The sequence below is a fragment of the Streptomyces beigongshangae genome (assembly GCF_019710745.1).
GTDB lineage: Bacteria > Actinomycetota > Actinomycetes > Streptomycetales > Streptomycetaceae > Streptomyces > Streptomyces beigongshangae.
In genome coordinates, this window is sequence record NZ_JAHKJW010000029.1 from 1 (window position 1) to 56,570 (window position 56,570).

Genomic DNA, 56,570 nt, shown 5'->3' on the forward strand with positions numbered 1-56,570 from the left:
GGGGCCGCGCTCGCGCTGGCGGCCGGCGGCACCGCCCACGCGCGCGGGCGGTCCCCCTTCGGGCGCCACGGTTCGCCGTCCGACCGGCGCGGCGCGCGGACCCTGTACGTCCACCCCGGCGGCCGCGGCGACCACACCACGGTCCAGGCCGCCGTGGACGCCGCGCGGGGCGGCACGGAAGGAACCGGCGGAGGTCGCGGGTACACGCTGGTCATCGCGCCGGGCACCTACCGCGAGACGGTCACCGTCGACGCCGACCGCACGGAGATGACCTGGATCGGCGCCTCCGGAGACGCGCGGGACGTCGTGATCGTGTACGACAACGCGGCCGGCACCCCGAAACCCGGCGGCGGCATCCACGGCACCAGCGGTTCGGCCACCACGACCCTGCGGGCCGACGGATTCACCGCCCGGGACATCACCTTCGCCAACGACTGGCTGCGCGCCGACCACCCCGGCGTCACGGGCACCCAGGCCGTCGCCGTCAAGGTGCAGGGGGACCGGTCGGCGTTCCTGCGCTGCCGGTTCCTGGGCCACCAGGACACGCTGTACGCCGACTCCACGGCCCTCACCGCCTTCGCCCGGCAGTACTTCGCGCACTGCTACGCCGAAGGGGACGTGGACTTCGTGTTCGGGCGGGCCACTGCCGTGTTCGAGCACTGCCACTTCCGCACCCTGCCGCGGACGGACCTCGCCGGGCCCCCGTACGGCTTCGTCCTCGCCCCCTCGACCGCCGCCGCCAATCCGCACGGATACCTGGTGACGGGCAGCAGGGTGACGAGCGGGGCCCCGGACGGCCACTACAAGCTGGCCCGGCCCTGGGTGCCGAGCTCCGACCCCACCGCGCGGCCCATGCTGACCGTGCGCGACACCCGCCTGGGCGCCGGGATCGACGCGGTGGAGCCGTACGCCACCATGGCGGCGGGCCACCCCTGGCAGGACCAGCGGTTCGCCGAGTACCGCAACAGCGGGCCGGGCGCCGCGATCGTCGTCCCCGCGAACCGGCCCCAGCTCACCCCGGACCGGGCCGCGGCACACCGCCGCGGGACGTACCTGGGCGACTGGAGGCCACTGCGGAGGCCCCTGTGAACGGCGGGGCCGAGCCGTCGCCGCTGGGACGGCGGACGTTCGTGGCGGGCGCGGGGGCCGCGTTCCTCGGCGCGGCGGGGGCCGGGGCGCCGACGGCGCGTGCGGCCACGGCCGCCGGCGTCGTGGAGGGCAACCTCCCCGACTTCCACCCCCTCCTCAAGGAGGAGCTGCGCTTCCCGCTCGCCTGGGGCGCCTCGCCGGTCCGGGACGTCAGGACCTGGCGGCGCACGGCCCGCTCGAAGGTCGAGGAGCACCTGCTGGTCGAGCGGGACAACACACCGTACGACCCCTCGTACGAGGGGTACGAGGGGTACGAGGGGTCGTACGAAGACTCCCACGAGGGATTCCGCGAGGAAGAAGGCCGGGACGGGGGCGGCGGATACACGAGGGAGTCGGTGACGCTCTCCCTCACCCGGTACGAGCGGGTCCGCGGCGCCCTGCTCACCCCGCACGGCACCGGCCCGTTCCCCGCCGTCCTCCTCCTCCACGACCACGGCTCCAAGTTCGACATCGGGAAGGAGAAGCTGGTCCGGCCCTGGAACGACGACACCCGGCTGGCCTCCGCCGTGGCGTGGGCGGACCGCTGCTTCGGCGGGCGGTTCGTCGGTGACGAGCTGGCCCGGCGCGGATACGTGGTCCTCGCCCTGGACGCGCTCGGCTGGGGCGACCGCGGTCCGCTCGCGTACGAGCAGCAGCAGGCCCTGGCGAGCAACCTCCTCAACCTCGGCTCGTCGCTCGCCGGGCTGATGGCGCGCGAGGACGTGCGCGCCGCCCGCTTCCTGGCCGGCCTCGACCGGGTGGACCGGCGCAGGGTGGCGGCCCTCGGCTTCTCCATGGGCGCCTTCCGCGCCTGGCAGACGGCCGCCCTGAGCGACGACGTCGCGGCGGCGGCGAGCGTGTGCTGGATGACCGGGCTGAAAGAGGTCATGGTGCCCGGCAACAACATCCTGCGCGGCCAGTCGGCCTTCCACATGCTCCACCCCGGCCTGGCCCGGCACCTCGACTTCCCGGACGTGGCGAGCATCGCCGCGCCGAAACCGATGCTCTTCTTCCACGGCGCCCAGGACACCCTGTTCCCCGAGGAGGGGGTCCGGGTGGCGTACGGGAAGCTGCGTGCCGTCTGGCGGGCGCGGCACGCCGAGGAGCGACTGCGCACCGAGGTCTGGCCCGGCCTGGGCCATGTGTTCACCGTGGCCCAGCAGGACGAGGTCTTCGCCTGGCTCGACTCCGTCCTCCCCACCGGCTCCGCCGACTCCACCGGTTCCGCCGACTCCGGTGGACCGGTCTGACCGGCTCCGGCTCCGGGGCCGACGCGTGCGGACGCCCCCCGCCGGTCGTCACCGGCGGGGGGCGTCCCCCTGCCCGGCCGAGGGGGGCTCGGGCCGGGGCGGACCCTGTGCAGCCGAGGGGCGGCTGTCACCGGTACGTACTGTCAGATGCCGTACGGAGGCGGTGGGTTCCCTCACGGCGGTGGTGTGCACGGCGGTGATGTGCGAGGCGGTGCGGGCGCCCGGTCATGTCCTGGTGCGTGCGAAGCCGCCCGTCACGCCCAGCTCCTCGCCGTCGGCCCGGGCCTCCACCGCGTACGTGTCGTCCCCGGCGTCACGGCCGCCGCGGTCGTGGTCGTACTGGCCCGCGAACACCCACTCGCCCGGCCACACCGTACGGCCCGGCTTGAGCTCCCAGGTGTGGACGAGGAAGCCGCCCTCCTCGACGACGGACACCGTGAAGTCGTCCTCCGGCGCGGAGCGCCAGGAACCCGTCGGGGTGACGCCACCGGTCTGCCGTACCCTCAGCACCACCCGCAGCGCCGTGAGCCGCCTGCTCGCCGTCACCGTCACGTTGCTCTGCGCCCAGAACTCGTTGCTGTGCGGGTCGACCGAGCCGTCCGAGCGCAGCGGCCCGTCCTCGGTACCGCCGCCGGGGGAGGCCGGCGGGTCCGGGCGGCTCGGCGTGACCGCCACCGTCCGCTCGTCCGTCTCCGCGCCCCGCACCGCCGACGCGACGGTGTGACCGCCCACCGCGAGCACGCCCGCGACCGCGGCCGTGGCGGCGGCGACACGCCACCAGCCGAGCGCGGCCGGACGCGGGGAAGGGCCCGCCGCGCGCTCCCCGTCCGCCATGCCGCGTTCGACGCGGGCCAGGATGCGCGTCCGGTCGGGCCGGTACGCCCCGGCCGACTCCCGCAGCCGGGCCCGCAGTTCGTCGTGCACGTCCCTCACCGCGTCCTCCCCCCGCTCCCGCCGGTCCGCAGTGCCGCCGCGTGCATCCGCCGCGGGGCCTCCCGGGATCCCAGCAGCCGCTGCAACTCCGCCATCCCCTTCGACGTCTGGCTCTTGACGGTACCCACCGAGATCCCCAGGGCCAGCGCGGTGTCCCTCTCCGACAGGTCGAAGGAGTGGCGCAGGACCACGCACGCCCGCTTGCGGAACGGCAGTCCGCGCAGCGCCTCCTGGACGTCCACCATGCCGGGTACGTCGGGGTTCTCGGCCCTGTCGTCGCGCTGCGACCAGAAGAGCGTGATCCGTCTGCGCTCGCGCACCGCGCTGCGGATCCGGCTGCGGGCCATGTTCGCGACCACACCGCGGGCGTACGCCACCGGGTGGTCCGCCGCGCGCACCCGGTCCCAGCGGTGCCACAGCGCGAGCAGCGCGTCCGCCGCGAGATCGTCGGCCGCGTCCGGTTCGCCCGTCAGCAGGTGCGCCAGACGCGCCAGCTCTGCGTAGTGCCGCTCGAAGAAGTCATGGAACTCCCCGGAGGCGGCGTCGTCGACGACAGTGCCCACGGGCGGCCTCTCCCTGTCGGTTCCTGCGCGGGCCGAACCTCATTCCGTAACACGGGGAAAAACCGGAACCGGTTCAACACGCGCCCCGGAAGGGGCGCGGGGAACTGCGCGACCGGCCCCCACCGGCGGACAGCCGGCAGCCGACAGCCGACCGGTCCGGCGCCGACCGCCGCCCCGGGGATCCGCGCGTTCGTCCCGGTGCCGTCCTCGAAGACCGTCCGCATCGCCGACTGCGGCTGCTCGCGGGGAGCGGGACGTGGGACGTGGGACGTGGGAAGCGGGGCATGGGGGCGTGCGGCCGTGTCAGGCCGGCAGCGACAGGACGACCTCGTCGATCTCCGCGCCGCGGGCGTGCGCGAACCCCCGGTCCCGCCCGGTCACCCGGAACCCGCACTTCTCCAGGACCCGCAACGACCCCGCGTTGTCCGCGGCGGCCCGCGCGTACAGCGGCCGCTCGGGCACCGCCGCGAGCAGCGCCCGCAACGCGGCCGTCGCGACCCCCCGCCCCCAGTACGCCCGGTCGATCCAGTAGGTGACCTCGCGCTCGCCGGGCGGGCCGTACACCGCCGCGCTGCCGACGACGTCCCCGTCGACGAGGACCGTCCGGTTCACCGCGGACGAGGCGCGGATCCGCTTCCAGTGGGCCTCGAACGCGTCCCGGTCGGCCGGGTCCTCGACCGTGAACGCGGCCATCCGCGCGGACTCGGGATCGTTCGTCTGCCGGAAGAACACCGGCAGGTCGCTGTCGTGGACCGGACGGAGCACGACCTCCATGTCAGAGCCTCCTGGTCGCGAGCGTCAGCCGGTCGCGCGCGTCGAACAGCGCGTCCTGGACCATCTGCTCGTGCGCGGGCGTCAGCCGTGCCACCGGCACCGAGCAGCTGATCGCGTCCCGCGCGGGCGTCCGGTAGGGGATCGCCACGCCGAAGCAGCGCAGCCCCAGCGTGTTCTCCTCGCGGTCCACCGCCAGCCCCTGCTCCCGTACCTGGTGCAGCTCCTCGATGAGCTTCTCCCGGTCGGTGATCGTGTGCTCGGTCAGCGCGGGCAGCGTCTCCGGGAGCAGTTTGCGGACCTGCTCGTCCGTGTGGGTGGCGAGCAGCGCCTTGCCGAGCGACGTCGAGTGCGCGGGCAGCCGCCGCCCCACGCGCGTGAAGGGGCGCAGGTAGTGCTGTGACTGGCGGGTCGCCAGGTAGACGACGTTCGTGCCGTCGAGGCGGGCCAGGTGGATCGTCTCCGTGGTGTCGTCGGAGAGCCGGTCCAGCGTGGGCCGGGCGGCGGCGACGACCTCGTCACCGTCGATGTACGAGGTACCGACGAGCAGCGCCCGTACGCCGATGCCGTAGCGCGTGCCCGTCGCGTCGGTCTCGACCCAGCCGAGCTCGACCAGCGTGCGCAGCAGCATGTAGAGGCTGGACTTGGGGTACCCGACGGCCTCCTGCACGGCGGCCAGGGAGTGCATCCCGGGGCGTCCGGCGAAGTACTCGAGCAATTCAACCGTCCGTACCGCGGACTTGACCTGTGCTCCGCCGCCCGTCTCGCCTGCCGACATCGGCCTTGACCCCCTAGTTCGCCGGAAATAGTCTCGACAGTACATTCACCATCAGAGACAGCGTTCAGCATATCGAACGCCCCGGTGAGTGGCACACGTACTGCGGCATGACATCTGGAGGGACCCGCGGTGGCAGCAGCACCAGTCTGGAGTGTCGACCCCCGAACCGGGAAGCAGCGCGAGCAGGTTGCGGTGGAAGCCACAGCCCAGGAGGTGGACGAAGCCGTCCGCGCCGCGCACGGAGCCCGGTCGGCCCTCGCCGACCGCACGCTCCGCGCGGCCTTCCTGCGCACCGCGGCCGACGAGCTCGAAGGCGCCAGGGAACACCTCGTGGAGGCCGCCGACGCGGAGACCGCGCTCGGCCCGGTCCGGCTCACCGGCGAACTCGCCCGCACCTGCTACCAGCTGCGGGCCTTCGCGGACATCGTCGACGAGGGGGAGTTCCTCGGCGTCGTGATCAACCACCCCGACGACACCGCGACGCCGCCGATCCCGGACCTGCGCCGCTACAAGGTGCCGCTGGGCGTCGTCGCCGTGTACTCGGCCTCGAACTTCCCCTTCGCCTTCTCGGTCGCCGGCGGCGACACCGCGAGCGCGCTCGCCGCGGGCTGCCCGGTCGTCGTCAAGGCGCACCCCGACCACCCGGGCCTGTCCGAGCTGGTCGCCTCCGTCCTGCGCCGGGCCGCGGCCCGCCACGACATCCCGGACGGCGTCCTGGGCCTGGTCCACGGTTTCGAGGCGGGCGTCGAGCTGGTCGAGCACCCGCTGGTCGCGGCCGCCGGCTTCACCGGTTCGGTACGTGGCGGACGCGCCCTCTTCGACGCGGCGGCGGCGCGGCCCGTGCCGATCCCCTTCCACGGCGAGCTGGGATCGCTGAACCCGGTCGTGATCACCGAGGCCGCGGCCGCCGAGCGCGCCGAGGCGATCGGTACGGGGCTCGCGGGCTCCATGACGCTGGGCGTCGGCCAGTTCTGCGTGAAGCCCGGCCTGGTGCTGGCGCCGGCCGGCGCGGCGGGCGACCGTCTGCTGAAGTCCCTGACGGACGCGGTGAGCGACACCGACGCGGGCGTCCTCCTGGACCACCGCATGCGCGACAACTTCGTCGCGGGGGTCGCCGAGCGCGCGGAGCTCCCCGAGGTGGAGGCCCCGGTGACGCCGGGGGCGGGCGGCGAGCACACGGTGAGCGCGGGCTTCCTGACGGTGCCCGCGCGGAAGCTGACCGCCGAGAGCGAGTACGACCTGCTCATCGAGGAGTGCTTCGGGCCGGTGACCGTGGTCGCGCGCTACGAGGACGAGACCGAGGCGAACGCGGTGCTCGCGCGGCTGCCCGGCAACCTCACCGCGACGGTCCACCTCTCCACGGAGGAGGCGGCCGGCGAGGGGCGCGGCGCGGAGATCCTCGCCGAGCTGACGCCGCTCGCGGGGCGGGTGCTGGTGAACGGCTGGCCCACGGGGGTCGCCGTGGCTCCGGCCCAGCACCACGGGGGGCCCTACCCGGCCACCACGTCCACGTCGACGTCGGTGGGCGGGACGGCGATCGAGCGGTGGCTGCGGCCGGTCGCGTACCAGGGCGCGCCCGAGGCGCTGCTGCCGCCCGAGCTGCGGGACGACAACCCGCTGGGGGTGCCGCGGCGGTACGACGGGCGCCTGGAGCGGTAGCGCTCCGCTCGGTGCGTGACGTGTGCGCCGTCGGGCCCGCGGCCGTGGTCGGCCGCGGGCCCGACGTGGCCGGTCGCGCAGTTCCCCGCGCCCCTTCGGGGGCGCGGGGAAGTGGCAGACTCCGGGTATGGATCTGGAGATACCTGAACTTCCCTTTTCCCTGCGGGCGTACGGACCCGACGGGCGCTGGGCGTACGAGGGCGGGGTGCTCACCGGGCGGGCGGGAGCGCGGCAGGACCGGTTCGTGCCGCCCACCGGCGAAGCGCTCGACCCCGCGTCCGACGCGCCCCGGCTCCTCGGGGCGCCCGACGGCGACTTCCAGCTGATCGCCCGCGTCACGGTCGGCTTCGCCGGGACCTTCGACGCGGGCGTCCTCTACGTGCACGTGGGCGAGCGGGCCTGGGCCAAGCTCTGCCTGGAGTACTCCCCGGACGTGCCCACCGTCTGCACGGTCGTCACCCGGGGGCACTCCGACGACGCCAACTCCTTCACCGTCGACGGCGACTCGGTCTGGCTGCGGATCAGCCGTATCGGCCGGGCCTTCGCCTTCCACGCCTCGCGGGACGGCGGGCGCTGGACCTTCGTCCGCCTCTTCACCCTGGCCGGCGAGAAGGAGACCGGCGCCGCCCTCGTCGGCTTCATGGCCCAGTCCCCGACGGGCGAGGGCTGCGCGGTCACGTACGACCGCATCGCGTTCCGCCCGGGCGGGCCGGCGGACCTGCGGGACGGTTCCTGAGCCTTCCGGCGGTGAGCGGCCCGGTGCCCGGCCCGGCCGGGCCGGGCACCGGGCCGGACGGGGACTACCAGTCGTGCAGGGTGCCGTCGTGGAGCCGGTTGACGGGCAGGTACGCCTGCTCGTAGGGGTGCGCCGCGGCGAGCTCCTCGTTCAGTTCGACACCGAGCCCGGGGGCCTCGCCGGGGTGGAGGTGGCCGTCCTCGAAGGTGTACGCATGGGGGAACACCTCGTGGGTGAGGGGGGTGTGGCCGGAGTACTCCTGGATGCCGAAGTTGTGGACGGCCAGGTCGAGGTGGACGGCCGCGGCCATGCCGACGGGCGAGATGTCCTCGGGACCGTGGATGGCGCTCTTGATCTGGTACTGCGCGGCGAAGTCGAAGAGCTTGCGCAGCGGGGTGACGCCGCCGAAGTGCGTGACGGCTGAGCGGACGTAGTCGATCAGCTGCTCGGTGATGAGGCCCTGGTAGTCGTGGACGGTGTTGAACACCTCGCCGATGGCCAGGGGGGTGGTGGTGTGCCGGCGCACCAGGCGCAGGGCCTCCTGGTTCTCCGCGGGGGTGCAGTCCTCCAGCCAGAAGGGCCGGTAGGGCTCCAGGTCCTTGCCGAGGCGGGCGGCCTGGACGGGGGTGAGCCGGTGGTGGGCGTCGTGCAGGAGGGGCAGGTCGGGGCCGAACTCGGAGCGCACGGCTTCGAAGACCGCCGGCATGTGGCGCAGATAGGCGTCGGTGTCCCAGTCCTCCACCAGGGGGCGGACCTGCTGGTGGAGGACGGCGGCGCCGTCGGCGTCGGTGGTGTGGACGCCGTAGACGGCCTTGAGCCCGGGGATCCCGGACTGGACGCGGACGGCGGGGTAGCCCTCGGCGAGGCGTGCGCGCACCGAGTCGAGGAGCTCGGGTATGTCGCGGCCGTTGGCGTGTCCGTAGGTGCCCACGCGCCGGCGGCTGGCGCCGCCGAGGAGCTGGTAGAGCGGCAGGCCGGCGGCCTGCGCCTTGATGTCCCACAGGGCCACGTCGACGGCGGCGATCGCGGCCATGGTGACCGGTCCGCGCCGCCAGTACGCGCCGCGGTAGAGGTACTGCCAGGTGTCCTCGACGCGGTGCGGGTCCAGGCCGACGAGCAGCGGGGCGACGTGCTCCGACAGGTAGCCGGCCGCGGCCAGCTCCCGGCCGTTGAGCGTGGCGTCCCCGAGTCCCGTCAGGCCCTCGTCGGTGGTCAGCTTGAGCGTGACGAAGTTGCGGCCGGGGCTGGTGACGACGACCTTCGCGTCGACGATCTTCATGCGTGTGGGCTCTTTCACGGTAGGTGCGGGGGAGGGTGCTGCGTCAGCCCTTGGTGGCGCCGGAGGTCAGCCCGGCGATGAGGTACTTCTGGCCCAGGAGCGCGGCGAGGATGACGGGCAGGGTGATCAGGGTGGTCGCGGCCATCAGCCCGCCCCAGTCGGTGCTGGCGTAGGAGATGAAGTTGAACAGGGTGACCGGGACGGTCTGGGTGCGTTCGTCCGCGAAGACCAGGGCGAACATGAAGTTGTTCCAGCTGAAGACGAACGCCAGCAGGGACGCCGTCGCGGTGCCGGGCGCGGCCAGGGGGAGCGTGATGCGCCAGAAGGCGCCGAACGCGCTGAGGCCGTCGACCTGGGCGGCCTCCTCCAGTTCCACCGGCAGGCCGGCGAAGAAGCTGATCATGATCCACATGATGAGCGGCACGGAGACGAACATGTGGCTCAGGACCAGTGCCGTGTAGGAGCCGACGAGTCCCATCTGCGCGAACAGGTAGTACCAGGGCACCAGCAGGGAGATCGCCGGGACGATGCGGGCGACGAGGATCACGGAGGCCGTGCGGTGCATCGCGAAGCGGCCGACGGCCCAGGCGGCGGGCACGGCGATCACCACGGACAGGGCGGTGGACACCACGCCGACCAGCAGCGAGTTGCCCATGGAGCGGACGATCTGGCCGGCTTCGAAGACGGAGCGGAAGTTCTCCAGGGTGGGGGTGAACCACAGCCCCACGGAAGGGTCGGTCACCTGGACGTTCGTCTTGAACGCGGCCGCGAGCATCCACACGATCGGCAGGGCGAAGACGAGCGCGACCAGGATGACGGCGGCCACCTGGGCGGCCGAGCCGATCCGCCGGCGCCGGGTGCGGGACGCCGCGGCCGAGGGGGCGGGGCCGGTCGTGGTGGTCATGCGTTCTTCCCTCCGCCGCGGCGGCGCATGAGGATGACGACACCGATGATGAACAGCGTGAACAGGACCAGGACGGCCGAGGCCAGGCCGTACTCCTGGTAGTCGAAGGTGAGGCCGTAGGCGTAGACGTTGAGCGTCTCGACCTCGAAGTCCGAGCCGCCGCCCGCGCCCTTCGTCGCGTAGAGGAGGTCGAAGGTCTTCAGCGCGTCGACCGCGCGCAGCACCAGGGCGGTGGCCAGGGTGGGGGCGAGCATGGGCAGCGTGACGTACCGGAAGCGCTGCCAGGCTCCGGCCCCGTCGACGAGCGCCGCCTCCTCCGGCTCGTCGGGCAGCGTGGTGAGGCCCGCGAGCAGCAGCAGGGTCATCATCGGTGTCCACTGCCAGACGTCGATGAGCATCAGGGTGGGCAGGGACTGCCCGACCGAGCCGAGGAACTCCTGGCGGGGCAGGCCGACCGAGGCCAGCAGGTGGTTGGCGATGCCGTTGGTCGGGTCCAGGATCAGCAGCCACAGGATGCCGATCGCCACGGGGGTGGCCAGCAGCGGGACGATCAGGACGGTGCGCACCCAGCGGATGCCGCGGAACGGCCTGCGCAGCAGCATCGCCAGCGCCAGCCCGAGCACGGTCTCCAGGAGCACGGCGCCGACGGTGAAGACGACGGTGCGGCTCACCGCGGGCCAGAAGCGCCGGGTGTCGCCGAGCGCGTCGGTGAAGTTGGTCAGCCCGACGTGCTCCTTGCCGGCGTTCACCGCGCCGAAGGCGTCGGTCAGGCTCAGGTTCGCGGTGAAGACCAGCGGAAAGACGATCATGAGGCCGACGAACAGCAGGGCCGGGGCGAGCATCGCCCACTTCAGCCGGCGGTTGGCCTGCTCGAAGGTGCGGGCGGGCCGCAGGAGGCGGCCGCGGGGAGCCCGCCGCTTCCCGCCGGCCGGTGCGGTGGCGAGTCCGGTGGCGCCCATCAGGACTCCTTGTGACGGTTGTCGCGGACGAGGAAGTCGGTGAACTCGGCATGGGCGTCCCGCGCCACGGGACGGACCGGTTCGCCGAGGACGGCCGCGACGAGGGGCCGGCCGATGATGTCCCTGGCCCGGCCCACCTGGAGCACGCGGGGGCGGTCGTAGCCGAGACCCCGTCCGGCGTTGGTCCGCATGGCCTGCGCCAGCTCGGGCGGGAACTTCTCCAGGGTCTGCGGGTCCTCCCACACCGACGCCCTGGCGCCGGGGATCCCCTCGGCCTGGAGCTTGCGGGACTGGGCGACCCCGGCCGCCCAGCGGATGAACTGCCAGGCGTCGTCGCGCAGCAGGGAGAACTTGTTGATGCCCAGGCTCCAGGACGGGATGTTGTGGGGCCTGGCGCCGGCGGGGCCGGCCGGGAAGGGGGCGAAACCGACGGACTCGCGCACCTGCTGCGTCGCCACCTCGGGGTCCAGGAAGCTGCTGTAGATGGCGTCGGCGTCGATGTAGAAGGCCGCCTTGCCCTGCGCGAAGATCGGCATGGCCTGCTCCAGGCTCATGTTGGTCGCCCCCGGCGGCCCGGTCCGGCCCAGCAGCCGCCCGTAGTACTCGTACGCGGCGATCGCCTGACGGCTCCCGATGCCGGAGGCTCCGTCGACGACGAAGTCACCGCCGTGCGAGTAGAGGAAGCTCGACCACTGCGAGACCGCTCCGCTGCGCTGGCCGCGGCCCACGAACCCGTACCTGCCCCGGCCCCGGTCGGCCGCCTCCAGCGCCGCCGACATGAGCGCGTCGAGCGTACGGGGGACACCTCCCAGGCCGGCGACGAGGTCCTTGCGGTAGTAGAGCACCGGGCGCTCCGTCACGACGGGGACGCTCAGCACCCTCCCGGCGCTGGCGGACGCCTCGCGCGGAGCCTCCTGGAAGTCCTGCCAGGCGAACTCCCGGTCCCCCTCGACGCGGTCGGTCAGGTCCACGAGCCAGTCGTTGTGCGCGAACAGCAGCTGCTCCTGCAGCGCGCGCACCATCATGACGTCCACGTCCGTACCGGAGGCGTTCAGCTTGACGTTGTAGCTGCTGGAGAGCTGGTCCGCGGTCAGCAGGGTCATGGAGACCCGGCGGCCGACGAGGTCCTCGAACTCTCCCAGCCGGCGCTTGACCGCCTGGGACCAGACGTGGTTGATCGCCATGATCCGCAAAGGGGTGCCGGAGGTCGGCTTCCCCCCGCCCGGCGCACACGCGCCGAGCGTCATGGCCCCGCCCGCGGCCGCCGCTCCCGCGACGGCCAGCCGGCCGAAGGAGCGCCGGCTCAGAAGCCGGCTGTTTGTGGACATCCTCGTCCCTTGCCTCTCTGCCTTGCTCGTGCGTGACCCCCCGGACTGTCTGGTCTAACTGGTAGGACCAGTTGGGTCGGTGTGACCGTAACAGAGGGAAACACGCCTGCAACAGCCCTCATGGCCTGCAAGTTCCGAAGTCCGGCCCCGAAGGGCGCAGCGCCGGGCGGCGGGCCCGGCCCCGCCGGGGACGGCTGCGCCCGGCGCGGCTGCGCCGGGGAGGGCTGCGCCGGGGGCGGTTACGCCTGGCGCTGTTCCAGGAGGGTCTCGATGTGGTTGCGGGCCATGAGGTCCACCTGCACGTCCAGGTCGGGACCGTAGGTGCGCAGCCCCAGCATCAGGTGCTCACGCATCCGCGCGGAGGCCAGCTCCGCGTCGCGGGCCTCCAGCGCCTCGAAGATCTCCGGGTGGTGCGGGACCCCCGGCTCGCCGATCGACGGGTCGGAGTTCGAGCGGAGCATCAGCTCGAACATCATCCCGCTGATCGACGACAGCATGATCCGCAGCACCGGGTTCTTGCTGGCCACCGCGATGGCGTCGTGGAAGGCGAGGTCGGCCCGCGCCTTGTCGACCACGTCGCTCGCGCCCTCCAGGGCGTCCCGCGCGGTGCGCAGTGCGCTGATGTCGTCCTCGGTGGCCCGCAGCGCGGCCAGCCGCACCATCTCGGTCTCCACGGGGATCCGGGCCTCGATGAGCTGACGCACGGTCGGTCGCCCGGCCCGGTACAGGGCGTCGTAGCCCCTGGCCTGCCCGGAGGTCTGCTCGCACACGAACGAGCCGCGCCCCGGCGCCACCTCGATCAGGTGCTGTGCCTCCAGTCGCCGCAGCACCTCGCGCACCACGCCCCGGCTCGCCTCGAACTCGACCGCCAGTTCACGCTCCGACGGCAGCTTCTGCCCGACGGGGATCTGCCCCGACCGGATGTCGTGCTCCAGCCGCCGGGCGATCCGCTCGGTCAGCAGTCCACGATGAGCGGGTCCGTGCGGAACGCGGGGCGGGGCGGACGACTGGCCGGAGGACTGCATGCCTGCATGATACGGGGCGGTGTCCGCGGTCACCGGCGGCGGACCGCGGACCCGGCGGTGGGGCGATACACCTAGAGCCAGGCCAGTGACGCCGCCCGCTCCAGCACGTTCCGTACGGCGTCCGCGTCGCCCGTCGCGCTCCTCGGCACCGAGGCGGGGGTGTGCCGGCCCCCGACCAGCAGGCAGAAGTCCACGGCCCGCAGCGTGAGTTCGCCCCGGACCGGCTCGCCCCCGGCGCCCAGCACCCACCGGGCGTCGTCCCCGGCGTCCGGCACGGCGAACAGCACCGGCGCCGCCGCGGGCCCCAGCGCCGGGCCGAGCAGCCGGACGGCCAGCCGGACCAGCCGCCCCAGGTGCTCCCCGGGCGGCGGCGGCACGGCGAGCCCGAGCGCACGGCCGACGTCGTCCGTGTGGATCCACGTCTCGAAGGCTCGCACCAGGAAGTGGTCGGCCACGGGCAGCCGTACGCCCGTCAGCTCCATGACGCGCGCGGCCCGCCCGGCGTCCAGGGCCTCGGCGGTGGCCAGCAGCGCGGCGCTCTGCGCGGACCACGCCGCCACCGTCCGGTCCGGGGAGCGCGTCCGCTCGTACGCGATCACCTCGGCGGTCCGGGTCTCCCAGGCGTCCTCCCACCCCGTGTCCCGTGTGATCCGGGAGGGCGGCGCGTGCGTCCGCACACCGAGACCGCGGGCCAGTCCCTCGTCGGCGGCGATCAGATGGCCGACGGTGTCCCGCACGTCCCAGTCGTGCACCACCGGTGTGCCCCAGGGGCGGTGGCCGCCCACCTCGCGCAGCAGCGCCGTCAGGGAGCAGACCGCGGCCGCGTACGGGGCGGCGTGCGCGGCGACGCGCGGCGCGGCGGGCCGCGCCCGTAGGGCGAGGGCGACCACACCGTCCGGCCCGGCACCACCGCCCGGCCCGGTGCCCGGGGCGGGCGGTTCCGGCGCCCCCGGCGGCCCGTCCAGCAGCCGTACCGTCTCGCGCAGCCGCTCCGCCTCCGCGGCGCAGCTCTCGCATTCCGCCAGGTGCGGCGGCACGGCCCGTTCGTCCGCGGACTGCAGCGCGCCGAGGGCCCAGGCGGCCAGCAGCTCGGGAACGCCGTCGTGGTCGTCGCTCACGGGATGCCTCCTTCCCCTGCCGCCATCATGCGCCCTTCTCCCACGCCGGATCCGGCGGCCCCGACGACTCCGGCGGCTCCGACGGCTCGGGCGGCTCCGACGGCTCCGGCGGCTCGGGCGACCCCGACGGCTCCGGCGGCTCGGGCGCATCGGCCAGCGACACGGCCAGCCTCCGCAGCGCGGACCGCAGCCGGGTCTTCGCGGTGCCCTCCGGGATGCCCAGCTCGACGGCGGCCTGGCGGTAGGTACGCCCCGCGAAGTAGGCGAGGTGCACCACCTCCCGCTGGGACTGCGGGAGTTCGGCCAGCGCGGAGTGCAGCAGGAGCGCGCGTTCGCGGTCCACGACCGCCTCGTCGGGACCGGGGCCGGCGTCCGGGATCGCATGCAGCGCCGAGTCGTCCGCCCGGGTGTCCTTGCGGTGCCGGGCCTCGCTGCGCACCCAGTCCACGGCCCGCCGGTGCGCGAGCACGGACAGCCAGGTGCGCAGCGAGCCCCGGCCCGCGTCGAACGCGTACGGCCTGCTCCACAGCTGGGCGAAGACCTCCTGCGCCACGTCCTCGGCGGCCACCGTGCTGCGCGTGACCCGGACGGCGACGCGCCGGACCAGACCGCCGTACGCCGTGTACGCCTCGGCCAGCGCGGACTCGTCGCCGTACACCAGCCGCCGGTGCAACTCCGCGTCGGAGGACGGCCGTTCGGATGTGTGGAGAGTCGGCTCCACCGGCACCACCACCTCGTGGTGCCCTTCCTAGCGCCCCCGTGGGCCGCACGCCAGTGGGCCGGGCCGTCATCCCGACAGGACGTCCAGCAGACGGTCGACGTCGGCGGGCGTGTTGTACAGGTGGAAGGCGGCCCGCAGATGGCCGGCGCGGTCGGAGACCTCGATCCCCGCCCGGCTCAGCTCCCCCTGCCGGTGGCCCAGTCCGGGCACGGAGACGATGGCCGAGCCCGGCGCCGGGACCGGCTCCCGCCCCAGGGCGGCGAGCCCCGCGCGGAACCGGTCGGCCAGTGCGAGGTCATGGGCGTGCACGGCGTCCACCGTCAGCCTCTCGACCAGTTCCAGGGAGTGCCGGGCGCCCGCGTACGAGAAGAGGCTGGGGCTCTCGTCGAACCGCCGCGCGGAGCGAGCGAGCTCCTCGACCGGTCCGTAACAGCTCTGCCAGGGGTTCTCTCCCGCGACCCAGCCCGCGAAGAGCGGTTCGAGCCCTCCGAAGTCCTCCGGGACGACCAGGAAGGCCACGCCCCGCGGGCAGACGAGCCACTTGAAGGCGACCGAGGAGACGTAGTCGTACGCGTCCGCCTCGACCGGCAGCCATCCGGCGGCCTGGGACGCGTCGACGTACGTACGGGCGCCGTGTTCGCGCGCGGCCTCCCGCAGCGCCGGCAGGTCGGCGATCCGGCCGTCCGCGGACTGCGCGGCGCTCACCGCGACGAGCGCGGTGCCGGGGCGCACGGACTCGGCGATCCGCTCCAGCGGCACCGTGCGCACCTTGAGGTCGCGGCGCATGTGGAAGGGGTTCACCACGGAGGTGAAGTCGGCCTCGGCGGTGAGGACCTCGGCGCCCGCGGGCAGCGAGGCGGCGATCAGCGCGGTGTAGACGGCGACGGAGGCCCCGGCCGCGACCCGGCCGGCCGGGACTCCTAGGAGCCGGGCGAAGGAGGCGCGGGACGCCTCCACGTCGGCGAACATGTCCTGCGGCCGGCCGGCCGCCACGGACTCGACGCCGGCCCGCACGGCGGCCACCGCGCGGGTCGGGAGCAGCCCGGTGCTGGCGGTGTTGAGGTAGGTGCTCCCGGGGGCGAACTCGGCACGGACGAGGCTCTCGAAGGTCTCCATGGAACCACTCTGGGCCCCGCGCAACTGCCCGTCCATCGCGTTCTTTTACGTGGTTCCGCGTAGGAACGCTTATAGGTGCACGTCAGGGCAGGTCAGTGCTGGTGGGGCACCGCGCAGCCGTCCGGACCGCACGCCTCGGCGCCGTCCTGGCCGCCCTGCTGGACCAGTTTCAGGGGGAGTGGCTCGCCCACGCCTGCTCCAGGGCCTGGGTGAAGACCTCGGCGGGCTGGGCGCCGGAGACGCCGTACCTGCGGTCGAGGACGAAGAACGGCACGCCGTTCGCACCCAGCCCGGCGGCCTCGCGCTCGTCGGCGCGGACGTCGTCGGCGTACGCGGCCGGGTCGGCCAGCACCGTGCGGGCGTCGCCCTCGTCCAGCCCGGCGGAGACCGCCAGTTCGACGAGGCGCTCGTCGTCGCCGAAGACCGACCGCTCCTCGGCGAAGTTCGCCGTGTAGAGGATCTGGAGCAGCTCGTCCTGGCGGCCCCGCTCCCTGGCGAGGTGCAGCAGCCGGTGCATGTCGAAGGTGCTGCCGTGGTCGCGGCCCTCGGTGCGGTACTCCAGCCCCTCGGCGGCGGCCTGGGTACCGAGGCTCTTCTCACCGGCCTGCGCCTGCGCCTCGCTCATGCCGTACTTTTCGGTGAGCATCGGGACGACGGGCTGGATGTCGTCCTTGGCGCGGCCGGGGTCGAGCTCGAAGGAACGGTGCACGACCTCGACGGCGTCGCGGTGCGGGAAGGCGGCGAGGGCCTTGTCGAAGCGGGCCTTGCCCACGTAGCACCACGGGCAGGCGATGTCGCTCCAGATCTCGACGCGCATGTCTCCGACCTTCCCTCTTCTCATGCATCAGCTGTGCCGATACGTGAACGTTCAAGGTTCGGTCGTTCATTCCCCGCGGGCCCGTCTTTCAGGGGCGCGGGGAACTGCGCGACAAGCCCTCACCGGGGGCGCGGGTGACGCCGGTCCTCAGACCGCGGCCAGGGCCGCGCGCAGCGCGGTCAGGCAGCGGTCCACGACCACCCCGTCCGCCGCCGCACCGTAGTGGTTGACCCGGATCATCGACGACGCCAGGGAGCCCCCGCCCGCCGCCAGCGGCAGGGAGGGGTCGAAGGCCAGCGCGCGGCCCACCACACCGGCGGCGTCGACCCCCGGAGGGGTCCGCAGCGTCGTGGCGACCGGCGCCGCATCGGACGCCTTGCGCACGTACGGCTCCAGGCCCCCGCCCAGCGCGAGCGCCCCCGCCCGGGTGGCCGCCGCGGCCGCGGCGTGCCGGGCCGCCACCGCGTCCGGGCCCTCCGCCTCGATCCGCTCCAGGCACGCCTCAAGCGCCAGCATCTCCAGCTGCGCCGGGGCATGGAGGAGCACCTTGCGCCCGGCGTCGATCCACCGCTCCTTCCAGTCCAGGAGGGACAGGTAGGAGCGGCGCGGAGCGTGCGGGTTCGCGGCCATCCTGGCCCACGCCCGCTCGCTCACGGACACCGCCGAGACCCCCGCGGGCCCGCCCATCGCCTTCTGCGCCCCGATCACGCACAGGTCCACGCCCCACGCGTCCGGCAGTACCGGCTCCGCGCCGACCGACGCCACCGCGTCCAGGTAGAGGAGCGCGCCGTGCTCCCGTACGACCTCGCCGATCTCGGCGACCGGGTTGGTGTTGCCGGTGGCGGCCTCCGCGTGCACCAGGGAGACGAAGTCGGTCCCCGGGTGCTCGGCGAGGGCCTGGCGGACCTGCGCGGCCGTCACCGCCGCGTGGAACGGCACGGCCAGGTCGTGCACGGTCGCCCCGCAGTCCCGGAGCCAGTCGCCGAACGTCTGCCCGTACGGACCCGTGACCACGTTGAGCGCGGTCGTGCCGGGACCCGCGGCGCCACGAATGGCCCCCTCCAGGGGGAGCAGCGCCTCGCCCTGCGTGATCACCACGTCCTGCCGGGTGGACAGCAGTCGCGCCACCCGGTCCTCGATCGACGCGAAGTGCGCGGCGGTCAGTGGTGCCAGGTCCAGGAAGGGGTGGGTCACGGCGTTGCTCTCTTCGCTCACGGGGTAGGCAGCAACGAGCGTAACCGCCGTCCCGGTGGCCGCCCCACCGGTGGCTTCCGGGACCGCGCGCCCCCGGGGCATGGGATGTGTTTGAGCACCTCAAACACATCCTTATAATCAGGAGTCACAGTTTCCCCACAGGAGGTCACCTCTCGTGAAGACCGCCCCCGCGCGCCGGACCCGCATGCTGGCCGCCACCACCGCGACGGCCGGGCTGCTGCTCGTCGCCGGCTGCTCCTCGGACGACGACGGGGGCGAGAAGACCACGGCGAACGGGGTCGAGCTCGTCAAGAGCGGGCAGCTCACCACCTGCACGCACCTGCCGTACCCGCCGTTCCAGTCGGAGATCGACGGCAAGGTGCAGGGCTTCGACGTCGCCCTGGTCGACCTGGTCGCGAAGGACCTGGGAGTCAAGCAGGAGATCCTCGACCAGCCCTTCGAGAACTTCAAGACCGGCGGGTCCCTGAACTCCGGCCAGTGCGACCTCGCCGCGGCCGGCATGACGATCACCGACGAGCGCAAGAAGAACGTCGACTTCTCCGACCCGTACTTCGAGGCCACCCAGGGCGTCCTGGCCGGCAAGAAGAGCGGCATCGCCTCCCTCGCGGACCTCAAGGGCAAGAAGGTCGGCGCGCAGGCGCAGACCACCGGCGAGGAGTTCGCGAAGGGCAAGGGCCTGAACCCGGTCTCCTTCGAGTCCTCGGACGCCCTCCTCAACGGCCTGCGCACCGGCCAGGTCAAGGCCGTCGTCATCGACTACCCCGTCCTCCAGGGCTGGCTGAAGGACAAGGCCAACGCCGACGCCTTCGAGGTCGCCGACAACATCAACACCGGTGAGGAGTACGGCTTCACCATGAAGAAGGGCAACACCAAGCTCCTCGAAGCCGTGAACAAGGCGCTGGCGGACGCGAAGTCGGACGGCACGTACAAGAAGCTGTACGAGAAGTGGATCGGCCCGTACGACGAGAGTGCCGCCTCGGCCGCTCCCTCCGCCTCCTCATGAGCGAGGCCGGCACCCGGGTCCAGCCCCGCCGCAAGGGCCTGAGCAGGCGCCGGAAGCGGGCCGTGTCGCAGGGCGTCCAGTACGCGGTGTTCGTCGCCGCGCTGGTCGCCCTCGGTCTCACGGCCGACTGGGAACAGCTGCGGAACCAGTTCGCGCAGGTGGACCTGGCCGAGCGGATGTTCCCGGACATCATCACGCTGGCGCTGAAGAACACCGTCCTCTACACGCTGTCCGGCTTCGTCTTCGGCCTCGTCCTCGGCGTGGTCGTCGCCCTGATGCGGCTCTCCTCGGTGGGTCCGTACCGCTGGCTGGCCGGCGTCTACATCGAGATCTTCCGCGGGCTGCCCGCCCTGCTGATCTTCATCTTCGTGGGCGTCGCCGTGCCCCTGGCGTTCCCCGGCACGGAGATCCCCGGCGGCACGTACGGGAAGGTCGCGCTCGCGCTCGGCCTGGTGGCCGCCGCGTACATGGCGGAGACGATCCGCGCGGGCATCCAGGCCGTGCCCAAGGGGCAGATGGAGGCGGCCCGGTCGCTGGGCTTCTCGCACGGCCGGGCGATGGTCTCCATCATCATCCCGCAGGCGTTCCGCATCGTGATCCCGCCGCTCACCAACGAGCTGGTGCTCCTCTTCAAGGACTCCTCGCTGGTGCTGTTCCTCGGGGTCACCCTGGAGGAGCGCGAACTCTCCAAGTTCGGGCGCGACCTGGCCAGCGAGACCGCCAACTCGACACCGATCCTGGTGGCGGGCCTGTGCTACCTGCTGGTCACCATCCCGCTCGGTTTCGTCGTACGCCGCCTTGAGACGAAGGCCGGAAAGGCCACCAAGTGACCACCGAGAACAGCCGGACCACCGAGAACAGCCGGACCACCGGGAACAACCAGAACACCGGGAACAGCGGGGGCGGTACGCCGGAGATCGAGGTCCGCGGCCTGCACAAGTCGTTCGGCGACAACGAGGTGCTGCGCGGCATCGACCTGGAGATCGCCTCCGGCGAGGTCGTGTGCGTCATCGGCCCCTCGGGATCCGGCAAGTCGACCCTGCTCCGCTGCGTGAACCTCCTGGAGGAGCCGACCCGGGGCCAGGTCTTCGTCGGCGGCACCGAGGTCACCGACCCGGACGTCGACATCGACGCCGTACGCCGCCGGATCGGCATGGTCTTCCAGCAGTTCAACCTCTTCCCGCACCTGACGGTGACCGACAACCTGGTGCTGCCGCAGCGCCGGGTGCTGGGCCGGGACAAGGAGGCGGCCGCGGAGGTCGCCGCCGAGAACCTCCGGCGCGTCGGGCTCTCCGAGAAGGCGGCGGCCTACCCCGGCTCGCTCTCCGGCGGGCAGCAGCAGCGTGTCGCCATCGCCCGCGCGCTCGCCATGGGTCCCGAGGTGATGCTCTTCGACGAGCCCACCTCGGCGCTCGACCCGGAACTGGTCGGGGACGTCCTCGCCGTGATGCGCATGCTCGCCGACGAGGGCATGACCATGATGGTGGTCACCCACGAGATGTCCTTCGCCCGCGAGGTCGCCGACCGCGTCGTCTTCATGGACGGCGGCGTCGTCGTCGAGGAGGGCGCTCCGGAGCGGGTCATCGGCAACCCGGCCCACGACCGCACCCGCCACTTCCTGTCCCGTCTCCTCGACCCGGCGATGGCACAGGTGCAGGAGGGCACCCCGGACGGGCCGGACGAGTCCCCGTAGGACACGGGCGGCCCGCCGCGGACGAACTAGGCTGCCGCGCATGAGCGATCGGTCGGCGGTACTGCACGTGAAGGGCCGGGTGCTGGTCGGTCCGGACGACGTCCGGGACGAACTGTGGGTCGTGGACGGCAAGGTCACATACGACCGCCCCGCCACGGCCCGGGACGTCCGTACGGTCGACGGCTGGGCCCTGCCGGGACTGGTGGACGCCCACTGCCACGTGGGCCTCGGTCCCCACGGCCCCGTCCCCGACGACGAGTCGGAGAAGCAGGCCCTGGCCGACCGGGAGGCCGGCACCCTGCTCCTGCGCGACGCGGGCTCGCCCTCCGACACCCGCTGGGTCGACGACCGCGACGACCTGCCGAAGATCATCAGAGCGGGCCGCCACATCGCCCGCACCCGCCGCTACCTCCGCGGGTACGCGCACGAGATCGAGCCGGCGGACCTCGTCGCGTACGTGGCGCGGGAGGCCCGGCGCGGTGACGGCTGGGTGAAGCTGGTGGGCGACTGGATCGACCGCGCAACGGGCGACCTCGCCGCCTGCTGGCCGCGCGACGCGCTCGGGGCGGCGATCGCCGAGGCGCACCGGCTCGGTGCCCGCGTCACCGCGCACTGCTTCGCGGAGGACTCGCTGCGGGACCTCGTCGAGGCGGGCATCGACTGTGTCGAGCACGCCACCGGGCTGACCGGGGACACGATCCCGCTCTTCGCCGAGCGCGGCGTCGCGATCGTCCCGACCCTCGTCAACATCGCGACGTTCCCGCGGCTCGCGGCCGGGGGCGACGAGAAGTTCCCCCGGTGGTCCGCGCACATGAGGCGGCTGCACGAGCGGCGCCACGACACCGTGCGCGCCGCGTACGACGCCGGGATCCCGGTGTTCGTCGGCACCGACGCGGGCGGCACGCTCCCGCACGGCCTGGTGGCGGAGGAGGTCGCCGAGCTGGTCACCGCGGGGATCCCGCCCGCCGAGGCGCTGTCGGCCACCACCTGGGGCGCCCGGGCGTGGCTGGGACGGCCGGGCCTGGAGGAGGGCGCACCGGCCGACCTCGTCGTGTACGGGGAGGACCCGCGGGCGGACGTACGGGTGCTGGCGGCGCCGCGCCGGGTGGTGCTGAACGGCCGGCCGGTCGCCTAGGGCCCCCGGGCGGCGGGCGCTCCCGCGCGGTTCCCCGCGCCCCCGAAAGGGGCGCGGGGAACCGCGTGCCGCGCCACCACCGGCCCGCACGTGACAACTCAGGCCAGGGCGCGGCCCAGGGCCCGCAGAAAGCGGCCCGTCGTCGCACGGTCGCGCACCGCAACCCGGAACCACGTGCCGTCGAGCCCGGGAAACGTGTCACCGCGCCGCACCGCGAACCCCAGCTCCCGCAACCGCCCCCGCACGGCCGCCGCCCCCGGCAGCCCGACGAGCACGAACGGCCCCTCCGCGGGCCCCGCGACCCGGAGCCCGGCGGACGCGAACTCCGCGAGCCCGGCCACCAGGTGCGCCCGGTCGGCGGCGACCCGGCGCGCCACCCGCGCCTGCTCGGCGAGCGCCCGCCCGGTCATGCACGCCTCCGCCGCCGCCAGCGCGGGTGTGGACACCGGCCACAGCGGCCGGCCGCGGTCGAGCGCCGCGACCGTTCCGGGCGGGGCGAGCACGTAACCGATCCGCAGCCCCGCCAGCCCCCACGTCTTCGTGAGGCTGCGCAGCACCACGAGCCCCGGCAGGTCCGTCCGCCCCGCGAGCGCCTCCCGCTCCTGGGGCACCGCGTCCATGAACGCCTCGTCGACCACCAGCGTCCGCCCCTGACGTGCGAGCCGGGCGATCAGCGCGGCCGGATGGAGGACGGACGTCGGATTGGTCGGGTTGCCGATCACGACCAGGTCCGCGTCCCCGGGCACGGCCGACGGGTCCAGGCGGAACCCGTCCTCGGGCCGCAGCAGCACCCGCTCCACGCTGTGCCCCGCGTCCCGCAGAGCCGCCTCCGGCTCGGTGAACTGCGGGTGCACGACCACCGGACGGCGCACCGCCAGCGCACGGGCGAGCAGCACGAACGCCTCGGCGGCCCCGGCCGTGAGCAGCACCCGCTCCACCGGCAGCCCGTGCCGCGCCGCCACCGCGGCCCGCGCGGCCCGCCCGTCCGGGTAGGCCGCGAGCCCGCCCAGCGACCCGGCGACGTGGTCGCGCAGCCAGGCCGGGGGAGTGCCGGCCCGGACGTTCACGGCGAGGTCGACCAGCGCCGAACCGTCGTCACGCACCTCGGCGTCACCGTGATGCCGCAGGTCGTGCGTCTCCTCCCGGCGGGCGCTGTCAGTGCGCATGGGAGTGCGAGTGACCACCGTGGTGGTGTCCGTGGTGTCCGTGGTGCCCGTGGTGCCCGTGGTGGTCGCCGTCGTCGTCCGGGTGGAAGTGCGGCTGCTGCGGGGCCCCCACCTTGTCCTCGAAGCCGGGCATCGCGATGCGGTAGACGCAGGAGTCGCAGTTCATCCGCAGGTCGCCCGCCACCGCCTCCCGGTAGCGCTCCATGACCAGGTCGAGCAGCTCGGGCTCCGGCCCGATGACGTCGGCCGACAGCACCTCGGTCTCCGGATGCGCCGTCGCCCACCCCTCGGTCTGCTGCCGGACCCGGTCCGGGAGGATGCCGGTGAACAGGAAGTAGGGCAGCACGACGATCCGCCGCGCGCCGAGCCGCACACAGCGGTCCAGGCCCGACGGCACGTCCGGCGCGGCCAGCGACACGAACGCCGTCTCCACGCCCGCGTAGCCGCGGCCCTCCCACAGCAGCCGCGCCGCCTTGTGCACCTCCGCGTTGGCGTCCGGGTCGGTCGAGCCGCGCCCGACGAGCAGCACGGTCACCCCGGCCCGGTCCTCCGGCGTGCGCACCGAACCGCCGAGCGCCTCGTCGAGCCGCCGCTCCAGCACGCCGAGCAGCGCCGGGTGCGGGCCCAGCGGACGCCCGTACGTGTACGAGATCCCGGGGTGCCGCTCCTTCTCCCGGGCGAGCGCGGCCGGTATGTCGCCCTTGGCGTGCCCGGCGGACACGAGCATCAGCGGGACCGCGGCGAACCGGCGCACCCCCTGGTCGACCAGCTCGGTCACCGCGTCGCCGAGCGGCGGCGGGGAGAGCTCGATGAAGCCGCCGGCCACGGGCAGGCCGGGGTTGCGGCGGCCCAGTTCCCGGACGAAGTCGCGGAACGCCTCGGCTCCGGCGTCGTCCCGGGTGCCGTGGCCGGCGATGAGCAGGGCGGGGGCGGGGGTGGTCACGGGTTCTCCTCGGAGGACGAAAGGGGGTGGTGGTACCGGACGGCACCGGGCGCGGTCACGGCAGGGGCCGGACCGCCCTTCCCTGAACCGGCCGGAAGGCTCTTCCCGGAACCGGCCGGACAGCTCCTGCCGGACGCGGCACCGGCGGCGTACGGACCGCGGGCGGGCGCCCGGTGGACGGCACGGCTCACCGGGGCTCCTCCTGCCAGCGGTAGCCGCGCGGCGTCACCATGCGGCCGGCGATCTCACGGGTGGCCGTGTTGCCCACGGTCACCACCGTCATCATGTCCACCGTCGCCGGGTCGAGCGCCGCGAGGGTGGTGACCCGGCTGGACTCGTCCGCCCGCGAGGCGTTGCGCACGACCCCCACGGGCGTCGCCGGCTCCCGGTGCTCCCCGAGGAGGGCGAGCGCCTTGGGCAGCTGCCAGTCCCGGCCCCGGCTGCGCGGGTTGTAGAAGGTGACCACGAGGTCGGCCCCGGCCGCCGCCCGGACCCGGCGCTCGATGACCTCCCACGGCGTGTGCAGGTCGGAGAGGCTGATCGACACGTGGTCGTGGCCGAGCGGCGCGCCCAGGATCGCCCCGGCGGCGAGTGCGGCGGTGACCCCGGGGACGCCGACCACGTCGATGTCGTCGGACGCCTCCGCGAGCGCGGGCGAGGCCATCGCGTACACCCCCGCGTCACCGCTGCCGATGAGCGCGACGGCCTGTCCGCGCCGGGCCTCGGCCACGGCCGTGCGGGCCCGCTCCTCCTCGGCGCCGAGCCCCGACTCCAGGACACGGGTGCCCGGGCGCAGCAGGTCGCGGATCTGGTCCACGTACTGGTCGAGGCCGACGAGCACGGCGGCCCGGCGCAGCTCGTCCTTCGCGCGCGGGGTCAGCAGGTCCCGGGCGCCCGGCCCGAGTCCGACCACCGCGAGCCGTCCGCGGGCCGGCCGGCGTACGACCGCACAGGTCGCCATCGCCGGGCTCGCGTCCGACTTGCGCTTGGGGACGAGGAGTTCACCGCCGCGCACCAGGGCGGCGGCCTCGGCGACCGAGGGCGTACCGACGGCGGCGAGCGGCGCGTCCGAGGGGTTCGGCACGTCCACCCCGGCCAGCTCCCCGGCGGTGTACGTCACCACGGGCACCCCGAGCCGTTCGGCCGCCCCGAGGATGCCGGGCTCACCGGCCTTCGCGTCGACGGTGGCGAGTTCGGCGACGGACCGCGCGGACAGCCCGGCCTCGCGCAGGGCGCCTCGGACGAGCCCCAGCACCTCGTCGACCGGGGCGCCCCTGGAGGCGCCGACGCCGACGACGAGCGACGGCGGCCGGAGCACGACCTCGCGCGCGGCGGGCTCGACGGCCCGGTCGGTCACCCGGATCGAGTACGCGCTCCCGGAGGGGGAGGCTGAGGAGCCGGAGGCGGGGACGACGCCCGGGAGCGGGGGCAGCGGCCAGACCGACTCGGCGTGCAGGGTGACCGGCCCACCGTCCAGCAGGGCCCGGGACACCCCCGCCACGTCACCCTCCGCCGGGAGGCCGAGCATGTCGAGCCCCGCCATGCCGACGGAGTCGGTGGCGGTCGTCACGACCGGTTCGGCGCCGAGCAGGTCGCCCACCTCGCGCGCGAGTGCGTTGGCACCGCCGCCGTGCCCGCCGACCAGGGACACCGCGAACCGCCCGCCCTCGTCGACGCAGACGATCCCGGGGTCGGACGCCTTGTCGACGAGCAGCGGCGCGACGAGCCGCACCACGGCCCCGGTGGCGAGGAAGCACACGAGCTGCTCGCACTCCGCGAACGCCCGCCGCACGGCGTCCCCGACGGGCCCGTCGTAGACGCGGGTACGGCCGGGCCAGGCCGAGGCCACCCGCCGGGCGGCCGCCGACCCGGCGGCCGTCGCGGAAATCAGGCCGATCACTGAGCGACTCCTTCATCACTGCGAACATCACTGCGGACATCACTGGAAACGCCATCGGGAACGCCATGGGGAACGCCCTGGGGAACGTCACCGTGCGCCGGAGGCCGGACGCCCCACAGCAGGAACACGGGATTGGCCGCCGCGAGCCGGGTGACGTCTCCCGGCAGCGGCGCGAGGCGGGACGACTGGAGCAGTACGCCGTCGCAGTCGAGGCCGGCCGCGACGAGCGCCTCCCGTGCGGCGGGCACCCGGTCGAGCGCGGCCACCGCCACGACGACCGCGCGCCGGGCGCGCCGGGCGCAGGCCGTCACGACGGCGGGCAGTTCCCGCCCGCCCCCGCCGACGAACACGGCGTCCGGGTCGGGCAGGCCGGACAGCACGGCCGGCGCGGCCCCGTGCACGACGGTCACGTCGACCCCGTGCGCGGCCGCGTTGGCGCGCACCCGCTCCACGCCGTCCCCGGTCTTCTCCACCGCGGTCACGGCGGCCCCGAAGCGCGCGCACTCCACCGCGACCGAGCCGGAGCCCGCCCCGACGTCCCACACGTGCTCGCCGAGCCGCGGGCCGAGCCGGGCCAGCGCCAGCGCCCGCACCTCGAACTTGGTGATCATCGAGTCCCGGTGCGCGAACTCGTCCTCGGACAGCGCCCACCGGGAGGGCCCCGGCGGCGGCCCGGCGACCGTGCGCACGGGGGACAGGACGCGTGACTCGTCGAGGCACAGGACGACGTTCACGGCCGGCCCCCAGTCGCGCGCGGCGGCCTCCGCGGGCGAGACCCGCTCCGTCCGTTCCGCGTCGTCCGCCCCGAGCTCCGACGCCACGACGAGCACCCGGCCGGCGGACCGCAGCGCGGCGCCGAGTTCTGCGGGCCCCGAGCCGGGACCCGTCAGCACGGCCACCTTCGGGTGGGCCCGGCAGACGTTCACGGCGGTCCGCAGATCGCGGCCGTGCGCGCTCACCACCACCGCGTCGTCCCACGTCAGCCCGGCCCGCGCGAACGCGGTCGCGACGGACGACACCCCGGGGCGGACATCGAGGCGCTCCGCCCCGAACCGCTCCGCGAGCGCCCGGACGATCCCGAAGAACCCGGGGTCCCCGGAGGCCAGCACGACCACCCGTCCCCGGCCGGCGGCGGCGTCCTCCCGCTCGTCCTCTTCCCGCCCGGCCTCCTCCAGGTGGCGCCCGATCGCGTCGAGGGCGGGCGCGAGCGGCCCGAGGACGATCCGCGCCGCGGTGTCCGGCAGTGCCGCGGCGGCCAGATGGCGCCGGGCCCCCACGACGAGCCCCGCCCCGGCCAGCGCGGCCCCGGCGTCCGGGGGCAGGGGCGCCCCCGTGCCCGTACCGAAGACCGTGATCACGCCGTTGATCACGTCGGTCACGTGGTGGTCCCCCGTGTGCGCAGCGCCCTGCGCGCCTCGGGGTCGGCCTTGCGGAAGCCGTGGAAGTGACCCGGGTGGTAGAGGTGCGAGCGCGTGCCGTGCGCTTCGAGGGCCGGGCCCACCAGGAACAGCGTGTGCTTCCAGAGCTTGTGCTCCTTGACGGTCTCCTCCAGGGTGCTGATCGTGCACCGCACGATCAGCTCCTCCGGCCAGGTCGCCTGGTACGCGACCACGACCGGGGTGGAGGTCGGGTAGCCGCCCTCCAGCAGCTCCCGGACCAGCTGTCCGCTGCGGGCGGCCGACAGGAACAGCGCCATGGTGGTGCCGTGCCGCGCGAACTCCCGCACCTCCTCGCCCGGCGGCATCGGCGTCTTGCCGCCGCCCAGCCGGGTGAGGATCACGGACTGCGCGACCTCGGGAATGGTCAGCTCGCGCTGCGCGAGCGCGGCCACGGCCGAGAACGACGAGACACCCGGCACGATCTCGGTCGCGACGCCGATCTCCGCGCACCGGTCGACCTGCTCCTGCGTGCCGCCCCACAGCGCGGGGTCGCCCGAGTGGATGCGGGCCACCTTCAGCCCCTCGGCGGCGGCCCGCTCGTACACGGCGACGACGTCCTCCAGCGACATCGTCGCCGAGTCGAGGATCTCCGCGCCCGCACGGGCGTGCTCCAGGACCTCCGCCTGCACCAGGCTGGCCGCCCAGATCACCACGTCGGCCTCGGCGATGGCGCGCGCGGCACGGAACGTCAGCAGGTCGGCGGCGCCGGGCCCGGCGCCGACGAAGGTCACCCTGGCACGCGGGGCACCGGCTGCGACGGCTGCGACGGCTGCTTCGGCCGTATCAGCCGTATCAGCTGCATCGGTCGTATCGGCCGCGTCGAGTGCGTCAGCCATGGGAGGGGATCCTTTCCGGAAGCCGTGCGGGCTCGGGCGTGCGGCGGACGTGCGGGAGGCCGGGTCGATCGGACGACGAGGGCGCGGGGCGGCCCGCCGGCCGCCCGCCGCCCGCGGGGATCACAGCTTCCCGCCGCGTCCGCCCTCGCGCCGGGCGGGCGCGATGAGCGTGGAGAGGTACGGCAGCGGGGCGCCGTCCAGTTCGGCCGCGCGCCGGATCGACTCCTCGGGCAGTCCGAGCGCGGACCCCCACACGGCGTCCTCGTACCGGCCGGTCTCCCGCAGCGCCGCGGCGACCTCCTCGGCGAGGCGCCCGAACTTGTAGGCGACGACGGTGCCGGGCCCGTTCAGCGCGTCCTTGAGGACACCGGACCCGGCGGTGACGGGCACGAGCGTCAGCGGCTCGGTGCCCTCCGTCAGGACCGCCCCGGACCGGGCGGCGAGGTCCTGCATGGCGGTGATGCCGGGCACGGTCTCGACGAGCGTCCCCGGTACGAGGCGCCCGACGGTCTGCGCGAGATAGGTGAACGTGGAGTACACGTTCGGGTCGCCGATGGTGGCGAAGGCGACCGTGCCGTGCGTGCGCAGCAGCGCGGCCACCCGCTCGCCGGCGGCGTCCCACGCGGCCTCGCGGCGGCCCCGGTCGGAGCGTTCGTTGAGCGCGAAGACGACCCGTACGACCTTGTCCCGCTCCACGTAGTGCAGCACGGTCGACTCGGCCCGGCCGGGCTCCCCGCCGTCCTTCCCGTCGGGTGCGGCCATCACGGGCACGACGACGACCTCCGCCGCCCGGAGCCGGGCGACCCCCTTGACCGTCACCAGCTCGGGATCCCCGGGCCCGACCCCGACCCCGATCAGCCTGCTGTCGCCCATGACCCGCCACACCTCTCCACGAACCGACGGGCGACGCCGGGAGCGGCCGCCCAATGCGTGTGCAGATAACTCGCGTGCACACCCCGCTGTACGAAACCCTCCAGCCGCCGCGCCGGAGCACGCACACCCCAGGCGGCGACCGCGCCCGCCCCCGGCTCGACGACGGTCCGGTGGAACTCGTGCCCCCGCATCCGGCTGCCCGCCTCGGCCAGCACGCTGTCCGACACCGCCACGGCGTCCCGGTAGCCGAGCGTCAGCCGCTCGTCCATCCGGGCCGAGGCGTCGATGACCCCGCACATCGGCAGCGAGTCGAGCTCACGGGCGAGATAGAGCAGCCCGGCGCACTCGGCGGCGACGGGCGCGCCACTGTCGGCGAGCGCGGCGACGGCCTTGCGCAACGGCTCGTTGGCGGACAGCTCGGGTCCGTACACCTCGGGGAACCCGCCCCCGACGACCAGCCCACGGGTCCCGTCGGGCAGCTGCTCGTCGTGCAGAGGGTCGAACGGGACGACGTCCGCCCCGGCGGCCCGCAACAACTCGACGTGCTCGGCATAGGAGAAGGTGAAGGCGGCCCCACCGGCGACGGCGACGACGGGAGCCCGTTCTCTCGGCCGGCCCGTCCCTTTCGGCCCGGCCCCCAGCGCCCCGGCCGCGTCCCAGGCCGCACCCTCCAAGGACCCGGCGCTGCGGGCCAGCGCGAGCAGCGCCTCCAGATCACACCCCTCCCGCACCTGCGAACCCATCGCGGCCACCGCCCCGACCGCCTCGGCCTGCCGCTCGGCGACCGGCACCAGCCCCAGATGCCGGGAGGGCGTGGACACCTGCGGAGCCCGCCGCAGGACACCGAGAACGGCCACCCCCGACTGGTCCAGCGCCTCCCGCAGCAACTCCTCGTGCCGGGCGGACCCGACCTTGTTGAGGATGACCCCGCCGATCCGCACCTCCGGATCCCAGGACGCGAACCCGTGCACGAGCGCGGCCACGGACCGCGACTGCGAGGAGGCGTCGACGACCAGCACCACGGGCGCCCGCAGCAGTTTCGCCACCTGCGCGGTGGACGCCAGCTCCCCTTCCCCCGCGGCCCCGTCGAACAGCCCCATCACGCCCTCGACGACGGCGAGGTCGCACCCGCGCGCCCCGTGCGCGAACAGCGGCGCGATCGACCCCGTCCCGCACAGGTACGCGTCGAGGTTCCGCCCCACCCGCCCGGTGGCGAGCGCGTGGTACCCGGGGTCGATGTAGTCGGGCCCGACCTTGTGCGGGGACACGGCGAGCCCCCGCGAGGCGAACGCGGCCATCAGCCCGGTGGCGACGGTGGTCTTGCCGCTGCCCGAGGAGGGCGCGGCGACGACCAGCCGGGGGACGGAGGACGTCACCACTCGATGCCCCTCTGCCCCTTCTGGCCGGCGTCCATCGGGTGCTTGACCTTGGACATGTCGGTCACCAGGTCGGCGGCCCCGACGAGCTTCTCCGGAGCGTTGCGCCCGGTGATCACGACGTGCTGGGTGCCGGGCCGGTCCCGCAGCACGTCGACCACCTCGTCGACGTCCACCCATCCCCAGTGCAGGGGGTACGCGAACTCGTCGAGCACGTACAGCCTGTACGTCTCGGCGGCGAGGTCCCGCTTGACCTGCTCCCAGCCCTCACGGGCCTTGGCCTCGTTGTCGAGCTGCGCGTCGCGCTGCACCCACGACCAGCCCTCGCCCATCTTGTGCCAGTCGACGGACCCGCCCTCGCCGCTGGCCCCGAGGACGCGCAGCGCGTTCTCCTCGCCGACCTTCCACTTCGCGGACTTGACGAACTGGAACACCCCGATGGGCCACCCCTGGTTCCAGGCGCGCAGCGCGAGCCCGAAGGCGGCGGTGGACTTGCCCTTGCCGATCCCGGTGTGCACGACGACGAGCGGCCGGTTCCGTCGCTGACGGGTCGTCAGCCCGTCCTCGGGCACGACACTCGGCTGTCCCTGCGGCATTACGCGGCCCTCCTGCGGTCGCCCCTGCTGACGCCCTCGACGTCACTCCTGCTGCTGCTCCTGCTGCTCCTGCTGCCCCTGCCGTCGCCGCGGACGTCCCTGACCAGTCCGGCGATCGAGTCGGCCCGCAGCTCGTCGAGCGTCACCGCGGTCCCGCCGAGCTCACCCGCGAGCTGCCCGGCGAGTCCGAGCCGCACGGGCCCCGACTCGCAGTCGACGACCACGGACGCGATCCCCCCGGCGGCGAACAGCCCGGCCGCCCGCCCGGCCAGGGCCACCGGCTCCGGGCCGCCGGTGGCCCGCCCGTCGGTGACCAGCACCACCAGCGCGCGCCGCGCCGGGTCCCGCAACCGCTCCACGCGCAGCACGTCGTGCGCCCGCAGCAGCCCGGCCGCGAGCGGCGTACGCCCGCCGGTGGGCAGCGACTCCAGCCGTACGGCGGCGGCGTCGACCGACGACGTGGGCGGCAGCGCCACCTCGGCCGCGGAGCCGCGGAAGGTCACGAGCCCCACCTTGTCCCGCCGCTGGTAGGCGTCCAGGAGCAGTGACAGCACCGCGCCCTTCACGGCGCTCATCCGCTGCCGGGCCGCCATCGAACCGGAGGCGTCCACGACGAACAGCACGAGGTTGCCCTCGCGGCCCTCGCGGGTGGCCTGCCGCAGATCGTCGCGCCGGACGACGAGCCCGGGCCCGGACCGGCCGCGGGCCCGCTGGTGCGGTGCCGCGGCCTGCACGGTCGCGGCCAGGTGCAGCTTGGTGAGTGCTCCGCGCGGCCGGCGCGCCCCGGTGGTGCGGCCGTGCTCGGTCCGGGCGCGGGAGCGCCGCCCGGCGGCCCCCTCGCCCAGCCCCGGCACGCTCAGCACCTTCGTGCGGAAGGGCTCGGCGGCCCGTACGGGGGACTGCTCGCCGGCGCCGGGGGACGGCGCCGGCCCGTTCTCGGAGCTCTCGGGGTCCTCGGACGGCCTGCCCTGCGCGGGCACCGCACCGTCACCGTCGCCACCGCCACCGCCGTCGTCGCCGTCGGGTCCGTCCGGCGGGGACTGCCCGCCACCGGGCCCGTCCGGGTCCGGGTCCGGCTCGTCGTCACCGGAATCCCCGGAACCGTCGGAATCCCCGGAACCGTCGGAGCCGTCCCCGCCCCCGAACTCCTCCAGCGTCTCGTCGAGCTTGTCCTCGTCGAGGCCCGGCGCGTCGAACGGGTTGCGCCGCCGCCGGTGCGGCAGCGCGAGGAGCGCGGCCTGCCGCACGTCCTCGGCCAGCACCACGGTCCGCCCCGCCCACGCCGCCAGCGCCGTCGCGGTCCTGGCCATCACGATGTCGGCCCGCATGCCGTCCACCTCGAACGCCGCGCAGGTCGCCGCGATCTGCCGCAGCGCGCCGTCGCCGAGACGCACCGACGGGAGCAGCTCCCGCGCGGCCGTGATCCGGGCCCGTACGGCGGACTCCTCGTCGGCCCAGCGCGCCGCGAACCCCTCCGGGTCGTCGTCGTACGCGAGCCGCCGCCGCACGACCTCCACCCGCTGGTCGGGCTCGCGGGAGGCCGCCACCTCGACGGTCAGCCCGAACCGGTCGAGCAGCTGCGGACGCAGCTCGCCCTCCTCGGGGTTCATGGTCCCGACGAGCAGGAACCGCGCGGCATGCCGTACGGAGACGCCCTCGCGCTCCACGTACGACGCGCCCATCGCGGCGGCGTCCAGCAGCAGGTCTACCAGGTGGTCGTGGAGGAGGTTGACCTCGTCCACGTACAGGATGCCGCGGTGGGCGTCGGCCAGCAGGCCGGGCTCGAACGCCTTCACGCCCTCCGCCAGCGCCCGCTCGATGTCGAGCGCGCCGACGAGACGGTCCTCGGAGGCGCCGACCGGCAGCTCGACCATCCGCGCGGGCCGCGACACCCCCGGCCCGGCCTCGTGGGGGCCGTCCGGGCACGCCGGGTCGGGCGCGCCGGGCGCACAGGAGAACCGGCACCCCGCGACGACGTCGACCTGCGGCATGAGGGCCGAGAGGGCACGCACGGCCGTGGACTTGGCGGTGCCCTTCTCCCCGCGGACGAGCACACCGCCCACCGCCGGGGAGACGGCGTTCAGCAGCAGCGCGAGCCGCAGGTCGTCCTGGCCGACCACGGCCGTGAACGGGAACGGGGTACTCACTGGTCCTCACCCTCCACATCGCCCTCCAAGTCGCCTTCGAGCTCCAGATAGGTGGCCCGCAGCCGTTCCAGGGTCTCGGCGTCGGGCTCGGCCCACAGTCCGCGCTCGGCGGCCTCCAGGAGCCGTTCCGTGATGCCACGCAGGGCCCACGGGTTGGACTTCTTCATGAAGTCCCGGTTCTCCGCGTCGAAGACGTACTCGGCGCTGAGCTTCTCGTACATCCAGTCGTCGACGACCCCGGCCGTGGCGTCGTACCCGAAGAGGTAGTCGACGGTGGCCGCCATCTCGAAGGCGCCCTTGTAGCCGTGCCGCCGCATCGCCGCCATCCAGCGCGGGTTGACCACCCGGGCGCGGAACACCCGGTGCGTCTCCTCGCCGAGCGTGCGGGTCCTGATCTGGCTGGGCACGGCGGAGTCGCCGACGTACGCCTCGGGGCTGGTGCCCGTCAGGTGGCGCACCATGGCGACCATGCCGCCGTGGTACTGGAAGTAGTCGTCGGCGTCGACGAGGTCGTGCTCGCGGGTGTCGACGTTCTTCGCCGCCACGGCGATCCGCCGGAACGCCGTCTCCATGTCCCCGCGCGCCGCCCGCCCTTCGAGCCCCTGCCCGTACGCGTAGCCGCCCCACACCGCGTACACCTCGGCGAGGTCGGCGTCGGAGCGCCAGTTGCGCGCGTCGATGAGCGGGAGGAGCCCCGCCCCGTACGCGCCCGGCTTCGAGCCGAAGATACGGGCCGTCGCGCGCCGCCGGTCGCCGTGCTCGGCGGTGTCCTCGTCGGCGTGCGCCCGCACGTAGTTGAGGTCGGCGGGCTCGTCCAGCTCGGCCACCGCCCGCACCGCGTCGTCGAGCAGCTTGATGACGTGCGGGAACGCGTCGCGGAAGAAGCCGGAGATGCGGACCGTGACGTCGATGCGCGGCCGGCCCAGCTCCTCCGGGCCCACGATCTCGAAGCCGGTGACGCGCCGCGAGGCGTCGTCCCACACGGGCCGGCAGCCCAGCAGCGCCAGGATCTCCGCGATGTCGTCGCCCTGGGTGCGCATCGCGGACGTGCCCCACACCGTCAGCCCCACGGACTTCGGGTACGCGCCGGTGTCCTGGAGGTAGCGCTGCACGAGCGAGTCGGCGAGCGCCTGCCCGACCTCCCAGCTCAGCCGGGACGGGATCGCCTTGGGGTCCACCGAGTAGAAGTTGCGGCCCGTCGGCAGGACGTTGACGAGTCCGCGCGTCGGCGAGCCCGAGGGGCCCGAGGGGACGTAACCGCCCTCCAGGGCGTGCAGGATGTGGTCGATCTCGTCCGTCGTGCGGGCGAGCCGCGGCACCACCTCCCGGCACGCGAACTCCAGCACCGCGACGGCGTCGGGGAGTCCGGTGCCGAGCACCTCGCGCACGAGCGCGGGCACGGCCGCGACGTCCCAGCCGCGCTCCTCCATGCCCTCCGCGAGCCGGCGGCACAGCTGCTCCAGGAGGTCGACCGCGTCGGCGGCCGTCCGGGCGGGTCCGGCCACCAGGTCGCTCAGCTCGACCGGCACCTTCAGCGGCGCGCCGGGCTCGGCGAGCAGTTCCTTCTCGACCAGGCCGAAGTGCTCGGCGAGACAGGCCCGCAGACCCGGCAGGGCGTTCGCCTCGCCGCCCCACACCTGTGAGGCGCGCAGCACGGCCAGCACGAGGTTCACCCGCGCCCCGGCCTCGGGGCCGCCGCCCAGGATGTGCAGCCCGTCGCGGATCTGCACGTCCTTGATCTCGCACAGGTAGCCGTCGATGTGCATCACGAACTCGTCGAAGGCGCCGTCGTCCGGCTGCTCGTCGACGTGCAGGTCGTGGTGGAGCTCGGCGGCCTTCACCAGGGTCCAGATCTGGGCGCGGACGGCCGGTGCCTTCGTCGGGTCCAGGTCGGACACCAGCGCGTACTCGTCGAGGAGCTGTTCCAGCTTCGCGAGGTCGCCGTAGGTGTCCGCGCGGGCCATCGGCGGCACCAGGTGGTCGACGATCGTGGCGTGCCCGCGGCGCTTGGCCTGGGTGCCCTCGCCGGGGTCGTTGACGATGAAGGGGTAGACCAGCGGCAGGTCGCCGAGGACCGCGTCGGGCGCGCAGCCGCCGCTGAGGCCGAGCCCCTTGCCCGGCAGCCACTCCATCGTGCCGTGCTTGCCCATGTGCACGATCGCGTCCGCGCCGAAACCGCCCTCCGCCGTGGCGTTCTCCAGCCAGCGGTAGGCCGCCATGTAGTGGTGCGAGGGCGGCATGTCCGGGTCGTGGTAGATCGCGATCGGGTTCTCGCCGAAGCCGCGCGGCGGCTGGATCATCACGACGACGTTCCCGAACCGCAGGGAGGCCAGCACGATGTCGTCGCCGTCCACGTAGAGGGAGCCCGGCGGCTCGCCCCACGCCTCCAGCATGCCCTCGCGCAGCGCGGGGTCGAGCTTGTCGAACCACGCCCGGTAGTCGGCCAGCGGCACGCGCGCGGGGGCGGCGGCGAGCTGGTCCTCGGTGAGCCACTCGACGTCGTGGCCGCCCGCCTCGATGAGCCGGTGGATCAGCTCGTCGCCGTTGTCCGGGTACCCCTCGACGGCGTACCCGGCGTCCCGCAGCGCGTCGAGGAGCCGCACCGCCGAGGCGGGGGTGTCCAGGCCGACCGCGTTGCCGACCCGGGAGTGCTTGGTCGGGTAGGCGGTGAAGACCACCGCGAGCTTCTTCTCGGCGTTGGGCTTGTGGCGCAGCCGGGCGTGCCGCACGGCGATCCCGGCGACGCGCGCGGCCCGCTCCGGGTCGGCGACGTACACCGGCACGTCGTCGGGGCCCTGCTCCTTGAAGGAGAACGGGACCGTGATCAGCCGTCCGTCGAACTCGGGGATCGCGACCTGCATCGCCGCGTCCATGGGGGACAGGGCGGCGTCCGACGCCTCCCAGGCGGCCTTGGAGGTGGTCAGGCACAGACCTTGCAGGAAGGGGATGTCCAGGCTCTGGAGCGCGCTGATGTCCCACGCCTCCTCGTCGCCGCCCGCGGACGCCCCGGAGGCGTGCGTGCCGCCGGAGGCGAGGACGGTGGTGATCAGCGCGTCCGCGTCCTCGATGAGCGCGTACAGCTCCGGCCCGGCACCGCGCAGCGAACCGCTGTAGACGGGCAGGGCGTTGGCGCCCTTGGCCTCGATCGCGTCGCAGAGGGTCTCCACGAAGGCGGTGTTGCCGCTCAGCTCGTGGGCGCGGTAGTAGAGCACGGCGACGGTCGGGCGGTCCGGGTCGGCCACCGGCTCGCCGTGGACACCGAACTGCGGCATCTGCCGCGGCGCCTCGAAGCCCTCGCCCGTGACCAGCACGGTGTCGGAGAGGAAGCGGGCCAGCTCGGCCAGGTTCTCCGGGCCGCCCTCGACCAGGTAGCGCAGCGCCTCCGCGACCACACCGGCGGGCACCGACGACTCGGCCATCAGCTCCGCGTCGGGGACGCTCTCCCCGCCGAGCAGCACGGTCGGGATGCCGGACGCCTTGAGGAGGGCGAGCCCGTCCTCCCAGGCGCGCTTGCCCCCGAGCAGCCGGACGACCGCGAGGTCCGCGCCCCCGACCAGCGCGGGCAGCTCCTCCGTGACGTCCACGCGGGTCGGATTGCCGATCCGGTACGCGGCGCCGGAGGCACGGGCCGCCAGCAGGTCCGTGTCGGCGGTCGACAACAACAACACTGTGCTCATGCGGGCGCTCCCGGTGGGATGAAGGGCAGTCCTGTGGGCGCGCCGGACTCGATGAGCCGCCACAGCGCGTCCGTGTCCGCGTGTTCCTCGATCAGATCGCCGAGCCGGTCCAGCTGCTCCTCGCGCAGCCCGGCGAACGACGTGCCGGCGGCCGGTACGAAGCGGCGCCCCGCGGCGGCGGCCACCTCGCGCAGGAAGGCACGCCGGAAGCCGTCCGACTCCAGCGAGCCGTGCCAGTGCGTGCCCCAGACGGCGCCGACCCGGCAGCCGTCCAGGAAGGGGTCCCCGCCGGTCACCTCGGCGACCCCGTGGTGGATCTCGTACCCCTCGACGGGTTCGCCGAGGGCCTCGCCGACGGGCCGGGCGAGGGTCTTCTCCGGCGCGAACCGTACGCGCACGGGCAGGAGTCCGAGCCCGTCGACGGCGCCGGCCTTCGACTCGACCTCGTCGTCGATGTGGTCGCCGAGGAGCTGGAAGCCGCCGCAGATCCCCAGCACGGGGCGCCCCTCGGCGGCCCTGCGCACCAGGGCGTCGGCGAGGCCGCGCCGCCGCAGCCACTCCAGGGCGCGGACCGTGCCGCGGGTGCCGGGCACGACGGCCAGGTCGGCGTCGGCCAGCTCCTCGGGCCGGTCCACGAACCGCACGACGACGCCCGGTTCGGCGGCGAGCGCGTCCAGGTCGGTGAAGTTGGACATCAGGGGGATCGCGCAGACGGCGACCCGCAGGATGTCCTCGCCGACGGGGGCGGACACCTCGGACTCGCGGACCGCGCCCCGCAGGGACACGCGGAGTCCGTCCTCCTCGTCGATGCCGAGCCCGTGCCGGAAGGGCAGGACGCCGTAGGTACGGCGCCCGGTGAGGCCGCGCAGCATGTCGGTGCCGGGTTCGAGGAGGGAGACGTCCCCGCGGAACTTGTTGACGAGGAACCCGGCGACGAGCTCCTGGTCCTCGCGGGAGAGCAGGGCCACCGTCCCGAAGAAGGAGGCGAAGACCCCGCCGCGGTCGATGTCGCCGACGACGAGCACGGGCAGCCGCGCGTTGCGCGCGATCCCCATGTTCACGATGTCCGTCCGCCGCAGGTTGATCTCGGCCGGGCTCCCGGCCCCCTCACAGATCACTGCGTCATACGTGCCCCGCAACTCGGCCAGGCAGTCCAGCACGGTCCCGAGCAGCGCCTCCCGGCGTCCGCCGTGGTAGCCGCGCGCGCTCATCTCGCCCACCGGTCTGCCCATCAGGACGACCTGGCTGCTTCGGTCGCTGCCCGGCTTGAGCAGTACGGGGTTCATGAGCGCGGTCGGTTCCACGCGGGCGGCCTGCGCCTGCATGGCCTGCGCGCGACCGATCTCGGCGCCCTCCCGCGTCACGAACGAGTTCAGCGACATGTTCTGCGCCTTGAAGGGCGCCACCTTCACACCGCGCCGCACCAGCCACCGGCAGATCCCGGCGGTCACGACGCTCTTGCCCGCGTCGGAGGTGGTCCCGGCGACGAGCAGTCCTCCGCCCGGCGCGCGCTTCATGGGGTACGTCCTTTCCCGGCGAGCGAGATACGCCCTCTCCCGGCGAGCGAGGTACGCCCTCTCCCGGCGAGCGAGGTGACGAGCAGGCGCCCGGCGGCGCTCACGCCCAGCGCGAGCAGGCCCACACGCCGGGAGAGACGGACGGCCCGTTCGATGTCCGCGACCTCCACGGCCCGCCCCCGGCCGTTGAGCACGGGCCGGTGCTCGACCCGTCCCGCGTACGAGAGCGTGCCGCCCAGCCGCACCCCGAGTGCCCCCGCGAAGGATGCCTCGACAGGACCGGCGTTGGGGCTCGGGTGCTTGGCGGCGTCCGTGCGCCAGGCGCGCACCGCTCCCCGCGGATCACCCCCGGCGACGGCCGCGAGGGCGGCGGTCAGCCGCGCCCCGGGCCACCCGGCGACGTCGTCGAGCCGGGCGGAGGCCCACCCGTACCGCCGGTATCGCGGAGACCTGTGCCCCACCATGGCGTCCAGGGTGTTGACGGCCCGGAACCCGACCAGGCCGGGCACGCCCGCGAGCGCGCCCCACACCAGGGCGCCCACCACGGCGTCGGAGGTGTTCTCGGCGACCGACTCGACCACGGCCCGCGCGATCCCGTCGGCGTCCAGCGCCTGCGGGTCCCGCCCGCACAGGTGCGGCAGCCGCTCCCGGGCGGCCTCGACGTCCCCGGTGGCCAGTGCCCCGCCGACGGCGCGGGCCTCGCGCCCCAGCGAGGTCCCCCCGACGACGGCCCAGGTGGCGGCGGCGGTCAGCGCGGCGGACGCGCCGGGGGAGGTGCGCACGGAACGCCCGGCGGCCACGGCGAGGGCGACGGCGCCGCCCGCGCACACGGCGGTGTGCAGGGCGCCCCATCCGCGGTGGTCGCGCCACAGGACCCGTTCCACGGCGCCCGCGGCGCGGCCGAACGCGGCGACCGGATGCCCCCGGCGGGGATCGCCGAGCAGCAGGTCACCGAGGAGGCCGGCGGCGGCGCCGTACGCGAAGACGCGATCGGCACGCACGGCCTCAGCCCGCTTCTGCGGCGGGCAGCGCCCTCGTGCCGGACACACTCGTACCGGGCGCCCCCGTACGGGGCGCAGGGGTCCACAACAGGCGGCCGCGCATGGCGATATGTCCTCACTCAGGGTGTCCACGCCCTGGTTCGACGAGACCGACGACGAGAGTTCCTGGCTCCCGGGGACGGGCTCCCCGGTGACAGTGGCGGGACCGCGCCGGATTCGCACCGGCTTCCTCTCCTGCCGTCGTACATGGCCCCGGCAGTCCACCACGGTCCGAGAACACCCGTCAACTTGCCGTTGACCTGCGAAGGGAGAGTGTGCTGAGGCCCACATCCGCCGGACCCGGGACCCGTCCGGCGCCTCGCCGGACACGGACACGCGTCCGCCCCGCCGGGCCGCGGGTGAGGCGGCCCGGCGGGGCGGACGGCGGCGCTCCGGCCACACGGCCCGACATGCGCGGCCCGGCGGCCGTACCGGTCGGACGGCCGTACCGGTCAGATAATGATCAGGTAGATCCCGTACGCCACGGCCGCCGCGCAGGCCGCGAAGCAGGCGTACGCGCCGGTGACCGCGAGGGCCGCGGAGCCGCCCTGCGCGGTGGCCGACTCGCGCTTGGAGAGGCCGACGATGCCGAGGGTGAAGAGGCCCACGAGGGCGACGGTGGCGATGAGGCTGACTCCGAACACGGAGCCGAGGGCTGCCCAGTCGATCTTCATGCGGTTCGTTCCTTACACCGTGGCCGGACGGGCCGGCTCGGCGTCCGGGCCCGGGATGGTGGTCTTCAGGTCGCCGGTCGCGGCCGCGGTCGCGGCGACCGCGCCGGTGGGAGGCGGGGTGACGGCGGCGATCGCGGCGGTCACTATGCCGGCGGGGTCGTCGTTCACGTTGTCGACGGTGACGGGCTGGCGACGGGACAGGACCCAGATCAGCCCCGAGCCGGCGATCAGCAGCGCGCCGGTGAGGACGATGCCCCAGGTGCCCTGCTTGGTGAGGAGTTCGGCGCCCGCGCCGACCAGGCCGGCGGCGGGGAGCGTGAGCCCCCAGGCGACGAACATGCGGGTCGCGGTCGACCAGCGGACGACACCGCCCTTGCGGCCGAGGCCCGAGCCCATCACGGCGCCGGAGCAGGACTGGGTGGTGGAGAGGGAGAAGCCGAGGTGCGAGGAGGCCAGGATGACCGTCGCGGCGCTGGTCTGGGCGGCGAAGCCCTGCGGCGGCGCGAGGTCGGTGAGGCCCCTGCCCATGGTGCGGATGATGCGCCAGCCGCCCAGGTAGGTGCCGAGCGCGATGGCTATGCCGGCCGAGACGATGACCCACAGGGGCGGGTTGGAGCCGGGCGCGAGGACACCGCCGGTGACCAGGGCCAGGGTGATGATGCCCATGGTCTTCTGCGCGTCGTTCGTGCCGTGGGCCAGTGAGACCAGGCCCGCGGAGGTGATCTGGCCCGCGCGGTAGCCCTTGGAGGTCGCCTTCTCGCCGGCCTGCCTGCTGATCCGGTACGTCAGCCGGGTGGCGAGCATCGCGGCGAGTCCGGCCACCACGGGTGCGGCGACCGCGGGGATGAGGACCTTGGTGACGACGGTCGAGCCGTTCACCGACGACCAGCCCGCCGACATGACGGCGGCGCCGATCAGGCCGCCGAAGAGGGCGTGGGACGAGCTGGACGGCAGGCCCAGGAGCCAGGTCAGCAGATTCCACAGGATGGCGCCGACGAGCGCCGCGAAGATCACTTCGGTGCGGATGCCCTCTTCGTCGATGATGCCGCCGGAGATCGTCTTGGCGACCTCCACGGAGAGGAACGCTCCGACGAGGTTCAGCACGGCGGACATGGCCACCGCCGTCTTGGGCTTGAGGGCGCCGGTCGAGATGGTCGTCGCCATCGCGTTGGCAGTGTCGTGGAAACCGTTCGTGAAATCGAACACGAGAGCGGTGACGATCACGATTCCGAGGAGGAGCGTGATGTGTTCCATTTACCCAGACTTCTATTGGACGACAGTGGCAGGAGGAACGTAGGCAACCTGGATGAACGGAAGGTGAACTGAGGCGGGCTGTGTGGTGACCCGATTGAGGTGCTGTCATTCCGCTTGCGTCGAGGCGGCGGGGGTCGGCCTCGAACAGAGGCGGAATACGAGGGTCCGTCGACCCTTTGCGGATTCGCGAAGCCGTTCGGCCGGACCCGGGGAACCGCCGGGGAGATCCCGGTCACCCGGTGGCGTTCTGCTGGCAGGATCGCGGCATGGCTGAGCGGCGGCGGGACGCGGAAGACGGACGGGGCACCGGGCGGGACGCCGGGTGGACGGACATACCCGGAACGGACACACCCGGAGCGGACATGGTCGGAACGGACACAGTCAGAACGGGCATACCCGGGGCGGACGCACCCGGGGCGGACGCGCCCCGGGCGGAAGGGACGCTGGAGCGGGCCTGGCGGGACCTCGTGGCGGTGGCCCGCCGGACGGTGGCCGACGGCCTGGTCGTCGGCACGTCGGGCAACGTGTCCGTGCGGGTGGGCGACACCGTCCTGGTCACGCCGACCGGGGTCCCGTACGGCCGGCTGACGCCCGGGGACCTCTGCGGGGTCTCCCTCGACGGCCGGCAGGTGCTCGGTTCGCTCGTCCCCACCAGCGAACTGCCCATGCACCTCGCCGTCTACCGCTCCACCGGGGCGCACGCCGTCGTCCACACCCACGCCGTGCACGCCACGGCCGTCTCCGCCCTCGTCGCGGAACTGCCCCTCGTCCACTACATGGCGGCCGCCCTGGGCGGGCCCGTCCGTGTCGCCCCCTACGCCACCTACGGCACGGAGGAACTGGCCCGGAACGTGCTGGAGGCCCTTCGCGACCGCACGGCCTGCCTCCTGCGGAACCACGGCACCCTGGCGTACGGCGCCACCCTCGACCAGGCGTACGACCGTACGGCCCAGCTCGAATGGATGTGCCGCGTATGGCTCACCGCGTCGTCCGTGCCCGGCCGCACGCCCGCCCTGCTGACCGGGGACCAGGTGGCGCGGGCGGGGGAGCGGATGAAGGGGTACGGCCAGCCGTGACGGCGGACCGGGCGGACCGGGCGGACCGGGCCGACCGGGCGGACCGGGCCGACCGGGCGGACCGGGCCGACCGGCCCGTTCCGTGCTTCCACTGGCCGACGGCGGGCTCCGTCAGGAGACTGGTCCCGTGCGTACCGTGAAGCCGACGACCGCGGCCCTGACCTCCGTCCTCACCGTTGCCCTCGCGGGCGCGGCCGGCATCGCCGCCGGCCGCTTCGCCGGCGACGCCGCCCTGAAGGCGGCACCGGGCCGGCCGCTGCCCACCGAACCGCCCCTCACCGTGCACGCCACGGCCGCGGGCCGGATCGCCCTGACCCGCGCCCTCGCCTCCCGGCGCCCGGGCGTGTACGGCCTGAGCGGCGACGGCAGCCACGCCGTCGTCGGCCCGGTCCTGTCCGGCGCCCCGCACACCGCCGACACGGTCGTGCGCCGTCTGGAGCGCGTCACCCACGGCACACCGGCACCCGGTGACAGGGTCCGGCTCACCCCCGGCCTGCACATCGGGAACCCGGGCTCCGCCCTCGGCCTCGACCACGCCGACGTGGAGATCCCCGGCGAACTCGGCGCCCTGCCCGCCTGGTTCGTGCCCGCCGCCCGCGACACCTGGGTGATCACCGTGCACGGCCTGGGCACCACGCGCGAGCACCCCATGAATGTCATGGAGTACCTGCACCACCGGCAGTTCCCCGTCCTCGCCCTCGCCTACCGCGGCGACGCCGGCGCGCCCCGCCCGCCGGGCGGACTGAGCCACCTCGGCGAGAGCGAGTGGCGCGACCTGGACGCGGCCCTCCGCTTCGCCGTCCGGCACGGCGCCGAACGCGTCATCCTGTACGGCTGGTCCACCGGCGCCACCATGGCGCTGCGCGCCGCCGAGCGCTCCGCGCTGCGCGACCGGATCCGCGGGCTCGTCCTGGACTCGCCGGTGCTCGACTGGGAGGCCACCCTGCGCGCGCTGGCGACGGCCCGCCGCACCCCCGGTGCCCTGCTGCCGCTGGCCGTTCGCGCCTACCAGGGGCGGACCGGCCTCGGCACCGGCCCCGTCGGGAGCCCCGTCGACCCGGCCCGGCTCAGGGTGCCCGCCCTCGTCCTGCACGGTCCCGGCGACGTCGTCGCCCCCTGGGGGCCCTCCCGCCGCCTCGCGGACCGCCGTACCGATCTCGTCACCCTCCACACGGTGCACGACGCGCCCCACGGTGCCATGTGGAACGCCGACCCGGCCGGTTGCGAAGAGGCGCTCCGCCGCTTTCTCACCCCGTTGATGTGATCCCGGGGCGGCCCGGTACCGAAGATTCCGTTTAACTGTGTACCAAGGGGTGCGGACCCCTCCGGGGCGCCTGCGCGGGCCGGTGCGCCGATCGCCTCTGTGGGCCCATGTGACATTCCGTTTGGGTTTTCGGAGCGTCAACGGGAAGACTGCCCCCGTGACGTCCCGTATCCCGCGCGACTCCAGGCTCCGACTCGTCCGCCCGCGATCCCTGGCCGCCGCCCCCCGAGCGATGACCCAGAGGCCCGCCCGTCGACCCGCACCCCGCCCGCCCGAGGGCACACCGGCGCCGGCGGAACTCGCCCGCATGGCACGCGCCGTACTCGCCGGCGCGGCCCGGGTCGCCCGCTGGGCCGACACCACCCTGGGCCCGGGCGGGGACGGCGACGCCCGGATCCGCGCCGCCACGGCCGCCGGCGGCACGTCGGACGGTGCGTCCGGCAGCACGTCCGGCGGCGGTGCGGAGGGCAAGGGCACCCTGTCCGACGACGCCGCCCGACGGGCCGCCGCCGAACTGGGCCTGACGCCGGATCAGGTGCGTGCGGACTGGGACGTCGCACGGCTGGCGGGCCTGGTCGAGGTGCACGGCGGCACCGCGCGCCCCGGCTGGCGGCTGCGCGCCTGGAACCGCGACGACAGCGCCGTGCTGCGCGGCTGGGTCGCCTTCTTCGACGCCTGGTCGATCGCCCACCCCGGCCCCGACGGGCACGAGCCCTCCGCCGTCGCCGAGGTCGTCTCGGCGATGCCGCAGGTCCTGTCCTTCCTCCAGCTGTCCGCGGGCCCCGTCCCCGTCCCGCAACTCCTGGACCTGCTCGAACAGCGCGTCACGGAACTGCGCACCGAGCGCTGCGAGATCTCCTACGGACCCCGGCCCGAACCGGCGCCCGAACCGGCGCCCGGGCCGGGCACCGGGGACACCCCCCTGGCCCCGCTGCTCGACTGGGCGCTGCACGCCCTCGCCGCCGTCGGCGCCCTCACCTGCGGCGACGGCCAGGCCACGCTCACCCCCCTGGGCAGCTGGGCGGTCTGGGTCAAGCTGGAGCAGATCTGCGTGGCCGCGCAGAGCCCCGCCGGGAACATCGAGCAGGGCGCCGAGGACATGCTCCGCGGCTGCGGCCGGCTGCGCCCCAACGCGGCCCGCGCCGAGTACCGCGCCTGGCTCGCCGCCCGCCCCGTCGGCAGCGCCGTCACCGAACTCCTCGCCGCCGCCCGCGGCGAGGACGCCCTGCTGCGCGGACTGGCCTTCGAGGCGCTGCGCGTGGTCGGCGCCCCCGCCGAGCCGGACGTCCGCGCGGTGGTGGACGAGACGCCCCTGCGCCCGTACGCCCTGCTGTGGCTCGCCGAGCACGACGGGCACGACCCCGAGGACGCCCACCTGGTGCTCACGCGCGAGGAGGCCACCTGGCTGTGGGTCGACACCGCCGCGGCCGTCGCCGACCACGGCGAGGCCCCGCTCCTCGTGCGGCACCTGGAGTCCGCGGTGCAGCCGACCGTCCCGGCGCTCCTCGACGAGGTGCGCGCGGTCGGCCACCCCCGCACCGTGCAGGTCCTGGTCGCCCTCGCCGCCGCCCACCCCGACCCGGCCCTCGCCAAGGCCGTGCGCCGCGCCGCCTTCCAGGTCCACACCGGGAGGAACTAGCCCGCCCGGCCGGCCGCGGGCGGCTCAGACCCTGGTCTCCGGGGCGTACGTGCCGAAGCTCCAGATGTTGCCCTCGACGTCCCGGGCCATGTAGTCCCGCGACCCGTGGTCCTGGTCCGTCGGGGGCATCAGGACCTCCGCCCCGTGGTCCACGGCCCGCTGGTGGTGGGCGTCGACGTCGTCCACCACGACGTACACCCCGGCGGGGCCCGCGTTCTTCATGGCCTCGTCGAAGGGGCTGCCGGTGCCCTTGGAGCCCAGCATCACGGTGCCGTTGCCCTGGACCAGCTCGGCGTGCACCACCCTGCCGTCCTCGTCCTCGTACACCGACGCCTCGGTGAAGCCGAACGCCTCGGTGAGCTGTCTGATCGCGGCCGTCGCGTCCGCGTACAGCAGTGTCGGGCAGATGCCCGGGCGTCCGCCATCCGTGCCTGTCATACCCCTCACTCCCTCCGGCCCGGCGGTTCCGCCCCACTGCCGGAACGCCGCCTGGATGTGACCTGTCCCACAGTCTCGCACCCGGCACCGACAACGCCCCGCCGGTCGCCGCAGCCGGGCGGCGCAGCGGCCCGTACCCGAACATCCGTACGCAGAAAAAGTGGTTGCACCGCCCCGTTAGACTTGGCCCATGGCCATTCTCCTCGTGCATTAGACGGCGTGAACGCCCGCAACCACCCACCCCGTCGTCAACCCTGCCCAGGAGTCCGTCCGTGATTTCCGCCTCCGGTATCGAGCTGCGCGCCGGCGCCCGCGTCCTCATCGAGTCCGCGACCTTCCGCATCACCAAGGGCGACCGCATCGGTCTGGTCGGCCGCAACGGCGCCGGCAAGACCACCCTCACCAAGGTCCTCGCGGGTGAGGGCGTCCCCGCCGCGGGGACCGTCGCCCGCTCCGGCGAGGTCGGCTACCTCCCGCAGGACCCGCGCACCGGCGACCTCGACATGCTGGCCCGCGACCGGGTGCTCTCCGCGCGCGGCCTGGACACCCTGATCCGCAAGATGCGCGAGAACGAGCAGCGCATCGCGAACGGCTCGGGCGCCACCCGCGAGAAGGCCCTCAGGCAGTACGAGCGCCAGGAGACGGAGTTCCTCACCAAGGGCGGGTACGCCGCCGAGGCGGAGGCCGCCACCATCGCCGCCGCGCTCAACCTCCCCGACCGGGTGCTCGGCCAGCCCCTCCACACGCTCTCCGGCGGTCAGCGCCGCCGTATCGAGCTGGCGCGGATCCTGTTCTCGGACGCCGACACCCTGCTCCTCGACGAGCCCACGAACCACCTCGACGCCGACTCCATCGTCTGGCTGCGCGACTACCTCAAGACGTACCGCGGCGGCTTCATCGTGATCTCCCACGACGTCGACCTGGTCGAGACCGTCGTCAACAAGGTGTTCTACCTGGACGCCAACCGCGCCCAGATCGACGTCTACAACATGGGCTGGAAGCTCTACCAGCAGCAGCGCGAGGCCGACGAGAAGCGCCGCAAGCGCGAGCGGCAGAACGCCGAGAAGAAGGCCGCCGCCCTGCACACGCAGGCCGACAAGATGCGTGCCAAGGCCACCAAGACCGTCGCCGCGCAGAACATGGCCAAGCGCGCGGACAAGCTGCTGGCCGGCCTGGAGGCCGAGCGGAAGTCCGACAAGGTCGCCAAGCTGCGCTTCCCCGACCCCTCCCCGTGCGGCAAGACCCCGCTGATGGCCGAGGGCCTGTCCAAGTCGTACGGCTCGCTGGAGATCTTCACCGACGTCGACCTGGCCATCGACAAGGGTTCACGCGTCGTCATCCTCGGCCTGAACGGCGCCGGCAAGACGACCCTGCTCCGCCTCCTCGGCGGCGCGGAGAAGCCCGACACCGGCCGGGTCGTCGAGGGCCACGGACTCAAGCTCGGCTACTACGCGCAGGAGCACGAGACCCTCGACCCGCAGCGCACGGTCCTGGAGAACATGCGCTCCGCCGCCCCCGACCTGGACCTCGTCGAGGTGCGCAAGACGCTCGGCTCGTTCCTGTTCTCCGGCGACGACGTCGACAAGCCCGCCGGTGTCCTGTCCGGCGGTGAGAAGACCCGGCTCGCGCTCGCCACCCTCGTCGTCTCGTCCGCGAACGTCCTCCTCCTCGACGAGCCGACGAACAACCTCGACCCGGCCAGCCGCGAGGAGATCCTCGGCGCGCTGCGCACCTACAAGGGCGCGGTCGTCCTCGTCACCCACGACGAGGGTGCCGTCGAGGCGCTCCAGCCGGAGCGGATCATCCTGCTGCCCGACGGCGTGGAGGACCTGTGGGGCGCCGACTACGCCGACCTGGTGGCCCTCGCCTGACGGTCCGCGGTGCTTGATCGATTGACTGATCCACTCCGTATGGATCATTCGGCCGATCCGTGATCCCCCATCTGTGTGAGGTCTCCTCATACCGAGGTGTGTCCTACACCGATTTCGCGGCCGGGCTCCCCGCTCCCGGGGGCCCGGCCGCCGTGCGTCGCTGACCTGGAACTTCGCCCGCTGACTCGGTCGGCCGTACGGATCCCGGACGGTTGGAATTCGTGATTCCGCTCGTGGTGACAGGCCGGCGCGCCGCAAGCTCGTCCCATCGACCTTGCCGAATGGGTGGCCAGGACGCTCATGAGGGGTGATCATGAGAAGTACCAGAGCGCACTTCCGCTGAGGAGGCACGGGTGGCCGAGACTCTGAAGAAGGGCAGCCGGGTGACCGGCGCCGCGCGCGACAAGCTCGCGGCAGACCTGAAGAAAAAGTACGACTCCGGTGCGAGCATCCGGGCACTGGCCGAGGAGACCGGCCGCTCGTATGGCTTCGTGCACCGGATGCTCAGCGAGTCGGGTGTCACGCTCCGTGGACGTGGCGGAGCGACGCGGGGCAAGAAGTCCGCGTCGAGCTGAAGCCGGGCGGCTGCTCGTTTTCGATGGTGGCCACCCGGTCGGCCGTATGACCGTCCGGGTGGTTACTGTGCAGTCACTTGAGGGTGCGCTCCTGCGGCGCCCTCGCCGACCGCACCCATCGGAGGCGTCCCATGGCATCGTTCGACCCGCTGCTCGACAAGGACGGCGTACGGCTCACCGTCGACGACGCGCTCGCCACGGTGACGCTCACCAACGCGGCCAAGCGCAACGTGCAGAGCCCCGCTCTGTGGCGGGCACTGGCCGAGGCGGGCCGACTGCTGCCGGGAACCGTGCGTGTCGTCGTGCTGCGCGCCGAGGGCAGGTCCTTCTCCGCGGGGCTCGACCGGCAGGCGTTCACGCCCGAGGGCTTCGACGGCGAGCCGTCGTTCGTCGACCTCGCGCGTGGTTCGGACGCCGAGCTCGACGCGGCCATCGCCGGGTACCAGGAGGGCTTCACCTGGTGGCGCAGGAGCGACATCGTGTCCGTCGCCGCCGTGCAGGGACACGCCATAGGGGCCGGCTTCCAGCTCGCGCTCGCCTGTGACCTGCGCGTCGTCGCCGACGACGTGCAGTTCGCCATGCGCGAGACCGGACTGGGGCTCGTGCCCGACCTCACGGGGACGCATCCGCTGGTGGGTCTCGTCGGCTACGCCCGCGCGCTGGAGATCTGCGCGACGGGGCGGTTCGTACAGGCGGAGGAGGCGCAGCGGAGCGGGCTCGCCAACATCGCCGTGCCCGCCGCCCAGCTCGACGACACGGTCGGGGAACTGGCCGCGGCGCTGCTGGCCGCGCCGCGGGACGCGCTCATCGAGACCAAGGCCCTGTTGCAGGGGGCCGTCGACCGTACGTACGAGGACCAGCGGGTGGCGGAGCGCGCCGCGCAGGGACGGCGGCTGCGGGACCTGGCGGGCCTCTCCGACTGACTCCGACCGGCTCCGACCGGCTCCGGTCGGCTTCTAGGGGGCCGGGGCGGCCGGGGGCACCGCGGTGACCAGTACCGCTGTCGTGGGACGGCCGGGACATCCCTCCGTGACGGCCGCGCGGACCGCCCTGGCCGTGTCCAGGGCGCGGACGGCCGGGCCCACCTCGATCTCCACCCGGACGTGGCGGCGGGGGAGGGCCGCGTCACCGGGGTGCTCCTCGATGTGCGCCGGACGGCTGAGGGCCGTCACGCCCGGCACGGACAGGACGGCGGCGGCCACGCGGGACTCGTCCGTGCCGGGTGCGGGGGAGGACCCGTCGGGGCGCAGGGCGCCGGTGTCGACGTCGGCTTCGGTGTCGGCTTCGGTGTCGACGCCGACATCGGTGTCGGCGTCGGTGCAGGGCGGATCCACAGAGGCCGTGCCCTCCTCCAGCAGCCCCGTCACCCGCAGGTCCACCTCCGTGACCCCCAGGCCCAGCCGGTCCGTCGCGGCGGAGGCGAGCACCGCGCGCAGACGGGACGCGGTCGTGGGCAGGGGCTCCGCGGGCGTGGCCGTGAACTCCGCGGTGATGCGCAGCGGGCCCGGCGGCAGCGCGCTCGGCGGTGGCGGTACGGCGGGCTCGGACACGTCGCCCGGGTCGACGAGGGCCAGCCGCACGGAACCCAGACGCACCTCCGGCATCCGGCGCACCGCGCGGCGCAGCACGGCGACGGCCGCCGCCTCCGTGATCCACGCGCCGTCGTGCGGACCGCCCAGCGGCAGCAGCCTGCCGCGGCCCAGCTGCTGCCGTACCGCCCACGTCCACCGGTCCGTCGTCATCGTCCCAGCCTGCCGCATCCCTGGCGCGCAAGTCGCCGACCGCGCTTAATGTGGGCTGAGAGGCCTACCGGAAGGGATGCACGGCGATGAGCGACACGACGCAGCAGCAGCGGCCCGAAAGTCCCGGGGCCGGGCAGCAGCCGGACCGGCGGCAGCCGGAGAGTACCGGCACGGGCAGACGCGGTGGCGGCGACCCCTCCGCCCGGGGGCGTACCACCATCGCCGACGGGGTCGTCGAGAAGATCGCCGGACTCGCCGCCCGCGACGTCCTCGGGGTGCACGCCATGGGCAGCGGGATCTCACGGACCTTCGGCGCGGTGCGCGACCGGGTGCCCGGCGGCGGCACGAAGTCCGTCAGCCGGGGCGTCAAGGCCGAGGTCGGCGAGGTGCAGACCGCGCTCGACCTGGAGATCGTCGTCGAATACGGCGTGTCCATCGCCGATGTCGCCCGTGACGTGCGGGAGAACGTCATCGCGGCCGTCGAGCGCATGACGGGCCTGGAGGTCGTCGAGGTCGACATCGCGGTCAGCGACGTCAAACTGCCGGAGGAGGACGAGGACGACGACGAACCGGAGAGCCGGCTCCGGTGACACCGCACGAGCCCCCGCCCGCATCCGCCGAGCGACCACCGAGTGACCTGCTGAGGAGCGCACCATGAGCATGGCCGTGATCGGCATGATCGTCGGAATGGCGCTGGGATTCGCCGGGTACTTCGGCGGGTTCGGCGCCTTCCTCCTGGTGGCGGCACTGGGCGCCGTCGGCTTCGTCGTGGGCCGCTTCCTGGAAGGGGATCTGGACCCCGGTGACCTCTTCCGCTCCCGCGGCGACCGCGGCGACCGCGACGACCACCGGCGGTGACGCACGTGTCCGATGAGCCCACCGGACCCGCGACCCCGACGGGTGCCCGGCCCGACAGCCCGGACCGTTCCGGCGGCCCGGACCGTCCCGGCCGCACGCGCCGCACCGTCGCGCCGGGCGAGCGCGGCGCGCTCAGGGTCACCGACCGGGTCGTCGCGAAGATCGCCCGGCAGGCGGCGCGCGAGGCGCTCGGCCCCCCGCCCTCCGGCGCGGCGCCCCCGCACACCACGGTCGTCGTGCACCGCGACCTGGCCCGCGTCGGCGTCGGTCTCGAACTCGGCTACCCCTGCGACATCGGCGCCCGGTGCGGTGCCGTGCGGCGCCGGGTCGCCGAACGGGTGGAGGCGCTGGCGGGGATGAAAGTACCCGAGGTCGCCGTCCGGGTGGAGCGGCTGCACCCCGCACCGGCGGGCGGCGCGGCACGGGGGAGGACGCGATGAGCGAGCCCCGGGGCCCGGAGACCACCCGGCACCCGCCCGTCGCCGGGGAAGGGGAACCCGCCGGGGGCGGACCCGGCCGGTCCGCCCCCGCGGCGGAGCACACCCCGCTGCCGGACCCCGACGACGCCGGGCACGGCAGCGGCCGGTTCTGGTCGGCCCGCCGGATTCCCGCGGCCGTCCTCGCGCCGCTGGTCCTGGCCGCCGCCGGCCTCCTGCTGTACGACGTCGTCGCCGTCCGCGCCGGCCGGTCCGCCCTGCACTGGCGCAGGTCCCTGGCGCGCGAACTCGCCGAACGGCCCCTGGACGACACCTGGGTGCTCGTCGGCGCCGGCGCCGCGACGGCCCTGGGCCTGTGGCTGTTCGTCCTCGCCGTGACCCCGGGACTGCGCGGCGTCCTGCCGATGTGGCGCCCCCGCCCCGACGTACGGGCCGGACTGCGCCGCGACGCCGCGGCGACGGTGCTGCGCGACCGGGCCATGGAGGTGCCCGGCGTGCGGTCGGTCCGGGTCCGTACGGGACGCGGGAAGGCGGATGTCCGCGCGGTCTCGCACTTCCGCGAACTCGACGACGTCCGCGCGGATCTGGACGCCGTACTCGCCGACGCCGTCGGGGAACTCGGCCTCGTCCGGCGGCCCGCCCTCTCGGTGCGGGTCACACGGCCGGGCCGGAAGGGGTGACCGGGGTGTTGAAGATCGCGAACCGTGTCCTGCTGGGCCTCGTGGGTCTGCTCCTCCTCGCGCTCGGCGGTTCCGTGCTGGCCGTCGGCCTCGGGGTGGACCCGCCCTCGTGGTGGATCCACGACGGGCGGCACGACGTGCTGCTGAGCGACGCCGACCGGACGCGGTGGCGGGACGACGGCTGGTGGTGGCCGGTCGTCGTCGCCGTACTGGCCCTGACCGTGCTGCTCGCCCTGTGGTGGCTGATCGCGGTGCTGCGGCGGCGCAGGCTCACCGAGGTGCCGGTCGACACCGGCGACGGCGAGGGCGCGCTGCTGCGGGGACGGGCCCTGGAGGACGCGCTGGCGGCCGAGGCGGGCGCGCTGGAAGGGGTACGGAGCGCGCGGGCGGCGCTCGGCGGCCGGCGCGGGGCCCCCGAGGTCCGGGTCCGCCTGCTCCTGGAACCGCACGCGGCCCCCGGCGAGACCCTGCACCGCCTGACGACGGAGCCGCTCGCCCACGCGAGGGACTCCGCCGGCCTCCCGTCCCTCCCGGCGGAGGTGCACCTGCGCGCGGTGGGACACCGCCCGGAGAGGGTCACCTGACGACGGATGTGCCCGGCCGCGCCGAGAGGTCGTGGCCGACGGACGTGTCCGGCCGCGCCGAGAGGTCGTGCCAGGAGCCGGGACCGGGGGCTAGAACCCGTGCCGGGCGCCCCCGTCGACGGGCACCATGATCCCGGTCAGGTAGGACGCCGCGGGCGACAGCAGGAACGCGGCCGTCCGCCCGAACTCCTCCGGCGTCCCGTAGCGCCGCAACGGGATCCGCGCCTCGTTGGCCGCCCGGGCGGCGGCGGGATCGGCCGCGTACCCGTCCAGCTCCCGTACGCGATCCGTGTCGATCCGTGCCGGAAGCAGCCCGACGACCCGGATGCCGCGCGGTCCGAGCTCGTCGGACAGGGACTTGGCGAACCCGGCGAGGCCGGGCCGCAGGCCGTTGGAGACGGTCAGCCCCGCGATCGGCTCGTGCACCGACCCGGAGAGCACGAAGCCGATGACCCCGCCCTCGCCCAGTTCGGCGGCGGCCGCGCGGGCCAGCCGGACCGCGCCGAGGAAGACGGAGTCGAACGCGGACCGCCACTGCTCGTCCGTGGTGTCGGCGACGAAGCCGGGTGCCGGGCCGCCGACGCTGACGAGGATGCCGTCGAAGCCGCCGAAGCGCTCACGGGCGGCGGCGATCAGCCGCTCCGGCGCCGACGGGTCGGCGTTGTCCACGGCCACCCCGTGCGCGTCCGGGCCGAGCGCCGCCGCGGCCTCGGCCACCGTCTTCCCTTCGCGTCCGGTGACGACCACCTTCGCGCCGTCGCCGACGAGTTCCCGTGCGGCGGCGTGGCCCAGGCCGCGCGTTGCTCCGGTGACGACGTAGACGCGGTCCTTCAGTCCGAGATCCATGGCGCTATCCTCCCCCGTCCCCCGTCCCGTCCGCATCGGGCACCCCCGTCTTCCCGTGGTCGTCGAACAGGGTGAGGGCGGTGCCCACCAGACCGATGTGGCTGAACGCCTGCGGGAAGTTGCCGAGCTGGTGCCCGGCCACGTGGTCGTACTCCTCCGCCAGCAGCCCCACGTCGTTGCGGAGCGCGACCAGCCGCTCGAACAGGTCGAGGGCCTCCTCCTTGCGGCCCGTCAGGTGCAGTGCGTCCGCGAGCCAGAACGAGCAGACCAGGAACGAGCCCTCGCCGCCCGGCAGCCCGTCGACCTCCTCCAGGTCGGAGCCGTGCGGATCCGTGCCGTGCGGGTCGCCCTTGTCGCGGGCCACGCCGTAGCGGTGCACGAACCCGTCGCGGGCGAGTTCCGCGCGCACCGCGTCCACCGTGCCGATCACCCGTGGGTCGTCCGGCGGCAGGAAGCCGATGCGGGGGATCAGCAGCAGCGCGGCGTCCAGCTCCCGGGAGCCGTAGGACTGGGTGAAGGTGTTGCGCTCGGGGTCGTAGCCGCGCTCGCACACCTCGCGGTGCACCTCGTCGCGCATCGCGCGCCACTTCTCCACGTCACCGTCCAGCCCGGGGTTCTCCTCCAGGGTGCGCACCGTGCGGTCGGCGGCCACCCAGGTCATCAGCTTCGAGTGGACGAAGTGACGGCGTCGGCCGCGCACCTCCCACAGCCCCTCGTCCGGCTTGCGCCAGGCCGAGTGCAGGAAGTCCATCAGGGCCTGGTGCAGCCGCCACATGTCCGGTTCGGCCGGCAGTCCCGCGTGCTGCGCCAGCGTGAGCGAGTCGATCACCTCGCCGTACACGTCGAGCTGGAGCTGCTCCACGGCGTCGTTGCCGATCCGCACCGGCGCCGAGCCGCGGAAGCCGGGCAGCCACGGCAGCTCGTACTCGGGGATCCGCCGCTCGCCCGCCAGGCCGTACATGATCTGGAGGTCCGCGGGATCGCCCGCGACCGCGCGCAGCAGCCAGTTGCGCCAGGCCTCCGCCTCCTCCTGGTAGCCGCACGCGAGCAGCGCGCCCAGCGTGAGCGTGGAGTCGCGCAGCCAGCAGTAGCGGTAGTCCCAGTTGCGGACGCCGCCGATCTCCTCGGGGAGCGAGGTCGTGGGGGCGGCGACGATACCGCCGCTCGGCGCGTAGGTGAGGGCCTTGAGGGTGATCAGGGAGCGGACGACCGCGTCGCGGTGCGGCCCGTCGTAGGTGCAGCGGGCCGCCCAGGCCCGCCAGTCGCCGACGCTGTGCTCCAGCGCCTCGTACGGGTCGACGAGTTCGGGGCGCGGCTCGTGGGAGGGGTGCCAGGTCAGGACGAAGGCGACCCGTTCGCCCTCGTCGACCGTGAACTCCGCGTACGTCCCGAAGTCCTCGCCCCAGGAGCGCACCTCGGGTTCGCTGCGCAGCCACGCCGAGTCCGGGCCCGCCACGGCCACCCGGTGGCCGTCCGACCTGCGCACCCACGGGACGACCGAGCCGTAGTCGAAGCGCAGCCGCAGGGTGCTGCGCAGGGTCACCCGGCCCTTGAGTCCCTCGACGATCCGGACGACGTCGGGGGCGCGGTCGCGCTGCGGCATCAGGTCGGTGACGCGGACCGAGCCCTCCTCGGTGTCCCACTCGGTGTCGAGGACGAGCGTGTCGGGGCGGTACGCCCTGCGCGTGCAGGTGTCCGCGCCCTTCGGCGCCATCCGCCAGTGCCCGTTGTCCTCGTCGCCCAGCAGCTTCGCGAAGCAGGCCGCCGAGTCGAACCGGGGCAGGCAGAGCCAGTCGATCGACCCGTCCCGCCCGACCAGGGCGGCGGTCTGGTGGTCGCCGATGAGCGCGTAGTCCTCGATGGAAGGGTGCACGTCTGCCAGCTTCCCGGGGTACCGGGTGATCAATCCCGGGGCACGGCGCGTCCGTCGCCACGTCCCGCCCGCGGACCGGGTTCCCGGAAAACGAATTGTGTTTAAGAACGCGAACCCGGTGCACACGTTGGTTCTGACACAGTCTTTATACGACCAGGTAGGAGACACACATCATGGGCATCATCGCCTGGATACTCATCGGTCTGCTCGCGGGGATCATCGCCAAGGCGATCATGCCGGGCAAGGACCCGGGCGGCATCATCATCACGATGCTCATCGGTATCGCGGGCGGTCTCCTCGGTGGCTGGCTCGGCAAGGTGATCTTCGGCGTCGACTCCATCGACGGCTTCTTCGAGATCTCCACCTGGGTCGCGGCCATCGTCGGCTCGCTCATCCTGCTCGCCCTGTACCGGGTCATCACCGGCAAGCGCCGCCACGCCTGATCCGGCATACGCCTGATCGGACGTACGCACAACGGCTCCGCCCTCCCGAACGGGAGGGCGGAGCCGTTTCGTGCCGCGCTTCGTCCCGGGCCGGCCCGGCCTCAGACCGTGGCGGGTTCCGCCTCCGGCGCGGGCTCGGCCGCGGCGGCCTCCCGGCGGTCCCGGTGCTCACGGCGGACCAGGACCACCCACCCCACGGGCACGCCCGCGGCGAAGAGCCACCACTGGATCGCGTACGCCATGTGGGGGCCGATACCGCTGTGGTCGGGCTCGCCGATCAGCTCGGGCGTGCCGCCCTTCGGCTCCGGCGAGGTCAGCGCGACATAGCCGCCGAGGACCTGCCTGCCGAGCGCCTTCGCCTGCTGCTCGCTGTTGATCAGCATGACCATGCGGTCGGGGAGGCCGCTCACGTCCTTGATGCCGCTGCCGGCGGTCGTCTCGTCGGCCATCAGCCGGCCGGTGAGGGTGATCTCCCCCTCCGGCGGCGCGGGGATGCGCGGGAACTCGGTCTGCGCGCCGGCCGCCGGGATCCAGCCGCGGTTGACCAGCAGGACCCGGCCGTCGTCCAGGACGAACGGCGTCAGCACATGGAAGCCGACCTCGTCGTCGGAGCTGGTGCGGCGGCGCACCACGACCTCGTCGGCGGTGTCGAAGGAGCCCTTCGCGGTCACCCGG

The 56,570-nt window shown here is 74.1% G+C and carries 52 protein-coding genes, 1 pseudogene and 1 riboswitch (1 of these 54 running past the window's edge); of the genes and pseudogenes, 20 read left to right on the forward strand and 33 right to left on the reverse strand.

Annotation, left to right across the window (positions count from 1 at the left end; all coding sequences use genetic code 11):
* Nucleotides 1–1,089: pectinesterase family protein (locus KM933_RS22410; protein WP_221354949.1), on the forward strand; the 1,089-nt coding region annotated here is incomplete at its 5' end.
* Nucleotides 1,086–2,378: a dienelactone hydrolase family protein gene (locus tag KM933_RS22415; protein WP_308013509.1), complete on the forward strand. Its 1,293-nt coding sequence runs from the start codon at nt 1,086–1,088 to the stop codon at nt 2,376–2,378. The genes KM933_RS22410 and KM933_RS22415, both read left to right, overlap by 4 nt.
* 225 nt (nt 2,379–2,603) lie before the next feature.
* Here KM933_RS22415 and KM933_RS22420 read toward each other — a convergent pair whose 3' ends face one another.
* From KM933_RS22420 to KM933_RS22435, 4 genes are all read right to left on the reverse strand, one after another.
* Complete coding sequence (locus tag KM933_RS22420; RefSeq protein WP_221354950.1) at nt 2,604–3,311, reverse strand: hypothetical protein; 708 nt, start codon at nt 3,309–3,311, stop codon at nt 2,604–2,606.
* Nucleotides 3,308–3,874, reverse strand: coding sequence for a SigE family RNA polymerase sigma factor (locus KM933_RS22425; protein ID WP_221354952.1), 567 nt, complete (start codon nt 3,872–3,874; stop codon nt 3,308–3,310). The genes KM933_RS22420 and KM933_RS22425 overlap by 4 nt, the downstream gene beginning before the upstream one ends.
* A gap of 303 nt (nt 3,875–4,177) precedes the next feature.
* Complete coding sequence (locus tag KM933_RS22430) at nt 4,178–4,648, reverse strand: GNAT family N-acetyltransferase (protein WP_221354954.1); 471 nt, start codon at nt 4,646–4,648, stop codon at nt 4,178–4,180.
* A gap of 1 nt (nt 4,649) precedes the next feature.
* Nucleotides 4,650–5,423, reverse strand: a complete 774-nt coding sequence (locus KM933_RS22435) for an IclR family transcriptional regulator (protein ID WP_221354956.1) — start codon at nt 5,421–5,423, stop codon at nt 4,650–4,652.
* 129 nt (nt 5,424–5,552) lie between these two features.
* Between KM933_RS22435 and KM933_RS22440 the strand changes: the two genes are divergently transcribed.
* Together KM933_RS22440 and KM933_RS22445 are read left to right on the forward strand one after the other, a co-directional pair.
* Entirely contained in the window at nt 5,553–7,082 is a 1,530-nt protein-coding gene (locus KM933_RS22440) for an aldehyde dehydrogenase (NADP(+)) (protein ID WP_221354958.1), read from the forward strand.
* A gap of 127 nt (nt 7,083–7,209) precedes the next feature.
* Complete coding sequence (locus tag KM933_RS22445; RefSeq protein WP_221354961.1) at nt 7,210–7,818, forward strand: DUF1349 domain-containing protein; 609 nt, start codon at nt 7,210–7,212, stop codon at nt 7,816–7,818.
* Between the two features lie 64 nt (nt 7,819–7,882).
* Here KM933_RS22445 and manD read toward each other — a convergent pair whose 3' ends face one another.
* The 10 genes and pseudogenes from manD to KM933_RS22495 all read right to left on the reverse strand — a co-directional run bounded on the left by manD (nt 7,883) and on the right by KM933_RS22495 (nt 18,279).
* Nucleotides 7,883–9,097, reverse strand: a complete 1,215-nt coding sequence (manD, locus tag KM933_RS22450) for a D-mannonate dehydratase ManD (protein ID WP_221354962.1) — start codon at nt 9,095–9,097, stop codon at nt 7,883–7,885.
* Between the two features lie 43 nt (nt 9,098–9,140).
* Nucleotides 9,141–10,001, reverse strand: coding sequence for a carbohydrate ABC transporter permease (locus KM933_RS22455; protein WP_221354964.1), 861 nt, complete (start codon nt 9,999–10,001; stop codon nt 9,141–9,143).
* Complete coding sequence (locus KM933_RS22460; protein ID WP_221354966.1) at nt 9,998–10,960, reverse strand: carbohydrate ABC transporter permease; 963 nt, start codon at nt 10,958–10,960, stop codon at nt 9,998–10,000. Before KM933_RS22460 ends, KM933_RS22455 begins: the two co-directional genes overlap by 4 nt.
* Complete coding sequence (locus KM933_RS22465) at nt 10,960–12,288, reverse strand: extracellular solute-binding protein (RefSeq protein ID WP_221354969.1); 1,329 nt, start codon at nt 12,286–12,288, stop codon at nt 10,960–10,962. The genes KM933_RS22460 and KM933_RS22465 overlap by 1 nt, the downstream gene beginning before the upstream one ends.
* Nucleotides 12,289–12,527: 239 nt before the next feature.
* Nucleotides 12,528–13,313 (reverse strand): FadR/GntR family transcriptional regulator, encoded by a 786-nt coding sequence (locus KM933_RS22470; protein ID WP_221354970.1) that lies wholly within the window; start codon nt 13,311–13,313, stop codon nt 12,528–12,530.
* A 71-nt stretch (nt 13,314–13,384) separates the two neighbouring features.
* Nucleotides 13,385–14,431: a maleylpyruvate isomerase family mycothiol-dependent enzyme gene (locus tag KM933_RS22475; RefSeq protein ID WP_221355125.1), complete on the reverse strand. Its 1,047-nt coding sequence runs from the start codon at nt 14,429–14,431 to the stop codon at nt 13,385–13,387.
* A 25-nt stretch (nt 14,432–14,456) separates the two neighbouring features.
* Nucleotides 14,457–15,164 carry an RNA polymerase sigma factor gene (locus KM933_RS22480; RefSeq protein WP_221354972.1) on the reverse strand — a complete coding sequence of 236 codons (708 nt, stop codon included), beginning with the start codon at nt 15,162–15,164 and terminating at the stop codon, nt 14,457–14,459.
* 54 nt (nt 15,165–15,218) lie between these two features.
* Nucleotides 15,219–16,268: an aminotransferase class V-fold PLP-dependent enzyme gene (locus KM933_RS22485; RefSeq protein WP_221354974.1), complete on the reverse strand. Its 1,050-nt coding sequence runs from the start codon at nt 16,266–16,268 to the stop codon at nt 15,219–15,221.
* A gap of 92 nt (nt 16,269–16,360) precedes the next feature.
* A pseudogene (locus KM933_RS22490) lies at nt 16,361–17,085 on the reverse strand (DsbA family oxidoreductase).
* Between the two features lie 147 nt (nt 17,086–17,232).
* On the reverse strand, nt 17,233–18,279 hold the full coding sequence (locus tag KM933_RS22495) for a pyridoxal-phosphate-dependent aminotransferase family protein (protein WP_221355112.1): 1,047 nt from the start codon (nt 18,277–18,279) through the stop codon (nt 17,233–17,235).
* Nucleotides 18,280–18,454: 175 nt separating this feature from the next.
* Here KM933_RS22495 and KM933_RS22500 point away from each other — a divergent pair, with 175 nt between their 5' ends.
* From KM933_RS22500 to KM933_RS22515, 4 genes are all read left to right on the forward strand, one after another.
* Nucleotides 18,455–19,303, forward strand: coding sequence for a transporter substrate-binding domain-containing protein (locus KM933_RS22500; RefSeq protein WP_308013510.1), 849 nt, complete (start codon nt 18,455–18,457; stop codon nt 19,301–19,303).
* Nucleotides 19,300–20,133 (forward strand): amino acid ABC transporter permease, encoded by an 834-nt coding sequence (locus KM933_RS22505; protein ID WP_221354976.1) that lies wholly within the window; start codon nt 19,300–19,302, stop codon nt 20,131–20,133. The genes KM933_RS22500 and KM933_RS22505 overlap by 4 nt, the downstream gene beginning before the upstream one ends.
* Nucleotides 20,134–20,219: 86 nt before the next feature.
* On the forward strand, nt 20,220–20,996 hold the full coding sequence (locus KM933_RS22510) for an amino acid ABC transporter ATP-binding protein (RefSeq protein ID WP_221355115.1): 777 nt from the start codon (nt 20,220–20,222) through the stop codon (nt 20,994–20,996).
* 40 nt (nt 20,997–21,036) lie between these two features.
* Nucleotides 21,037–22,131: an amidohydrolase family protein gene (locus tag KM933_RS22515; RefSeq protein ID WP_221354978.1), complete on the forward strand. Its 1,095-nt coding sequence runs from the start codon at nt 21,037–21,039 to the stop codon at nt 22,129–22,131.
* Between the two features lie 98 nt (nt 22,132–22,229).
* Here the strand turns inward: KM933_RS22515 and cobC are convergent, their stop codons facing one another.
* The 14 genes from cobC to KM933_RS22585 all read right to left on the reverse strand — a co-directional run bounded on the left by cobC (nt 22,230) and on the right by KM933_RS22585 (nt 41,569).
* Entirely contained in the window at nt 22,230–23,297 is a 1,068-nt protein-coding gene (cobC, locus tag KM933_RS22520) for an Rv2231c family histidinol phosphate aminotransferase CobC (protein WP_221354981.1), read from the reverse strand.
* Complete coding sequence (locus KM933_RS22525) at nt 23,287–24,240, reverse strand: sirohydrochlorin chelatase (protein ID WP_221354983.1); 954 nt, start codon at nt 24,238–24,240, stop codon at nt 23,287–23,289. The genes cobC and KM933_RS22525 overlap by 11 nt, the downstream gene beginning before the upstream one ends.
* Nucleotides 24,241–24,427: 187 nt before the next feature.
* The gene (gene cobJ / locus KM933_RS22530) at nt 24,428–26,140 is read right to left on the reverse strand and encodes a precorrin-3B C(17)-methyltransferase (protein ID WP_221354985.1); all 1,713 of its coding nucleotides are present in this window, start codon (nt 26,138–26,140) and stop codon (nt 24,428–24,430) included.
* A complete protein-coding gene (gene cbiE / locus KM933_RS22535) occupies nt 26,137–27,498 on the reverse strand; it encodes a precorrin-6y C5,15-methyltransferase (decarboxylating) subunit CbiE (protein ID WP_221355119.1) in 1,362 nt (453 codons plus the stop codon). Before cbiE ends, cobJ begins: the two co-directional genes overlap by 4 nt.
* A 17-nt stretch (nt 27,499–27,515) precedes the next feature.
* Nucleotides 27,516–28,415 (reverse strand): precorrin-4 C(11)-methyltransferase, encoded by a 900-nt coding sequence (gene cobM / locus KM933_RS22540; protein WP_260333994.1) that lies wholly within the window; start codon nt 28,413–28,415, stop codon nt 27,516–27,518.
* 120 nt (nt 28,416–28,535) lie between these two features.
* A complete protein-coding gene (gene cobI, locus KM933_RS22545) occupies nt 28,536–29,288 on the reverse strand; it encodes a precorrin-2 C(20)-methyltransferase (protein ID WP_221354987.1) in 753 nt (250 codons plus the stop codon).
* Entirely contained in the window at nt 29,270–30,667 is a 1,398-nt protein-coding gene (locus KM933_RS22550) for a cobyrinic acid a,c-diamide synthase CobB (RefSeq protein WP_221354989.1), read from the reverse strand. Before KM933_RS22550 ends, cobI begins: the two co-directional genes overlap by 19 nt.
* Nucleotides 30,661–31,260, reverse strand: a complete 600-nt coding sequence (cobO, locus tag KM933_RS22555; protein ID WP_221354991.1) for a cob(I)yrinic acid a,c-diamide adenosyltransferase — start codon at nt 31,258–31,260, stop codon at nt 30,661–30,663. The genes KM933_RS22550 and cobO overlap by 7 nt, the downstream gene beginning before the upstream one ends.
* The gene (locus tag KM933_RS22560) at nt 31,260–33,407 is read right to left on the reverse strand and encodes a putative cobaltochelatase (RefSeq protein WP_308013511.1); all 2,148 of its coding nucleotides are present in this window, start codon (nt 33,405–33,407) and stop codon (nt 31,260–31,262) included. The genes cobO and KM933_RS22560 overlap by 1 nt, the downstream gene beginning before the upstream one ends.
* On the reverse strand, nt 33,404–37,084 hold the full coding sequence (cobN, locus tag KM933_RS22565; RefSeq protein WP_221354992.1) for a cobaltochelatase subunit CobN: 3,681 nt from the start codon (nt 37,082–37,084) through the stop codon (nt 33,404–33,406). Before cobN ends, KM933_RS22560 begins: the two co-directional genes overlap by 4 nt.
* The gene (locus KM933_RS22570) at nt 37,081–38,601 is read right to left on the reverse strand and encodes a cobyric acid synthase (protein ID WP_221354994.1); all 1,521 of its coding nucleotides are present in this window, start codon (nt 38,599–38,601) and stop codon (nt 37,081–37,083) included. The genes cobN and KM933_RS22570 overlap by 4 nt, the downstream gene beginning before the upstream one ends.
* Nucleotides 38,598–39,602 (reverse strand): cobalamin biosynthesis protein, encoded by a 1,005-nt coding sequence (locus KM933_RS22575; protein ID WP_221354996.1) that lies wholly within the window; start codon nt 39,600–39,602, stop codon nt 38,598–38,600. Before KM933_RS22575 ends, KM933_RS22570 begins: the two co-directional genes overlap by 4 nt.
* Nucleotides 39,603–39,741: 139 nt before the next feature.
* A riboswitch (cobalamin riboswitch) is annotated at nt 39,742–39,882 on the reverse strand.
* Between the two features lie 211 nt (nt 39,883–40,093).
* Nucleotides 40,094–40,315, reverse strand: coding sequence for a hypothetical protein (locus KM933_RS22580; protein ID WP_221354998.1), 222 nt, complete (start codon nt 40,313–40,315; stop codon nt 40,094–40,096).
* A 12-nt stretch (nt 40,316–40,327) separates the two neighbouring features.
* Nucleotides 40,328–41,569 carry an inorganic phosphate transporter gene (locus KM933_RS22585; RefSeq protein WP_221355000.1) on the reverse strand — a complete coding sequence of 414 codons (1,242 nt, stop codon included), beginning with the start codon at nt 41,567–41,569 and terminating at the stop codon, nt 40,328–40,330.
* 362 nt (nt 41,570–41,931) lie between these two features.
* On the opposite strand from KM933_RS22585, the gene KM933_RS22590 reads away from it, so the two are divergent.
* The 3 genes from KM933_RS22590 (at nt 41,932) to KM933_RS22600 (ending at nt 45,548) form a co-directional block, all read left to right on the forward strand.
* Nucleotides 41,932–42,645, forward strand: coding sequence for a class II aldolase/adducin family protein (locus tag KM933_RS22590; RefSeq protein WP_221355003.1), 714 nt, complete (start codon nt 41,932–41,934; stop codon nt 42,643–42,645).
* A 127-nt stretch (nt 42,646–42,772) separates the two neighbouring features.
* Nucleotides 42,773–43,909: an alpha/beta hydrolase family protein gene (locus KM933_RS22595; protein WP_221355005.1), complete on the forward strand. Its 1,137-nt coding sequence runs from the start codon at nt 42,773–42,775 to the stop codon at nt 43,907–43,909.
* A gap of 157 nt (nt 43,910–44,066) precedes the next feature.
* Entirely contained in the window at nt 44,067–45,548 is a 1,482-nt protein-coding gene (locus KM933_RS22600; RefSeq protein WP_221355007.1) for a hypothetical protein, read from the forward strand.
* Between the two features lie 24 nt (nt 45,549–45,572).
* Here the strand turns inward: KM933_RS22600 and KM933_RS22605 are convergent, their stop codons facing one another.
* Nucleotides 45,573–45,986, reverse strand: a complete 414-nt coding sequence (locus tag KM933_RS22605; RefSeq protein WP_221355009.1) for a VOC family protein — start codon at nt 45,984–45,986, stop codon at nt 45,573–45,575.
* Nucleotides 45,987–46,258: 272 nt separating this feature from the next.
* On the opposite strand from KM933_RS22605, the gene KM933_RS22610 reads away from it, so the two are divergent.
* The 3 genes from KM933_RS22610 (at nt 46,259) to KM933_RS22620 (ending at nt 49,355) form a co-directional block, all read left to right on the forward strand.
* Nucleotides 46,259–47,857 (forward strand): ABC-F family ATP-binding cassette domain-containing protein, encoded by a 1,599-nt coding sequence (locus KM933_RS22610; RefSeq protein ID WP_221355011.1) that lies wholly within the window; start codon nt 46,259–46,261, stop codon nt 47,855–47,857.
* A 353-nt stretch (nt 47,858–48,210) separates the two neighbouring features.
* Complete coding sequence (locus KM933_RS22615; protein WP_188114171.1) at nt 48,211–48,432, forward strand: helix-turn-helix domain-containing protein; 222 nt, start codon at nt 48,211–48,213, stop codon at nt 48,430–48,432.
* Nucleotides 48,433–48,563: 131 nt separating this feature from the next.
* Nucleotides 48,564–49,355, forward strand: a complete 792-nt coding sequence (locus KM933_RS22620; RefSeq protein ID WP_221355013.1) for an enoyl-CoA hydratase/isomerase family protein — start codon at nt 48,564–48,566, stop codon at nt 49,353–49,355.
* A gap of 33 nt (nt 49,356–49,388) precedes the next feature.
* On the opposite strand, the gene KM933_RS22625 is transcribed toward KM933_RS22620, so the two are convergent.
* Nucleotides 49,389–50,174, reverse strand: coding sequence for a nucleopolyhedrovirus P10 family protein (locus KM933_RS22625; protein ID WP_221355015.1), 786 nt, complete (start codon nt 50,172–50,174; stop codon nt 49,389–49,391).
* 86 nt (nt 50,175–50,260) lie between these two features.
* Here KM933_RS22625 and KM933_RS22630 point away from each other — a divergent pair, with 86 nt between their 5' ends.
* The 5 genes from KM933_RS22630 to amaP all read left to right on the forward strand — a co-directional run bounded on the left by KM933_RS22630 (nt 50,261) and on the right by amaP (nt 52,733).
* Nucleotides 50,261–50,764 (forward strand): Asp23/Gls24 family envelope stress response protein, encoded by a 504-nt coding sequence (locus KM933_RS22630; RefSeq protein WP_221355017.1) that lies wholly within the window; start codon nt 50,261–50,263, stop codon nt 50,762–50,764.
* A 64-nt stretch (nt 50,765–50,828) separates the two neighbouring features.
* Entirely contained in the window at nt 50,829–51,032 is a 204-nt protein-coding gene (locus KM933_RS22635; protein WP_221355019.1) for a hypothetical protein, read from the forward strand.
* 5 nt (nt 51,033–51,037) lie between these two features.
* A complete protein-coding gene (locus tag KM933_RS22640) occupies nt 51,038–51,472 on the forward strand; it encodes an Asp23/Gls24 family envelope stress response protein (protein WP_430727354.1) in 435 nt (144 codons plus the stop codon).
* Nucleotides 51,469–52,149, forward strand: a complete 681-nt coding sequence (locus KM933_RS22645; RefSeq protein ID WP_221355023.1) for a DUF6286 domain-containing protein — start codon at nt 51,469–51,471, stop codon at nt 52,147–52,149. The genes KM933_RS22640 and KM933_RS22645 overlap by 4 nt, the downstream gene beginning before the upstream one ends.
* Before the next feature lie 5 nt (nt 52,150–52,154).
* A complete protein-coding gene (gene amaP / locus KM933_RS22650) occupies nt 52,155–52,733 on the forward strand; it encodes an alkaline shock response membrane anchor protein AmaP (RefSeq protein ID WP_221355024.1) in 579 nt (192 codons plus the stop codon).
* A gap of 90 nt (nt 52,734–52,823) precedes the next feature.
* Here amaP and KM933_RS22655 read toward each other — a convergent pair whose 3' ends face one another.
* Nucleotides 52,824–53,579 carry an SDR family oxidoreductase gene (locus tag KM933_RS22655; RefSeq protein ID WP_221355026.1) on the reverse strand — a complete coding sequence of 252 codons (756 nt, stop codon included), beginning with the start codon at nt 53,577–53,579 and terminating at the stop codon, nt 52,824–52,826.
* A 4-nt stretch (nt 53,580–53,583) separates the two neighbouring features.
* On the reverse strand, nt 53,584–55,452 hold the full coding sequence (locus KM933_RS22660) for a glycoside hydrolase family 15 protein (protein WP_221355028.1): 1,869 nt from the start codon (nt 55,450–55,452) through the stop codon (nt 53,584–53,586).
* A 173-nt stretch (nt 55,453–55,625) separates the two neighbouring features.
* Here KM933_RS22660 and KM933_RS22665 point away from each other — a divergent pair, with 173 nt between their 5' ends.
* The gene (locus tag KM933_RS22665; RefSeq protein ID WP_221355030.1) at nt 55,626–55,895 is read left to right on the forward strand and encodes a GlsB/YeaQ/YmgE family stress response membrane protein; all 270 of its coding nucleotides are present in this window, start codon (nt 55,626–55,628) and stop codon (nt 55,893–55,895) included.
* A 101-nt stretch (nt 55,896–55,996) separates the two neighbouring features.
* Here the strand turns inward: KM933_RS22665 and KM933_RS22670 are convergent, their stop codons facing one another.
* Nucleotides 55,997–56,570, reverse strand: partial view of an SURF1 family cytochrome oxidase biogenesis protein gene (locus KM933_RS22670; RefSeq protein ID WP_221355032.1) — the 3' portion only. 218 nt of this gene lie beyond the right edge of the window; the window shows 574 of its 792 coding nt (coding positions 219–792); its start codon lies off the right edge, out of view; its stop codon occupies nt 55,997–55,999.

What these genes read in the sequence shown, in the direction of transcription:
- KM933_RS22630 (WP_221355017.1), top strand. Translation starts at nt 50,261, where the DNA reads ATGAGCGACACGACGCAGCAGCAGCGGCCCGAAAGTCCCGGGGCCGGG.
- KM933_RS22435 (WP_221354956.1), bottom strand. Translation starts at nt 5,423, where the DNA reads ATGTCGGCAGGCGAGACGGGCGGCGGAGCACAGGTCAAGTCCGCGGTA.
- KM933_RS22590 (WP_221355003.1), top strand. Translation starts at nt 41,932, where the DNA reads ATGGTCGGAACGGACACAGTCAGAACGGGCATACCCGGGGCGGACGCA.
- cobI (WP_221354987.1), bottom strand. Translation starts at nt 29,288, where the DNA reads ATGGGCGACAGCAGGCTGATCGGGGTCGGGGTCGGGCCCGGGGATCCC.
- KM933_RS22605 (WP_221355009.1), bottom strand. Translation starts at nt 45,986, where the DNA reads ATGACAGGCACGGATGGCGGACGCCCGGGCATCTGCCCGACACTGCTG.
- KM933_RS22655 (WP_221355026.1), bottom strand. Translation starts at nt 53,579, where the DNA reads ATGGATCTCGGACTGAAGGACCGCGTCTACGTCGTCACCGGAGCAACG.
- KM933_RS22570 (WP_221354994.1), bottom strand. Translation starts at nt 38,601, where the DNA reads ATGAAGCGCGCGCCGGGCGGAGGACTGCTCGTCGCCGGGACCACCTCC.
- KM933_RS22625 (WP_221355015.1), bottom strand. Translation starts at nt 50,174, where the DNA reads ATGACGACGGACCGGTGGACGTGGGCGGTACGGCAGCAGCTGGGCCGC.
- KM933_RS22505 (WP_221354976.1), top strand. Translation starts at nt 19,300, where the DNA reads ATGAGCGAGGCCGGCACCCGGGTCCAGCCCCGCCGCAAGGGCCTGAGC.
- KM933_RS22515 (WP_221354978.1), top strand. Translation starts at nt 21,037, where the DNA reads ATGAGCGATCGGTCGGCGGTACTGCACGTGAAGGGCCGGGTGCTGGTC.
- KM933_RS22445 (WP_221354961.1), top strand. Translation starts at nt 7,210, where the DNA reads ATGGATCTGGAGATACCTGAACTTCCCTTTTCCCTGCGGGCGTACGGA.
- KM933_RS22580 (WP_221354998.1), bottom strand. Translation starts at nt 40,315, where the DNA reads ATGAAGATCGACTGGGCAGCCCTCGGCTCCGTGTTCGGAGTCAGCCTC.
- cobM (WP_260333994.1), bottom strand. Translation starts at nt 28,415, where the DNA reads ATGGCTGACGCACTCGACGCGGCCGATACGACCGATGCAGCTGATACG.
- cobC (WP_221354981.1), bottom strand. Translation starts at nt 23,297, where the DNA reads ATGCGCACTGACAGCGCCCGCCGGGAGGAGACGCACGACCTGCGGCAT.
- cobO (WP_221354991.1), bottom strand. Translation starts at nt 31,260, where the DNA reads ATGCCGCAGGGACAGCCGAGTGTCGTGCCCGAGGACGGGCTGACGACC.
- KM933_RS22460 (WP_221354966.1), bottom strand. Translation starts at nt 10,960, where the DNA reads ATGGGCGCCACCGGACTCGCCACCGCACCGGCCGGCGGGAAGCGGCGG.
- KM933_RS22665 (WP_221355030.1), top strand. Translation starts at nt 55,626, where the DNA reads ATGGGCATCATCGCCTGGATACTCATCGGTCTGCTCGCGGGGATCATC.
- KM933_RS22585 (WP_221355000.1), bottom strand. Translation starts at nt 41,569, where the DNA reads ATGGAACACATCACGCTCCTCCTCGGAATCGTGATCGTCACCGCTCTC.
- KM933_RS22470 (WP_221354970.1), bottom strand. Translation starts at nt 13,313, where the DNA reads ATGCAGTCCTCCGGCCAGTCGTCCGCCCCGCCCCGCGTTCCGCACGGA.
- cobN (WP_221354992.1), bottom strand. Translation starts at nt 37,084, where the DNA reads ATGAGCACAGTGTTGTTGTTGTCGACCGCCGACACGGACCTGCTGGCG.
- KM933_RS22430 (WP_221354954.1), bottom strand. Translation starts at nt 4,648, where the DNA reads ATGGAGGTCGTGCTCCGTCCGGTCCACGACAGCGACCTGCCGGTGTTC.
- KM933_RS22485 (WP_221354974.1), bottom strand. Translation starts at nt 16,268, where the DNA reads ATGGAGACCTTCGAGAGCCTCGTCCGTGCCGAGTTCGCCCCCGGGAGC.
- KM933_RS22455 (WP_221354964.1), bottom strand. Translation starts at nt 10,001, where the DNA reads ATGACCACCACGACCGGCCCCGCCCCCTCGGCCGCGGCGTCCCGCACC.
- KM933_RS22645 (WP_221355023.1), top strand. Translation starts at nt 51,469, where the DNA reads ATGAGCGAGCCCCGGGGCCCGGAGACCACCCGGCACCCGCCCGTCGCC.
- KM933_RS22620 (WP_221355013.1), top strand. Translation starts at nt 48,564, where the DNA reads ATGGCATCGTTCGACCCGCTGCTCGACAAGGACGGCGTACGGCTCACC.
- KM933_RS22635 (WP_221355019.1), top strand. Translation starts at nt 50,829, where the DNA reads ATGAGCATGGCCGTGATCGGCATGATCGTCGGAATGGCGCTGGGATTC.
- KM933_RS22465 (WP_221354969.1), bottom strand. Translation starts at nt 12,288, where the DNA reads ATGTCCACAAACAGCCGGCTTCTGAGCCGGCGCTCCTTCGGCCGGCTG.
- manD (WP_221354962.1), bottom strand. Translation starts at nt 9,097, where the DNA reads ATGAAGATCGTCGACGCGAAGGTCGTCGTCACCAGCCCCGGCCGCAAC.